This is a genomic window from Methylobacterium sp. FF17, assembly GCF_025813715.1.
In the GTDB taxonomy this organism is placed as follows: domain Bacteria; phylum Pseudomonadota; class Alphaproteobacteria; order Rhizobiales; family Beijerinckiaceae; genus Methylobacterium; species Methylobacterium flocculans.
Genome location: NZ_CP107532.1, coordinates 5,212,501 through 5,270,171 on the forward strand (window position 1 = coordinate 5,212,501; position 57,671 = coordinate 5,270,171).

Here is a 57,671-nt window from a genome sequence, read left to right on the forward strand (position 1 = left end):
GGGCAGCAGGAACAGGAGCTTGTTGCGCAGCGATCCCGCGGCGATGCGGCCGACGATGGGAAGCTCCCGCTCGGCGGCAAAGCCCACCACGTAGCGGGGCGTCACCGCCGCATCGTCGATCACGACCCCGGCGGCCTTGACTCCGGCCCGCCCGGCCTGCGCGGCGACGTCGTCCAGGGAAGCGGCCGCGACCTTGGCGAGGCCTGCAATATCGTCGAGAAGCGCGATCAGTCCGATGCTCACCGAGCTCTCCCTTGATGCAGCCTGGTCCGGTAGCGGATCGACCGCGCCAAGCTTGAGCTTATGAGAAGACGAACGAGGTCGCGATCCGATCCAGTTGCGCCGCGAAAAAGTATGGGATGGCACGCTCGCCTGGTGAACCTGTCGGCCGAAGGCTCGGATCTGCCGAGACGCTGAGATGCAAAGGCGCTGACAGGGCGATGCGACCTCCGCGCCGTTCCGGCCGCGTCGGATCAGCGTGAGGGCCGCAGGCGCGCCATGCAGTGGGCATCCGCGAACACGCCGTTCCGGAAGCTGGCGGCCCGATGCGTGCCCTCGATCTCGAAACCGTGCTTGGTGTACAGGGCGATGGCGTTCGCGTTGTCGGTGAACACGGTCATCTCGAGACGCGTGACGTTGAGCCAGTTGTCGGCCGTCTCGATCATCTCCGCCAGCAGGCGCGAGCCGATGCCGTGTCCCATGAAGGCTTCGTGGACGGCGATCCAGAATTCGGCGGCGTGCGCGCGCCGTCCGTAGAAGGGACGCAGGGCGGCCGCCCCGACGACGCGCCCGTTGGCCTCCGCGGTGAGATGCAGGTCGCGGGGTGACCGGGGCTCCAGCCACGCCTTGACGCTTTCGAAAGACTCGTAGGGAAGGGCCAGCGTGCCGAGCCGAAAGGCCGGCTGATTGTAGATCTCGTAGAGGTCGGTGGCATCCGCACTCCGCATCGCGCGGATGTTCACGTCGGTCTTGTCGTCCGGATGGACCATGACGTCGCCTTTCGTCTCTGGAAGCTTCGTGAGGAAGGGCAGAGCGGCCGCGCAGGACGTGGTGCCGCCTCGATAGGTCCCGCGAGAGCACCGTCGCCGCGACCGGCCTGTACATCGGATCTCCGCGCGGGAACGGTGCACCCGGGTGCCGGAATTGGATCGCGTAACGCGCGCAAGCCATCAGCGCTCCGAGCCCGTATCCTTCACACCCAATCGAAGTGGAGTGTTTCGCGAAACGCGAAGCGCTCGATATGACGTGCGACGACGTCGCGAAGACCTGGAAGGCTCGCCGAGTCCTCGGTCGTCACATCGACCGTCAGGGCATCCGCGTCGGCGGCGAGCCGCGTTTCACCCAATGGAAGGACGATCCGTGCGGATGTGGCGGTGAACTCCGTCTCGAACTTGTGTGACCAGTGCTTGCAGAGCTGCTGAAGGTAGCGGCTGGCATGGGGCGTGCGGATGATGGCGCGATTGTGGGTCATGGAGCGTTCCTCAACTCGCCCGGCTGTGGCGCTGCGCGGTGACGGTCCGCAGCCGGGACAGGTCCGTCGACAGGGTGGAGAAGCAGGACTCGCCGAACCATTCGAGGGACGCTTCGGCGCTCGGATGGAGCGTGCGCAGGAACGCGCCGTAATCGAAGGCACCCTCGAAGAGGCCCGTCATGCCATCGCGCCGCCCGGACGCCGCATAGACGTTGGCCGGCTCGAAGACGGAGAGGTCCGAGCGACCCCGGACATTCTTCAGATGATAGTAATCGATATGCTCCACGAGGCTCTCGTGGGCCGCGAATGGGTCGTCACCGCCTTCCCATACGTGGAGCGTGTCGAAGTTCACCTTCAGCGCCGGATGATCGACCTCCTCCAGCAAGCGCAGGAGCGAGGCTGTGGTGTCGGCCAGGGTTCCGGGATGCGTCTCCACGACGAGGCGCAGGCCATGATCGGACAGATACGCGGCCGCCATCCGCAGGCGGCTCGCCACGAGGGTGCGCTCCTCGCGGGAGATTGCGGAACTGCCCTTCATGCCCGCGAAGGTGCGGAGGCGCGGCGCCCGCCAGGTCCGCGCCAGGCGGCAGAGCTCGGCCATGCGCGACCTCAGGATAGCCGGGGCCACGTCCAGCGGCAGGTAGTCGCTCAGCATGGGGACGCGCAGCCCGTAGGCAGCCAGGCGCTCAGCGTTCTCGCCGGACCCGAGATTGCGCGCATGGACCCCCCAGAGCTCGATGCCGTCGAAGCCGCTGCCCTGCGCAAAGCGTGCGATGTCCCCGAGCGACAGCAGATGGTGGCGAAAGCTGATGGTGCAGAGCGAGATTCTCATGCCGGAAGCCTTTCCCGCTCGGGCATCGCCCGCGTCAGGTCCGGCGCGGTGCGGCGCCAGGCCTCCAGCGCGGCCGCGAGATGCCGCTTGATCGCGAATTCCTGGCGATCGAGTGCATCGAGCTTTTCCAGCACCGGGGCGACCTGCGCCGAATCCACGGTCCTGGCGAGCCTCAGCACCGCGTAGTGCAGGGCGGTCAGGCCGTTCACCAGCTCCTCGATCTCGTCGCAGATCCGCTGGAAGTCCGCGTCCGGCCAGCGCAGGGCACGCCAGAGGAACGCGAAGCCGTGCTCGTAGGCCCATTTGCGGATCGTGAGCACCGGCAACTCGCGCAACGCCGCGTCGAGACCGGCGAGCCGCAGCCCCCCGCGCCCCTCGGCATGGGCGAGGACGATGGCGCGGGCCGCATCGATCAGGGGATTGGCATCGGGGCGGAAGCAGGCGTCGAAGAAGGCCATGAGGTCCGTGGCTGCCGGCGGATGGGCGCGCGCGGGATCGAACCGATAGCCGCCGGCCACGCTCGGCTGGCGGATGGCGTTGAGGAGTGTGTCCCGCGCGATCAGCCCGTCCCACCGGAAGTCCGGGTCGCGCACCCGCCAGAGAGCGGGATCGGCGGTCAGTTCCAGCATGAGGTAATGCGGGAAGGGGTTCTGGTTGAACTTGTTCTCGCGCTCCGGCAGGTGGAACATGTCGAGCATCACCATGATCCGGGTGTCCGGCGCGCGGTGTTCCAGAAGGTCCAGGAGCTTGGCGATGTTCTCGTCCTTGGAGCGGGAATGATCGTACCAGGCCAGCAGCGGGACGCCGTAGAGCCGCTCGAACCAGTAGCGGAAGGACTCATGGTCCATGGCGTCCGCGTGATAGGCGAGGCGGAACCCGTCGGTGATCGCGAACTCGGCATCCCAGATCAGGAAATAGAAGGGGCGATGGTCGATGCCCCGCGCCTTCAGGCCGTCGCAGACGCAGCTGACGAAGCAGTGGATCTTCAGGTCGTAGGGCATCTCGCCGTGGACGCCTTCCGACGCTGCTTCCGGGCGGGACGGTTCGGTCGCCCGCGGCCCCTCGGATTCGGGTGCCAGGAGTGCGGCGAGATCGGCGACCGTGACGACGGCCTGCCGACCGATCGCGTCCTCCGATACGGAGAGCCCCAGGGTCATCTCCAGCGCCAGGATCAGCTGCAGGAGCTGCACGGAATCGAGGTAGAGATCCTCGTTCAGCCGCGCCTCCGCAGCGAAGCGGTCGAGATGCGGATGCTGCATCTCCTCGCGCAGGACGGTTCCGATGGCCTCCACGAGGCTGTCGCGAGTCATCACAGAGGCGCCGTTCATCAGAGCCTCGGTCATGCCACGGCCTCCGCCAGCAGACCGTCGCGATAGCGTTCGGCCACCTCGCGGCGGGAGATCTTGCCGTTGGCCATGCGGGGAATCGCGCCCACCTGCACCGCGGCGCCCGGCACCTGATGACCGGCCAGCCAGCGGCGACACCAGTCCTGCAGGGTACGGGGCGGCACGGTGTTTTCGGCGCTGAACACCAGCATGACACGCTCGCCCGCGAAGGGATCGGGCCGGGCGAAGGCGACGGCGTCGGTCACGCCGGGCATGGCCATCACCACGTCCTCCACCTCGGCGGGATAGACGTTGAGGCCCGAGACGTTGATCGTGTCGCCCATGCGGGAGACGAAGACGAGCATGCCGTCGGGGCGCAGGTAGCCGAGATCCGCGGTGCGGACGGATCCGCCCTCCCCTTCGACCACGATCTCGTCCGGGCGCTCGGCGCCTTCCCCCGCCCGGACGCGATGATGGGGCAAGGGGCGGCCGATGATGTCGGCTTTACGCAGGTCCGGGTTCACCGCGATGCAGCCGGTTTCCGAGCAGCCGTATTGCTGGAAAAGATGGACGACGCGGCTACGGATGGCGGCGAACCAGGGGGCCGGCAGGAGTGTGCCGGAGGTCATCGCCGCGTGCATGCGTTCGCCCTCCGGTAGGAGCCGGGCCAGCGTGTGCAGCAGGGCCGGCGATGTGTAGAGGAGCGGCTTGTCGATCTCGCGCAGGCGCCGCAGCAGGTATTTCGGGTTGGTGGTGTCCAGCACCACCGGTGCGCGGCCGCGACGCAGACCGACGAGGAGGCCGCAGATCAGGCCGTAGGAGTGGGTGGTCGGGCAAGCGATGACCGGCGTCATCCCGTTCGGCTCAGGAAAGGCCGCGACATAGCTCTCGATCTCCCGCTCCACCGTGCGCCAGGGGCGGGCGATGCATTTGGGCTCGCCCGTCGTGCCGGAACTCATCTGCAGGAGATGCCCCTCCCCCGGAACCACGGGCGCGGCTCCCTGCAGGACCTCGCCCTCGAGATCGTCCAGGAACAGGCGGTGGCAGCCCGCGCGCTCGGCGAGCCGCCGGGCGCCGGCATCGGGAAGCGCGGGGTGGATCGGCAGGAGCGTCACGCCGAGCTGGCGGGCGGCGAGGATGAAGGCGAGCCCCTCGGCGGTGTCGTGCAGGCGCATCGCGACGCGCTCGCCCCCTCCGGGGCGCAGGCGTGCCCGCGACGCGATGCGCGCGACGGCGGCGTCCATCGCATCCGCAGTGATCTCACGTCCGTCGATCTCGATCATGGCGGCTCCGAAACGGTGTCTGGGAAGAGGCAGAGGTTTTAGGAGAGCGAGAGGTTTTGGGAGCGGAAAGAGGGCGTTGGGCACGGAGCGGCTGCATCGCGCCTCGGCGCATCCGAGCTTGCGGGACAGAAGGCCTTCGACCCGCAGCAGCGGGGCGTCGACCTGAAGGCGGGCGAAACGGTCCCCGAGCCCGTGTTCCGCCGCGTGGGTCCGCAGCCGGCGGCCCAGCCGAGGCCAGAACGCCGCTTCGTCCAGTCCGTGTGCGTAGGCCAGGAGATGGGTGACCTCGCACAGGCTGAAGACGAACAGGCTGTCCGTCACGAGTTCGGCGAGGGTCGCGGGCGAGCGCATGGCATGGAAGCGGTCGTCCACCGGGCCGGCATGGGCGGGGTCGATCGCGCCGAAATCCGGAACGCATGACGGCTCCGCGACGAAGTCCGGCACGTATTCCGCACTCTCGTGGAAATCGCGCAGGATCACGCGCTCCGGCCATCCATCGCGATGCACCAGGATCATGTTCTGGCCATGCGCCTCCAGGGCGACGCCGTGCGCCACCAGGAGGTGCCAGACGGGCAGGACCGCAACCTCGATCAGGCGGTCGAGCCAATCCGCCAGGCCGTAACGCGCCAGCCAGGGAGCGACGAAGGCGGTGCCGTCCGCCTCACGGACGCCCAGGGCGTTGAAGGGCAGAGCGGCTTCCCCGGGCGACAGGTCGGGGCTCTCGCGCCAGATCGCGGCGAGCTGACCCTTAAGCGGGCCATCCCGGTCGGCTAGGATGGCCGCGTATTCGCGCAGGATGTCGATCCGGTAGCGGCCCCGCAGCAGCGGGTCGCCCGCCACCAGGCCCGCCAGCCAATCCGACAGGGCGGGCGCCGTCAGGACGAAGTGCGGATCGAGTGTCCGAAGGCTCGACGTGCTGACGAGGTTCAGGGCGAGCTTGACGCTCGCGGCGTGCGGATCGTCAAGGTTGTGCAGCGTGCGTAAGGATTGGCTGGCACGATAGCGCGCGCCGGCGGAGCCCAGCGGAACAGCTCGTCCCTCCGCCAGCCAGGGCCGGAGGGGGCCGGCGCGGAGGCGCTCCAGCTGCCAGGGATGCACGGGCAGGAGGGCGTGGGTCTCCAAGGATAGCCCCGCCCGATGCAGGCGATCCGCGAGGACGTCCGCTTCCGCGCCGAGTTCGGCCCGCCAGAACGCGACATCCGTGTCCGGCAGCGAAAGGGCGACCGCGTCCCGGCGCAGAGCCAACCATTCGAGGCGGAACGGCGCACCGCCTTCGGGCCCGTAGCGGCGGTGATCGTCCAGGGAGAAGCCGGTACGTGCCTTGAACGAGGGGTGATAGGGGTGCCCCTCCCAGAGTGCGGCGTCGAGGGGCGCGAAGGCGAGCCCACGGCGTTCCGGCAGGCGCAGGGTCCGCGCGTTCCAGTCGCAGAGTTCGATCGTCTGCCGGAGTTCCGCCAGGAGCCGCGCCCGGCATTCGGGGGTGGCTGGAAGGGCATCCACGAGGGCCGCGAGCTCGGCGCCCTGCCAGTCCCCGGCCGTTTGGGCCATCTCGACCGACGACGCATCGAGGCGCGGTCGCCCGAACGGGCCGAGGCTGCCGGTGGCGCGGAAGCGATGTGGGCCGATGCGCCAGTCCAACCGGCCGTGGGTCTCTCCCCACACCGGTTCGAGATCGGCGAGACCCTCGAACAGGATCGCCTCTGCCAGTTGCCGCAGGACGCGTTCCTCCGGCCGGCCGGGGATCTCAAGAGGCAAGGGCATGATCGGCCTTGCCTCGAGCCGCCGCACGGAGACCGAGCGGATTCGGCATGTCGATGTAGTTGCCGGTGCCGTCGCCCGAGGCCAGTTCGTCGCGGTCCGACAGGCGGACGCGCAGGTTGGCCTTGGTGCAGAGCGTCGCCCCCTCCAGGACCGAGCGGGCGAAGGCCCGTCCGGGGCCCCCCATGCGGCGCGCCATCCCGTCGAGGCGACAGGCGAGGTCGTCGAGCAGGATGTCCTCACGGATCAACCCGTCATGGCCCATGCGGGCGACGACGGAGAAGATCTGGTTGACCACGAGGTAATAGGCGAGCCGCCGGCGGATCTCGCTATCCGCGAAGTAGAGCCCGGGAATCGTGCCGGTTTCCGGCGCATAGGCCATAAGGCGTGGCCGCGCGGCCTCGGAGAGATAGTAGCCCTGGTTGTCGCGGTAGAAGCCGCGACGGGGCCAGCCCGTGGCCACATCGAGCAGGGCGTTCTGCTGGTGCGCTTCGAGGGCGATGCCGTGCGCGTCGTAGAGGGCGACGACCGGCTCCAGCATGCAATCGAGATACAGGCCGAACCAGGTTCGCGCGATGCGGGCTGGGACCTCCCCGGCACCGGCGCGGCGCAGGAGCGTTTCGAGGCGCGAGGGATGTCCGGGCCGAGGCTCGGCGGTCAGGGCCGCCAGGGTCGCGATGCCCCGCTCCGCGCCGTCCCGGAACGGGTTTTCGCGCAGCACCGTTTCAAAGCCGCTTTCCGCGCGGCCGGGACAGTGCAGGGTGAGGTAGGCCGGGTCCGAGAGAATGCGGAAGTTCGGGTGCGCCGCGCCGAACCCGCTGCGCGCGACGAGCCGGGCCATGGCGACGCCCGCCTCCAATTCCGCGAAGCGGTTGACCCGCAGCGCGTTTGTGAGCGTGACGGGGAGCGAGAACTTCGCCATCCAGGGGCTTTCGGACGCGTAGACCGTGCGTAGCGACGAGGTGGCGGTGAAGCGCGGACCGAAGGCGCCGAGGCGCCGGACGAGACCGGCCTCCGCCATCGCGGCGACGTGCGGCTCCAGCATCAGGGCGTCGGCTTGGAGCGGATGCATGGGCAAGGCGACTTCCCCGGAGCCCAGCGGCAACCGTGCCGCGTCGGGGCCGAGGAGGTCGAGGGCCATCTCCGACGCCGAGCGGGCGCCAGCGGAATCCTGGCGGATCGATTCCGCCGCGACAGCGAAGACGGCGAGCTGGAAGTCGCCACCCTCCTCGGGGGCATAGGCGCGGGCCTGCCAGGGGGTGAGGCCCTGCCGGCTCTTGGGCGTCGGATGCAGCCAATGGCCGAAGACCAGCGACCGCTCGGCGCCGATGAAGCTCGACGCCTCGTCCGCCCCGCGCGGGGCGAGGTCGAGCTGGCGGGCGGTCTCGCGGTAGCTGTCGAGGATGCGCCCGAGCAGTTCCAATTCGCGTTCCCGGGCAGTCTCGTGACCGCCCGCATCCACGCGCGCATAGGCCTCCCCGAGGAGTTCCTGGATGGCGCGCATCGGGGGAACGCGGCGCCAGCGCGGTTCATGCAGATGGCGCGTCCAGAGGCGGCCGAACCCCTGCGCGCCGCAGAGCGAGGGGGCCACGATCTCGGCCCGGATCGCGAGGCGTTGGCTGTGCAGGTTCCACTCCACGCACACGGCGGGAGGGCCGTCCGGCAGGGTGTGCCGGACCTGGATTCCGGGGTCGATCTCGCGCAGGTACCCGTTGGCGAAGCTGCGGAAAGCGGCGGCCTCGGCGAAAGGCTGGGACGATGGTGGCATGACAAGCGAACCTTCTTCGAGCTTTCGACGCGGCGCATGCCTGGCACGGGGTGGCTCGATGTGCCGTGTCTCTCGTTGTTCGTCGGTCGAGGGCGCACGGATGCTTGCGTGCCGCCCGAATTCAGAGTGGTAAGAGCGGCCTCAGACCCGGAATGGAATGGATCTTCGAGTATCGTGGTTCCATGATCTGTCTGAATTCGGTCGTCTTCTGACAGGATTCGTAAATCGAATCAATTCCGCTGTCGAAAATCATGAACCGACGAAATTTATATTGGAATAATTCTTTGTCCAATCATGGCGTGTTCTTATGGTCTCGCTCGGCCTCCGCCCGGCTGGGCGATCCTCCGATGGGCGCGGCATGCCGGATGGGGAAGGGCTGCGACGCGGGTTCCAGGTCCGTCCGACGTGAAAGACCGCGTGTCACCGCCGCCGCCTGCGCCGTGTTCCGGATCCGCCGTGGCGCCGCGTAGTGCCGGACCTTGCGTGCGGCAATGGCGAAGAAGCCGGAGAGCAGGAGCATCGCCCCGTCGAACCACGCGAAAAGCGGGTCACCGCCGGATCGGCGGACGGGGTGGTCCGCCAGGACGATGAGGTCGGCTGCGACGACGGCGAGATAGAGGACGGAGACCAGCGCCAGGCCCTCGTACCAGGCGCGTCGGTGGGGGCGGACCAGGGGCATCAGCCCCACCGCGATCCAGGCACCGAAGAAGGCCTGGATCTCCCACTCCGCGCGGCCTGCGAGGTCGAGGGGCAGCAGGCGGTTGGCCAGGAAGTAGACCGCGACCGCGCCCGGCAGACCGACGACGGTGCCGATATTCAGGGCCTGGACGAGGCGCAAGCCGAATGAGGCCCGCTCTCCTGCATTCGGCATCCGCGACACCGACCAGAGCACGAGTCCGCTCGCCACCATGGCACAGCCCATCAGGCCGGAGAGGAAGAACAGCACGCGCAGGACGGGGCCGGCGAAATGCGCCTCGTGCAGGCCGACGAGGGTCGCGAAGGTGCGGGTCGCTGGCCGCAGAGCGGTCGCGCTCATCCCCAGGATTGCCCCGGAGGTACCGTCGAAGGCGATCTGCGGGTGTTCGTGCGAGAGGCCGTGCGGTTCCTCGAACATCACGATCACCGTCGCGTGCGCGTCTTTCGGGTTCCGGATTGAGACCCGCTCCACGGCCTGGGGCATCGCGGCGATGCCCCGCAGCACGATGGGCCCGACAGGGGCGAGGGTGCCGGGCTGGCCGGAAGGCGGGCGAATCGGCACGACCTGTCCGCTCTCGGCGAACAGGGCCTGCGTGTCGCCCCGGTAGGCGGCCGTGACGCCCCAGGGCATGTAGGTCAGGCCGAGGATCGCGATCCCCGTATAGGTGATCATCAGGTGGAACGGCAGGGCGAGCACGCCGGTGACGTTGTGCGCGTCGAGCCAGCCGCGCTGGGCGGACCTGTCCCGCCGCAGCGTGAAGAAGTCCGCGAAGATGCGCCGGTGCGTGATGATGCCGGAGATCAGGGCGACGAGCATGATCATCGAGCAGATGCCCACGATCCAGCGGCCCCAGAGCGGGGCCATGTGCAGCTCGAAGTGGAATTGGTAGAGGAAGTCGCCCCCCTTGGTGTCGCGGACCTGCGCCGGCGCGCCGGTCTCCGGATCGAGGAGGACGTGGCCGGGTGGCAGGCCCGGGCGGTTGCGCCAGAATAATTCCACCACAGGCTTGTCGGGGCGTGGCGGCGTGATGAACCACGCCCGCGCCGCGCCGGCATGGATCTGCAGATAGGCCACGCCGCGTTCGACCGAAGCGGCGATGGCCTCCGGCGCACGGGCTTCGCCGACCTTGAGTTCGGGCTGCATCCAGCGGGAGATGTCGGCCCGGTAATAGCTCGCCGTGCCGGTGACGAAGACGGCGAACAGCACCCAGCCGACGATCAGGCCGGACCAGGTGTGCAGCCAGGCCATCGATTGCCGGAGGCCGTCACGCATGGTCCGGCCCCCCAAGATGCGGCCGCGCGCCCGGGCGGAACCCGGACGCGCAAGCCTCGAGGGGTAAAAGGGCGTCCGCCCGGGTGCGCCTCGCCATTCGGCTAGAAATCGACCGAGGCGGACAGGATGAAGGTCCGGGGGGCGCCCACCGCGAGGAAGCCGCGTGCGGCGGAGGCCCAGTAGGAATCGTCCAGCAGGTTCTCCACGATGGCGCGCAGCACCACGGGTTTGCCGGTAGGGCCTTCGAAGGTGTAGCGCAGGCCCGCGTCGAAGCGCGTCCAGTCCGGGACCGACTGGGTGTTGGCCTGGTTGTAGAACATGCTGCTCGTGTAGATGGCGCGCCCGGTGACGGTCAGGCCCGGTGCCAGCCACGGGGGCAGATCGTATTCCCCGTAGAGGTTGAAGGCGGTGTCGGGCACGCCCGGCGCTGCATTCCCGTTGAAGGTGCCGCCCACCGTGCTGACGAGCTTGGCATCCATGAAGGTGACGCCGCCGAGGAGCCGCACGCCCGCGAAGGGCTCGCCGAACACGTTGAGCTCGATGCCGCGATTGCGCTGCAGGCCGCTGACCGAGAACCGCCGGGTGCCGGGATCCGTGAAGGCGCTCGGCTGCTCGATCTGGAACAGGGCGGCCGTGACCGAGACGGTGCCGAAATCGTACTTGGCGCCGACCTCCTTCTGCCTGGTCACGTAGGGGGCGAACACCTCGTTGGCGTTGACCGCGGCAACCGGTGCGGACGGCGCCGCATCCAGGGACTCGATGTAGTTCCCGTAGAACGCGAGGTTCTCGAAGGGCCGGACCACCAGGGCGATGGCGGGGCTGAACCGGCTCTCGCTGTAGGTCGACGCCCGGTTGCCCTGCGTCGCACCGGGAAGCGTCACGTAGCTGTTGAGGTCGATGTCCTGGAACCGCCCGCCGAGCGTCAGCATGAAGCGGTCCTCGGCCAGGGACAGGGTGTCGGCGATCGCCACGCTGCTGGCATAGAGCTCGGAGAACAGGGGCTGGTTGGTGGAGCGCGGGAGGGTGGTCGTGGCCACCGAACTGAAGGGCAGGTTGATCGGATTGTAGATGTTGGTGGTGAACACCGGCAGGGTCAGCGCCCGGAAGCCGCGCGAGTAGTTCTTGTTCACCGCCTCGACCGCCGAGACGGTGAATTGATGCCCCAGGAACCCGGTCTGGAACTTGGAGCGGAGACCCACCTCGCCGCTGAAGCCTTCGAGTTCCAGGGGTTGGACGGCGAGTGTGTTCTGCGCGGTGCCCGTGGAGCTCGTGACCCGGTAGGTCGAGGTCAGGAAGTCCTCGTTGTAGCGGCTCAGACCACCGGCGGCGTAGAGCGTCGTCTCCGGCAGCACGTCGTACTCGACCCGGCCGGCGGCCATGTTGTAGCTGCTGTCGTTGAATTCGAACGGGCTCGCCGTGTTGCGGCGATTGTTCGGGGCACGGGGTACGGCGATGGTGGGGGCGACCGCGTTGAAGAGCGAGGTCGGGGCCGTGACGTTCTGCGTGGAATGGTTCAGGTCGACCGAGGCGCGGAAGCGGTCGCCGCGATAATCGAGGCCGAGGGCCGCCACGCCGACCTCGATGGCGTTCTTGTCCAGCGGCGTGTCGCCGTTACGGTAGGCGCCGTTGAAGCGCACGCCCCATTCCTTGAACGTACCGAAGCGGCGGCCGAAATCGAGATGCGTCCCGATCTGGGCCGCGCTGTAATAGGTCGTCGTCACCCGCGTGAGCGGCTCGTCGAAGGCCCGCTTGGGGACGAGGTTGATCGTGCCGCCGGCGCGTCCCGTGCCCCCGCTCAGGAGCGCGGTCGGGCCGAGCAGCACCTCGACGCGCTCCAGGCCCTCCGTGAAGCTGCGGCGCGGGTTGGCGAGGTAGAACAGGCCGTCGAAGGCGGTGTCGAGGTTGGTCACCGAGAAGCCGCGGATGAAGTACGAATCGCGCTCGCTGTAGGGCGGGGCGTCGTTGCGCACGGACGGGTTGTTCTGGATGACGTCGGCGACGGAGCGCGCCTGCTGATCGCTGATCAGCTTCTCGGTGTAGCCCGTCACGTTGAACGGCGTCTTCAGGATGGAGCGGTTGCCGAGTGCGCCGACCCTGGCCCCCGTCGCTACCTGTCCGCCGACATAGGGAACGGGCGGCTGGCCCACCGTGCCGGTCTGGGGCGGCTGGCCCGAGGTCGTGCTACCGCCCTGCCCCGCGACGTGCAGCTCGTCCAGCGCCACCGCATTGGCGGGCTGGCCGCTGAGCTGGACGTAGCGCGGATTCACCAACGTGATGGTGGAGGGGCCGACCGCGCGGAAGGTCAGGCCGGTGCCATCGAGGATCCGGCTCAGGGCGTCGAGGGGCTGGAACGCACCCTCCACGCCCTTGGTCGTCAGCCGCTCCGTCAGTTCGGTCGCGTAGACGAGCTTCACCTTCGCTTGGTCGGTGAAGGCGACCAGCGCCGTCTCCAGCGGTCCTTTCGGGATGGACAGGGATACGTCCTCGGCGTCCGACGAACCCGGTGCGAGGGCGACGATCCCGGCCACGCCGTCCTTGTCGTGCTGCGTACGCCGGCGATCCAGGTCCTCCGCGGAGGCCTGCACCATCACCAGCATCGACGCGCCGGCAAGGCCTAACCCCGCCAGCCGTTCACCTGCGAACCCACGCTCCCGCGTCACCATCATCACGCCCCGTGCCTCTGTCGGACGGGGCGGCGCGTTCCGCGCGCACCTGCCCCTCGGGGATTGAGATCAACGGGGGAGCTTCCTCCTGACCTCCGACCGCACGATTTCACGAATTTTTTTCAAAGGGGCGATCCGACCAGGACGAGCAGCGGGGTCAGGCGCGTGATGCGCACCCGCATCGTCGCGGCCAGCACGTCCAGGGCGTCGTCCGTGTTGAGCGGGTCGAAGGCCCCCGTAACACGCCGCTCGCCGGCTCCGGCATCGAGCAGGACGATCCGTCCATGGCGGTAGCGCGACAATTCCATGAGGACGGTCGACAGACGTTCGCCGGAGAAGACGAGGCGGCCCTCCCGCCACGCCACCGCCCGGTTCACGTCCGCCCGAACGACTGAGAGGGAGGCGCCGTCCTCGCGGCGCGCCGCCTCCCCCGCCGAGACTCGCACGGGCTCGCCGGAGGCCGTGACATCGACGCGTCCCTCGGCGACGCTCACGGGGTTCTCGAGGCCGTCGGCGCGCACGTTGAAGCGTGTGCCGACCGCCCGGATGCTCAACCCCGGTCCGCGCACGACGAACGGGCGCCCGGGATCCCGGGCGACATCGAAGAACGCTTCGCCCCGCAGGAGGTCGATGCCCCGTTCCGTCGCGGTGAAGCGAAGGGCGACGGCGGTGTCGGTGTTGAGGTCGATGCGGCTTCCATCCGCCAGGGTCGCGTGCGTGATGGTGCCGACACCGCTCCAGTGGTCGGACCGGAGCCGGTCGATGAGGCCGAGCTGGTAGGCCAGCGCCACGCCGAGGATGAGCGCAGCGCCGATCCCGGCCAGCCCCTTGGGTGCCCGGCGTCTCTGGCGGGGGTCGGGCACATGCCCCAGCCTGCGCCAGAGGTCCTCCATCTCCGCATGCGCCTCGGCATGGGCCGGCTCGGCCGCGCGCCAGACCTCGAAATCGGCCCGGTCCTTCTCGGTCGCGTCGGGTGAGGCGAGGCGCGCCACCCAGCCCGCGGCCGCCTCATGGATCGGATCCTCGCCGTCCCCATCCGGGGTCTCGGTCTCGTCGCGCGCGCCCACAGCGTTCTGTCCTCCGGAGCTCACGCGGGTCCGGACGGCCCGGCACTGCTCCCCCTACACTGGGATCAACGAGACGCCCGGCTCCTGACGTTGCGTCCTCATAGGAGATCGCGGCAGCGGTGGCGACAATGCAGCAGCGCCTTGATGAGATGCTTCTCGACCATGTTGCGGCTGATACCCAGGCGTATGGCGGCCTCACCGTTGGAGAGGCTCTCGAAGCGCACGAGGAGGAATACCTCGCGGCAGCGCGCCGGCAGGGTATCGATGGCCGCCGCCAGGCGCCGGAGTTCCTGACGCGCGATCGCCTGCCGTTCCGGCAAGGCATATCCGTCGACGATCTCCGCCAGCTCAGGGCCGCCCACGGGCTGGAACAGCCGATCCTCGAGGCGCTGCCGATTGCGCATCCGCAGGGCGACGTTGTTGGCGACCTGGAAGAGGAAGGCGGAGGGCTGCTCGATCCGCGTGCGCGACAGGGCCGCGAGCATGCGCAGATAGGTCTCCTGATGGGCATCGGCGGCATCCGCAGAATTGCCCAGCAGCCGCAGCAGGAAACGCTGCAACTTCACGCCCTCGCGGCGATGCAGCGCCTCGATCGATACTGGCTGCATGAGACCGGCTCCAATCACCTCTGGATCATCCCGCTACGACGTCGTCGCGTCGGACCCGAGAAGACGGAATACCGGAACATTAAGCAAGTGTTTCAATACCTTATATGACTTCTAAACAGATGGGACACCTTCGTTCCAAGTCTTTGTGTTCCTGCTGGAAACACAGGCCCGGTCCTTCCTTGGCCCGGACCTCTACCCTGTCCCGGGGGTTCGTGAAGACCACCCTGTGTTGCGCTGCAGGCACAGAATCGCGGTGGTTCCTGCCGGGTAGGGGCGTGCAGGGCGCGTTCCGAGGGATTCCCTCATCCCGCGCCGCGCCGTCGATCCGCGTGCGGGATGACGGGGATTGCGGGGCGCCAATCAACCGATGCCGGGGCATTCCGCTAGGCGCGGTGAGATCGTTCGGTGCGTCGATGGGTGTCCCGGCGCGAAAGCCGGACCTTGGAGGCTGATCAGTTGGCCCAGGGGGCCGAGGACAGCACCTCGGCCAGATAGGTGATCAGCGCCGTGACACGGGCCGGACGAAGGTCGCCCGGCGGCATGACGAGGTGAAGGGCGATCGGAGGCAACGACCAGGTCGGCAGAACCCGCTCCAGACGACCCGTTCTGAGGTCGTCCCAGATCATGAAGTCCGGCTGCACCGCGAGACCGAGCCCCGCCCGCAAAGCAGGGGCCAGCGCCTCCGCGTTGTTGGCTCGGATGGGTCCCTTTGGAACGACCGATGCTTCGACCCCCTCCCCGTCCGTGAACCGCCAGCGATCGGGCGTCGGCAGATAGGCGTAGCCGAGGCAGGCGTGCCGAACGAGGTCGTCGGGATGCTCCGGCCGGCCGTGCCGCTCCAGGTAGCTCGGCGTCGCCACGAGGGAACGGCGGACGGCGCAGAGCTTGCGGGCTCGCAGCGAGGAATCCGGCAACGCGGCGATACGCAGACCGACGTCGAACCCGCCGCCGATGAGATCGATCACGGCGTCGCTCAGGTGCAGATCGACGGACACGGCAGGGTGCCGGGTCAGGAAGTCCGGCAATTGCGGCGCGACGTGAAGTAGGCCGAACGACATCGGAGCGGCAAGCCGCACCAGTCCGCGCGGCTCGGAGGCGCCGGCGGAGGCTTCCGCTTCCGCCGCTTCCCCCTCTGAGAGGATGCGTGCGGCGCCGTCCTTGGCCGCCTGCCCTGCCTCGGTCAGCGAGAGCTTGCGCGAGGTCCGATGAAACAGGCGCGCGCCGATACGGGATTCCAGGCGGCTCACCGCCTTCGAAACCGTCGCCTTCGACAACCCGAGTTCGGATGCGGTCCGGCCGAAGGAACCGGTTTCCACGACCTTGGCGAAGATGGCCCAAGCCTCAAAATCGGGCAGCCGCATGGTAACTTCCGGAAACGATGGGTTTCCATCGTTTCTGTTTCGCGCCCGTTTTGCAAGGCGCATAAGGTTCGTATCGTGACCGACAACGGACCTCGTCGGATCGAACGGGAGAGGGATGGACCATGAGTTGGCATAGCGCGGACGACCCGATTCCGGGCGACCACTTCACCTGCGACGCGATCAAGACCCTGATCGTGCCCCGCTCGCGGGATCTCGGCTCCTTCGCGGTACGGCGGGCCCTGCCGTCCACCGAGTGCCGCATGGTCGGTCCCTTCGTCTTCTTCGATCAGATGGGCCCGTCCGAGTTCCTGCTCGGTCAGGGCATGGACGTGCGGCCCCATCCGCATATCGGCCTGTCGACCGTGACCTATCTGTTCGACGGCGAGATCATGCACCGGGACAGCCTGGGCACTGAGCTTCCGATCCGTCCGGGCGAACTGAACTGGATGACTGCCGGGCGTGGGATCACCCATTCCGAGCGCACCGGCGCCAGCGTGCGGCAGACGGGCTCGAACCTGTTCGGGATTCAGGCGTGGGTCGCCCTGAGCGCGAAGGACGAGGAATGCGCACCCACCTTCGAGCATTACGAGGCCGCGGCATTGCCGACCCTCACGGGTGAGGGCAAGACCGTCCGTCTCATCGCCGGCGAGGCTTTCGGCGCCCGGTCGCCGGTGCGGACGTCGAGCCCGATGGTCTATGCCGACGTGTCGCTGGATGCCGGGGCGGTACTGCCCCTCGACCCGACCTACGACGAGCGCGCGATCTACACCGTGTCCGGTGCCATCGAGATCGCGGGTGATGGGTTCGGCCCCGGCCAGCTCCTCGTCTTCCGGCCGGGGGACCGGATCAGCGTTCGGGCGACGCAGGCCGCCCGCTTCATGGTGCTGGGCGGCGAGCCCATGGACGGTCCGCGCCATCTCTGGTGGAACTTCGTCTCTTCGCGTCCCGAGCGGATCGAGCAGGCCAAGGAAGACTGGCGCCAGGCCCGCTTCGACACCGTGCCGGGCGAGTCCGAGTTCATTCCCCTGCCGGACTCTCCGCCGCCCGTCCGCTATCCCTGATTCGAGCCCGGAGGCGGCTGCCCGCCGGTCGCCTTCGTCGAGAGGAACCGATGAGATGCGAGATCTCGATGGTCCCGCATCCCGCGTCACACACGGGCATGCCGAGCCCTTCGGAGCCCCCGCCGTCGGTGCGGGGAGCCGGGCCTCGTCGGAAGGATAGGGAAACGTCATGGCTGTCGAAGCATCGGGCGCCGCGAGCGAGCTCGTCCAGGTCGTGGCCTTGCTCGCCGCGGGCGTGGTCGCGGTCCCTCTGTTCAAGCGTATCGGGCTCGGCTCGGTTCTCGGGTACCTCGTGGCGGGCCTCGCCATCGGCCCATTCGGACTCGGCCTGTTCTCGGATGCCCACGCCATCCTGCATGTGGCGGAACTCGGTGTCGTGATGTTCCTGTTCATCATCGGACTGGAAATGGAGCCGTCCCGCCTCTGGGGCATGCGCCGCGAGATTTTCGGCCTCGGCCTCGCCCAGGTCGGGGCCTGCATCGCGGCGCTGACGCTCGTCGGGACTACGATGGGCTTCTCCCTCGCCGTGGCGTTCGTGGCGGGGACCGGTTTCGTGCTGACGTCCACGGCGATCGTCATGCAACTCCTCGAGGAGCGCGGCTCACTCTCGACCCCGAAGGGCCAGCGCATCGTGGCGATCCTGTTGCTGGAGGATCTCGCCATCGTGCCGTTGCTGGCCATCGTTGCGCTGCTGGCGCCCGGTGGACGGGAAACCGGCCCGATGGACCGCATCGTCGCCATCGGGATCGCCCTGGCCTCCATCGCGGCCCTCGTCGCGGCTGGACGCTGGTTGCTCAATCCGTTGTTCCGGCTGCTGGCAGCCGCCAGGGCCCGGGAGGTGATGACGGCGGCGGCCCTGCTGGTCGTGCTCGGGTCCGCCCTCGCCATGCAGCTCGGCGGGTTGTCCATGGCGATGGGGGCGTTCCTGGCGGGCGTCCTCCTGTCGGAGTCGAGCTTCCGCCACCAACTCGAAGCCGATGTGGAGCCGTTCCGCGGCATCCTGCTCGGTCTGTTCTTCCTCGGTGTCGGGATGTCCCTCGACCTGACGGTCATCGGAGCGAACGGGGCGCTGCTCCTGACCGGGGTCGCGGCCTACATGTTCGTGAAGAGCCTCGTCATCTACGCAGTCGCTCGCCTCCTGCGGGCGTCGCACGCCGAAGCCCTGGAACGCGCGGCCCTGATGGCCCAGGGCGGCGAGTTCGCCTTCGTGCTCTATGCGGCTGCGGCGAGCGCAGGCATCATCGACGGCACGACGAACGCGATCCTGACGGCCACAATCATCCTGTCGATGGCCGTCACCCCCCTCATGGTGATCGCCTTCGACCGCATCGGTCCCAAGCCGTCGGTCTCGACCGATGGGGTCGAGGTGCCGGAGAACCTCGTCGGCAGCGCCCTGATCATCGGCTTCGGCCGCTTCGGGCAGATCGTCAGCCAGCCGCTGATCTCGCGGGGCTGCTCGGTCTCGATCATCGACACCAGCCCCGCCTATATCCGCATCGCCGAGACGTTCGGGTTCAAGGTCTATTACGGCGACGGCACACGCCTCGACATCCTCCATGCGGCCGGGGCCGCCACGGCGCGCGCGATCCTGATCTGCGTCGACGACCGGGAGGCCGCCAAGCGCATCGCCGAGATCGCGAAGGCCGAGTTCCCGCTCGTGCCTGTCCTGGCCCGCGCGCGGGATCGCGAACACGCGATCGAACTTCTCCATGCAGGCGTCGCCTACCAGCTTCGGGAGACCTTCGAGTCGGCCCTGGCCTTCGGCGAGCAGGCTCTCCTCACGATCGGCGACGAGCCGGACGCGGCGAGCGCGGCCATGGTCGAAGTCCGCCGTCGCGATTCGGAACGCCTCGACATGGAGATCGTCGGCGGCATCTATGCCGGCCGCGACCTGATCCGGGGCAATGCTGCCGACGCGCCGGAGGTCGGCTGAGGTCTCCGCCACCACCCGCCTTCCCCGCCTCGGGTCAAGAAGCGCTTCGGGTGTTCGACGTGGGCCCTGAAACAGGTCCCATTGCGAACGCGAGGATGTTCGGTCCTGCAACTGGCCCGCCTGATCTGTGACGGCCTGCCCGAGCGCGGACTCAGGCTCGATCCGGGCCCCGATACGGGCGGGCGTGCTCCCCACGACGCAGACCTGTCCGGCCGCGCATGGCTTCGCGCGCCGGCCCGAAGACGCTCTCACGGCAGGGCCCGCTTCCATTCCGCAGAGGCCGCACTGAATCCGGTCGAGTCCGGTAATCACGCGAAGCATCGCGAGCGACGAAGGGGGCCAGGGTTGGCATCCTCCATCAGGGAGGATCGCCTCACGACGATGTCCCCTGGCTCAGGCGGACACCTGAAGACCCCGTCGGCGCAGCGGCGATATCCTGGATGCCCTGCGCCCGATCGATGGCGATCACCACCGTGGCGCATCATTCCTCACAGGAGCATCCGGTTGCCTCTGGCGCTAATCTGACGCTGCGCCGGATCGGAATGTTGCCCGCAGGCAACACGGGATTTCTATCACGTTATTTCATGGATTAGCGTCTTGAACGCCAAGAAACTGTGAAGATACAAATCTGTGTGAGGACGCACGGAATACAAAAACAGACTCGATTTTAAGCAATTTTTGCTTACTTTTTGAGTCTGTAGGCGCGTTCGATAGCCTGCACGCGTTGCGGCAGCAAATCCTATACGTGATTTGGAGATTTTCATGTCGGACCACTCGCGTCTGCAGCCCTTGCGTGCTGCTGGACTGAGCTTCTTCTTGTGCGCCGGTGTTTCTCACGCAGCGCTTGGCCAGACGGCCGGCTACCAGGATCCGGGCCGGGTCGGAGATGTCGCGAGCTGGCGCACGCCCGAATATCTTGCTGACTACGGCAAGGCGTCGATGAACGCGGATCAGGCCTATGCCCGTGGCATCACCGGCAAAGGTATCCTGGTGGGGTCGGTCGATTCCGGGTTCCTCGGGACGCACCCGGAGTTCGCCGGTCGAGCGACCGCGATCACCAACACGGGCAGCTACGCGTCCAGCAGCTTCCGCTATGACAACGGCACGACGCGCTCGGACTTCTTCACCGCCGGCCAGACGTATTCCGTGCCGGGCACCTGGGTGCGGGGCATCAACGACGACCACGGCACTCACGTCGACGGCACCATCGTGGCCAACCGCGACGGTACGGGCATGCACGGCGTCGCCTTCGGGGCGCAGTTGGTCGCCACCAACACCAATGGCACCGACTCGTCGATCTACGGTCCCAATGCGGACTACAACTACTTCAAGGGCGCCTATGGCAACCTCGTGGCGCAGGGCGCGCGGCTGATCAACAGCTCCTGGGGCAGCCCGCCCCCGCGCGACAACTACAACACGCTGGCGGGGCTCACCGCGGCCTACGCTCCGTTCACGCGCCAGCTCAGCTGGCTCGACGCCATCGCGGAAGCCGGTCGCGCCGGGGTGATCCAGGTCGTCGCCGCCGGCAATGCCGGGGTCAACAATCCGACGATCCGCGCGGCCCTGCCCTACTTCCAGCCCGACCTCGAGAAGGACTGGATCGCCGCCTCGGGCCTCAATAGCGCCGATCAGACCCAGTTCAACCGCTGCGGCGTGGCGAAGTACTGGTGCATCGCCGCGCCCGGCCGCAGCATCAACTCGACCGTGGTGAGCCTCACCACCGGCGCGGCTGGCTACGGCTCGAAGAGCGGCACGTCGATGTCGGCCCCGCACGTCAGCGGCGCGTTGGCGCTGGTGATGGAGCGCTACGCCTACATGACCAACGAGCAGGCGCGCGACGTCCTGCTCACCACCGCGACCCATCTCGGCAGCGGCCCGGCGGATGTGCCGAACGAGACCTTCGGTTGGGGCAAGATCGACCTCGGGCGGGCGATGAACGGCCCCGGCCAGTTCCTTGGCCGCTTCAACGCCAATCTCGGCGCCGGCGTGTCCGATACGTGGTCGAACGACATCTCCGATGCCGCCTTGCGCCAGCGCTTCGTCGAGGACACCGCCGAGCATGCCGCCTGGGAGCAGACCAAGGTCGCGCGCGGCTGGACCAACGGTCTTCCCGCCACGGCGTCGGCGGACGATCAGGCCGAATATGGCTGGCGGGTCGCACGCGATCAGGCCTTCCTCACCCGGACCTATGCCGGCGGCCTGACGAAGTCCGGCGACGGCGCCCTGCAACTGACGGGGAACAGCACCTATAGCGGCACCACCGAGGTGAACGGCGGCCTGCTGGCGGTGAACGGCTCGATCACCTCCATCGCCAACGTCAATGCGGGCGGCACGCTCGGCGGCACCGGCCGCATCGGCGGCCTCAGCGTGGCGCAGGGCGGCACCGTGGCGCCCGGCAACTCGATCGGGACCCTCAACGTGGCGGGGAACGTCGCCTTCGCGGCAGGCTCCACCTACGCCGTCGAGGTCGCGGCCGGCCGCAGCGACCGCATCGCGGCGGCAGGTGCCGCCCAGATCGGCGGCGGCACCGTTTCGGTCTCCCTGGAGAACGCGCTCACCCCCTTGAGCCCGGCCGAGACCCGTAGTCTCCTCGGGCAGCGCTATACCATCCTCACCGCCGATGGCGGGGTGAGCGGGCGCTTCGACGTGACCACGCCGCGCTACACCTTCATCGGCACGGACCTGTCCTACGGCGCCAACAGCATCGACCTGTCGGTGGCCCGCAACGGCACCACCTTCGCCTCGGTGGGCGCCACGCGAAACCAGGCCTCGGTGGGTGCGGGCGTCGAGGGGCTCGGCGCCGGCAACCGGATCTACGAGTCCATCCTGGTCACCACCGACCCGGCCAGCGCACGCGGTGCGTTCCAATCCCTGTCCGGTGACATTCACGCCAGCCTGGTTTCGACGGAATTCGAGACCGCCTTCTTCGTGCGCGAGGCGATCCTCGACCGCCTGCGCTGGGGGCCGACGCCGGGCTCGACCGAGGTGACCGATTATGGCCTCCTGCCGGCGACCTACAACGCGGACCTGCCCGGCCGGGCCGCTCCGGTGCCGATGCGGGTCATGGACCCCCGTGTGTTCGGTGTCTGGGGCCAGGGCTTCGGCAGCTTCGGTCAGGCCCACACGGACGGCAATGCCGCCAGTCTCTCGCGCCAGACCAGCGGTTTCGTGCTCGGTGCCGATGCCCGGCTCGAGAACGGGATCCGGATCGGCGTTGCCGGCGGCTACTCCAACACCGGGCTCGATACGCCCGGCAGCCTGCAATCGGGAACCATCGAGAGTGGCTTCGGCGGCGTCTACGGCGGCTACGAATTCGGAGCGGTCTCGCTGCGCCTCGGTGCGGTCTACGCTGACAACGCCGCGCGTCTGCGTCGGAGCGTCTCGTTCGCCGGCCTGAGCGACAGTGCCTCCGCGCGCACAGGCGGCGAGACGATCCAGGGCTTCGGCGAACTCGGCTACCGCTTCGCCTTCGCGGGCACGCCGGGCCAGTCGCCGTCGGTCTTCGCGCTCTCCTACATCGAACCCTTCGTGGGCGGCGCCATCGTCAGCATCGGCCGGGATCGTCTGGCCGAGACCGGTGGGTTCGCCGCGCTGACGGGAGCCGCGCAGGATTACGATATCGGGACTTCGACGGTGGGTCTCAGAGGGCAGGCCAATCTCGACCTCGGCTTCGGCGCACCCGTCTCGGCCCGTGCCCTTGTCGGGTATCGGCGGGCCTACGGGGACGTCGTGCCCAAAGCCCTGCTGGCCTTCGGCACGGGTCCGGCCTTCCTGACGGCGGGCCTGCCGATCGACCGGGATGCCCTGGTGGCGGAAGCGGGTCTCGATGTGCTCGTCGGACGCGGTACGACCCTCGGCGTCGCCTATACGGGTCAGGTCGGGGATCGCGCCCAGGATCATGCCGTGAAGGGCAACTTCACCTACCGGTTCTGAGCCGATCAAGGGTGGCGCTGCCCCGGGATCCGGGATCACGCCCCCGATGCTGTCGACAGCCGACACACAGCAGCGAAAGGCGGCCCACGGGCCGCCTTTTCCGTTCTCAGCCCGTCGGATGCCAGCCGAGCCGTGCGCGCGTCACTGCGCTCGACGCCGTCCTGCCGAGGCCTGCGAACGCACCGAGCCACCGGAAACGACGCGTGTCAGATGCTCTCCTCGAAGGGCATTCCGCGGGATGCGCGCGCCATGCCGCTTCGCCGAGCCTCTCAATAGCCGAGGGCGAGGCCGTCCTTGCGGGGGTCGGAGCCGGCGGCGCGCATCCCCGTGGCCGGGTCGATCCAGATCACCTGGCCGCCCCCGATCGGACCTACGGCCGGTACCGTGAGGTGGCCGCGCGCCGCAAGGGCCTCGGCGAGGCCCGGTGCGAAGCCGCCCTCCAGTTCGATGCCGCCTCCATAGGCGAAGCTGCGCGGTGCATCGAGAGCTTCCTGCACGTCAAGGCCGCGGTCGATGAGACCGGTGAGGAGTTCGACATGGCCCATGGCCTGGTAGTGCCCACCCATCACGCCGAAGGGCGCCACGGCGGCGCCGTCGCGCATCAGCATGCCGGGGATGATGGTGTGCATCGGGCGTTTCGCGGGGCCGATGGTGTTCGGGTGGCCGGGCTCGACCCGGAAGGAGTAGCCGCGATTGTGCAGGAGCACGCCGCTTTCCGGCGCGGTGATGCCGCTGCCGAAGCCCTGGAAGATCGAGTTGATCAGCGAGATCGCGTTGCCGTCGCGGTCGACAACGCAGAGATAGACCGTGTCGGTGTGCCGGACCTCCGGCCAGAGTACGGGCGCCTGTGCGCGCGCCATGTCGATGGCGCCGTGCGCCCGCGCCTGCCAGGCCTGCGAAAGCAGGTGCTCCACCGGCACCGCGTTCACCACGGGGTCGGCGAACAGGGCGTCGCGGTGATGGTAGGCCTGCTTGCAGGCCTCCGCGAAGAGGTGGACCCGGTCGAGTTCCGAGAGCGCGCCGACGTCGTACTGCGACAGGACGTTCAGCATCATCAGGGCGGCGAGGCCCTGGCCGCTGGGGGGACATTCGTAAACGTCGTAGCCCCGGTAGCGCGTCGAGATCGGGGTCACGTATTCGGGCGCCGCGCTGGCGAAATCCTCCAGCGTGTGCAGGCCGCCGCGTTCGCGCAAGGTGCGCACCATGTCCTCGGCCACCGGCCCCTCATAGAAGCCGGCCGGTCCGTGCTCGGCGATGCGCCGCAGGGTGGCGGCGAGCCTCGGGTGGCGCATCATCGTACCGACCGCCGGGGCCTCGCCGTCGACGAGGTAGGCGGCGGCCGAGCCCGGATCGGCTCGCAACTTGTCGCGGTTGCGCGCCCAGTCGTAGGCGACGCGCGGCTGCACCGGGTAGCCGTCCTCGGCGTAAGCGATCGCCGGCTGCAGCAACTCGCCTAAGGTGCGGGTTCCGTGATCCGCCAGCAACTTCGCCCAGGCCGCGATGGCGCCCGGAACCGTCACGGCATGGGGCGAGGTCGGCCCGATGGCCACGTCGTTGTCGAGGTACCAAGCATCGTGCGCGGCAGTCGGGCTGCGGCCGGAGCCGTTGAGGGCGAGGGGCACGCACGCTCCCTTCGGCGCGTAGAGCGCGAAGCAGTCGCCGCCGATGCCGGTCATGGCCGGCTCGACCACACCCTGCACCGCCACCGCCGCGATGGCGGCATCGACCGCGTTGCCCCCGGCCTTCAGGACCTCGATGGCCGCCAGGGAGGCAAGGGGGTGGGAAGTCGCGACCGCCGCGTTCGCGGCATAGACGGGGGAGCGCCCCGGCTTCGAGAAGTCTCTCACGGCAACAGGTCCTTACGCGGGGGTATCGCCGCCCGCGACCCAGTGGCCGGGGGCGACCTCGACGAGGGCGCCGCCCGCATCCGGGCTCATGGGCAGCATCCCGGCGGCGGCACGCAGGCGGGCGCGCTCCTCCGCCGGATTCGGCACGGGCACGGCGCTGAGGAGGCGCCGCGTATAGAGGTGGCGCGGGTCGTCGTAGAGGGCGTCCGCCTCGGCGAGTTCGACGATGCGGCCGCGCCAGAGCACGGCGACCCGCTGGCAGAGGTAGCGCACCATGCGCAGGTCGTGGGAGATGAACAGGTAGGAGATGCCGAGTTCATCCTGCAGATCCTGCAGCAGGTTCACCACCTGGGCCTGGATCGAGACGTCGAGTGCGGCGATGGGCTCGTCGGCCACGATGAAGCTCGGCTTCAACGCGATGGCGCGGGCGATGCAGATGCGCTGGCGCTGCCCGCCCGAGAACTGGTGCGGGTAACGCCGCGCGAAGCGCGGATCGAGGCCGACGCGGGCGAACAGGCCCTCGACCTCGTCGCGCCGCTCCGCCCGGCCGACCTTGGGGCGATGGAGCTTGAAGGGCTCGGCCACGTAGTCGCCCACGCTCATGCGCGGATTGAGGGCGCCGTAGGGGTCCTGGAACACGGTCTGGACGCGGGCGCGCATCCGGCGCATCTCGCGGGGCGGGAGCCGGGCGAGGTCCGCGCCCTCGAACGCGACGGTGCCGGAGGTCGGCGGGTTCAGCATGGTCACGGCCCGGCCGATGGTGGACTTGCCGGAACCGGACTCGCCGACCAGTCCGAGGGTCTCGCCGGGGCGGATGTCGAAGCTGACATCCTCGACGGCCCTGAAGACCGAACCCTGCCCGCCCCACCAGTGGCGCAGAGGGTAGTGCTTGCTCAGGTTGCGCACGGACAGGAGCGGATAGCCGGCGGAGGTCACGGGCTTCATCGCGCGGGCTCCTCGGCGGCGAGGATCGCCGGCAGGTCGTACCACGCGGCCACGAGGTGACCCGGCGTGGCGCCCGGCGCCTGGGCGAGCGGGGGCGGCTCCCGCCGGCAGCGCGGGGTGGCGTAGGCGTTGCGCGGGGCGAAGGGATCGCCCGGCGGCGGATCGCGCATGTCCGGCGGCGCACCATCGATCTGGTGCAGGCGCTTTCGCCCAGCCCGACCTCGGCTGAGATCGGGTAGGGAGCGCAGGAGCCCCAGGGTGTAGGCGCTGCGGGGATCGCGAAAGATGCTGTCCACCGGGCCGCGCTCGAGGATGCGGCCGGCATACATCACCTGCACCGTGTCGGCGATGCCGGCCACCACGCCGAGGTCGTGGGTGATCCAGAGGATCGCCATGCCGATCTCGCGTTTGAGCTCCTGCACCAGGGCGATGATCTCGGCCTGGACGGTGACGTCCAGCGCGGTCGTCGCCTCGTCGGCAATGAGCAGCTTGGGGCGGCAGGACAGGCCCACGGCGATCATCACCCGCTGGCGTTGGCCGCCGGAAAACTCATGCGGGTACTGGTCGAGGCGCGCGGCCGCGTTGGGGATGCGCACGAGGTCGAGGAGATCTTTCGCGCGCGCCCGCGCGGCGCGGCCGTCGAGGCCGAGATGGATGCGCAGGGGCTCGACGATCTGGGCGGCCACCGTCATGCCCGGATTGAGCGAACTCATCGGGTCCTGGAACACGAAGCCGATCTTCCCGCCCCGGACCTTCCGCAGTTCGCGCTCCGGAATGGCCAGGAGATCGCGCCCCTCGAACAGCACTTGGCCCCCGGTGATGCGGCCGGGCGGGCGCGGGATCAGCCCCAGCATCGCCAGCACGTGCACGCTCTTGCCCGAGCCCGATTCCCCGACGATGCCGAGGGTCTCGCCCTCGTGCAGGGTGTAGGAGACGCCGTTGACGGCGTGGAGGGCGCCGCCTTCCCCGTCGAAGGCGACGCCGAGGTCACGTACCTCGAGGAGAGGGGCGGGTCCGGGGCTCGCTCGGAGTTCCGCCATGATCAGCTCCTCTGGCGCGGGTCGAGGGCGTCGCGCAGGCCGTCGCCCAGGAGGTTGAAGGCCAGCACCGCGAGGAAGATCGAGGCCCCGGGCCAGATCGCCATCCAGGGTGCCTGTTCGAGGAAGTTCTTGGCGACGTTGAGCATCGAGCCCCAGGACGGGTCCGGCGGCTGCTGGCCGAGACCGAGGAAGGACAGGCTCGCCTCGGCGATGATCGCGGCCGCGATGGTCAGCGTCGCCTGCACCAGGATCGCGGGGACGATGTTGGGCACGATGTGGCGCAGCGCGATCCGCCAGGGCGGGTTGCCCACGGCGCGGGCCGCCTCGATGAATTCCTCGGCCGCCACCGCCTGCACCTGGGCGCGGGTGAGGCGCACGAAGGTCGAGGTCGCCGAAAGGCCGATGGCCACCATGGCGTTGGTGAGGCTGGGCCCGAGGAAGGCCGCGAGCGCGATGGCGAGGATGAGGAACGGGATCGCGAGCAGCGCGTCGGTGAGGCGCATGATCAGCATGTCGAGGAGGCCGCCGGCATAGCCCGCCACGAGGCCGAACGGCAGGCCGAGCGCCACCGCCAGGGCCACGGAGGTGAGGCCGGCGCCGAGGGACGCGCGTGCGCCGAAGATGATCCGCGAGAGGACGTCGTGCCCGACCTCGTCGGTGCCGAAGGGGTGCGCGAGGCTCGGGGGGCTCCGGATGGCGCCCCAGTCCGTGGCGATGGGATCGTAGGGGGCGATCCAATCGGCGAACACGGCCATGATCATGAGGGCGACCACGATGACGAGGCCGACCATGGCGGTGGGACGCGCGGCAAGGCGACCCCAGAACTCTCGGATCGGGCTGGGCTCGATCCGGATCTGGGCGGCGGCGGGAAGCCCGACAGCTGCTTCGGCGAGGCCAAGGTCGCTCATGCGCGGCGCAGCTTCGGGTTGACGAAGGCGGCCAGGAGATCGGCCCCGAGATTGAGGAGGACGTAGGTGGTGGCGGTGCAGATCACGACGCCCTGCACGGTGGCGTAGTCGCGGTTGAGCACCGCATCGACCATGAGCTTGCCGAAGCCCGGCACGGAGAAGACCTGCTCCGTCAGCACCGCGCCCGACAGGAGCTGTCCGAATTCGAGGGCGCCGAGGGTGATGATGGGAATGGCGGCGTTCGGCAGAGCGTGGCGCAGGATGAGGCGCAGCGGCGAGACGCCCTTGGCCCGGGCGGTACGGACGTAGTCCGAGCCCAGGACTCCCAGCATCGCCGCACGGGTATGGCGCATCATCACCGCGGCGATGGCGTTGCCGAGCACGAAGGCCGGCATCGCCATGGCGCGCAGGTTGTCGGACAGGCTCTCGAACGGCGAGACGTAGCCGGACGCCGGCAGCCAGCCGAGATGGACCGAGAACAGCAGGATCATCAGGATGCCGAGCCAGAAGTTCGGCACGGAGAGGCCCCACAGGGCGATCCCGTTGGCGAGGGTGTCGGCGATCTGGCCGCGCTTGACCGCCGAGAGGATGCCCATGGGGACCCCGATGACGAGGGCCACCAGCATGGCGAGGCAGGCGAGCTCCAGGGTGACGGGCAACTTCTCGACGACGAGGTCGAGGACCGGCTTCTGCAGGCGGATCGACTCGCCGAGATCGCCTTGGAGAACCCCGCCGGCCCAGAGCGCGTAGCGCACGGGCAGCGGCTGATCGAGGTGGTACTTCTGCCGGATGAAGGCGATCACCTCCGGGTCGCGCTCCTCGCCCGACAGGGCCGTGGCGGTGTCGCCGGGCAGGAGCTGCTGGAGCACGAAGATGATCATCGAGGCGATCACCAGGGTGGGGATCGCGAGTGCGAGGCGCTGGACGAGAAAGCGCAGCATCGGCCGGGCTTCCCTCAGTTCAGTTTCAGGCCGCCGAAGCGCACGAGGCCGTCGGGATAGGGCGTGAAGCCGGACAGCTTCGTGCCGTAGGCCCAGAACAGCTTCCGGTGAAACAGATAGATCAGCGGCCGGTCGGCCATCACCTTGTCAGCCAGGCGCTTCCAGGCCGTGGCGCGCTGCACGGGGTCCACTGCCGCCCGCTCGGAGGCCAGCGCGGCATCCGCCTCCGGATCGCAGTAGCGGGCGTAGTTCAGCGGTGTCTTGCAGGCGAGGAAGCTGAAGGTGTTGCCGTCCGGGTCCGGGCGGCCGCTCCACGAATACAGGTAGGCGTCGAAGTTGCCCTTGTCGGCGGCATCGAGCGCGGTGGTGAAGTCGGTGGCCTGGAGCTTTACGTCGAAGCCGGCTTCCCGCGTCATCGCCTGGATCACCTGGCCGACCTGGGGCGCCTCGTTGTTGGCGTAGACGGTCAGGGTGACGCTGGGCTTCGGGATCCCGGCCTCGGCCAGGAGCGCCTTGGCCTTGGCGACATCCCGCTTCGGGAGCGGATACTCCTTCACGTAGGCCGGGTGCTTCGGGGAGACCCACTGGTTGCCGGGCAGGAACTCGCCGCTGAACACCACCTGATTGAGGGCGTTGCGGTCGATGGCCAGATCGAAGGCCGCCCGCACGCGCGGATCGGCGAGGGCCGAACCGGCCCTGTTCGGATTGAGGACGATGGACTGGAAGCCGAGCTCGTAGGTGGAGCCGACCTTCAGCTTGGGGTCGCGGCTCACCTGCGGCAGGTCGGTGGGAGTGAGGCGCTCCAGCAGGTCGAGCTGGCCGGCGCGCAGGTTGGTCAGCCGCACGGTGCCATCGGGAATCGGGCGGAACTCGATGCGCGCGAGGTGGATCTGGTCCTTGTTCCAGTAATTGTCGAAGCGCTCGACCACGATGCGATCCTGAGGCACGCGCTCGACGAACTTGAACGGGCCGGCGCAGACGGGAGAGGTGGAGAACTTGTCGCCCAGCCGCTCGGCGGCCTTCGGCGAGACCATCATGCCGGCCCGGTCCGTGAACTGGGCCATGAGGGGCGCGAACGGGGTCTTGAGGATGATTCGGAACGTCAGGTCGTCAACGACCTCGACCCGGTCGATGGGCGCGATCTCGCCGCGTCGCTGGGAGCCGGGGAGCTTCAGGTGCCGCTCGATGCTGTACTTGGCCGCCGCCGCGTCGAGCGTCTCGCCGTCATGGAACAGCACGCCCGGCCGCAGGGTCATGGTGAGGGTTTTCTCGTCCTCCGAAAGGCTCCAACTTGTCGCGAGTTGCGGCACGGGCTTCAGGTCGGGGCCGATATCCACGAGCTTGTCGCACAGAGCGGCGAAGACCATTCGGCTGGTGAAGGTGCGGGCGAGGCTCGGATCGAGGGCGTCGGGGTCCTCCATCAATCCGAAGCGGAGGGTCTGGGCTTGGACGGGGGCGAGCGAAACGGCGCCCGCGACGAGGCAGGCAGCGAACAGACGCAGCATCAAGCTTCCTTGAGTGGACGTGGATCGGGCGGCCCCGCCGCTGGGCCGTCGGCCCGGCGGCGGAGCGATCGTCGCGTCTCGAATTGCATACATTATCCGTGCCAGCTGGGTCGGATGGCCGGCCATCTCCGCTCCGCCTCGGACCCGTCAGCCCCACCCCGGATCGCTTCGGCACGTCCCGCCGATCTGACATCCCGTTTCGAGAACTGCCCGATGGTCGCCGGCTGAGAAGAAACGTTCGGCGGGCGGACGGCACCGCCGAACGCGTCGCTCGAGCGCGGGGCTTATCCGAACTCAGATCGATCCCGGTGGCAGGCGACCCGGCGTTCATTGTCGAGGCTGCGTAGCTCCGGTCGCTCCGCCCGGCAGCGCGCGACAGCATGGGCGCAGCGCGGATGGAAGGCGCAGCCCGGCGGGGGAGCCAGGGGCGAGGGAGGCTCGCCGGCGAGGCCCTGGAACCGGCGCTTGCCGGGCACGAGCCGGGGCGTCTGCGCGAGCAGGCTGATCGTGTAGGGATGGGCCGGGGCGGCGAACAGGGCCTCCGCCGGCGCCTCCTCGACGATGCGGCCGAGATACATCACCAGCACCCGCGTCGCCACGTGCTCGATCACCCCGAGATCGTGACTGACGAACAGGTAGGTCAGCCGGAGGTCGCGACGCAGGTCGAGGAAGAGATTGAGCACCTGGGCCTGGATGGAGACGTCGAGGGCCGCAACGGACTCGTCGAGGACGAGCATCTTCGGCCGCACCGCCAGCGCCCGGGCGATGCCGATCCGGGCCCGCTGGCCTCCCGAGAACTGATGGGGGAAGCGGGCCATCGCGTCCGCCCCGAGGCTCACCCGCGCGAGGAGGTCGGCGACGTAGTCCCGCTTGGCCCTGGCACTCACGAGGCCATGGGCGACCGGCGCCTCGCCGACGATGTCGAGAACGCGCATGCGTGGATTGAGGGAGGCGGTGGCGTCCTGAAACACCATCTGTACGCTCAGCTGGGCGGCGCGGCGCTCGCCCGGCGTCATTCGGGCCAAGTCCACCCCCGCGCGCAGCACCCGTCCGTCGCTCGGCTCGTGGAGCCCGGCCACGAGGCGGGCGAGCGTGGACTTGCCGCAGCCGGATTCTCCGACGAGTCCGACGACCTCGCCGGCCTCCACCCGCATGTCGATATTCGAGACCGCCTGGACGCTGGCAGGCCGGCGACGCTCGCCGAGCAGGCCGGCGATGCGGGCGGAGAGGGAGGGTGTGGTGCCGAAGCGCTTCGACACGGATTCCAAGGTGACGAGGGAACTCACGCGACGACGGTCTCGCTGAGAGGATATCGGCAGAGGGCCTCCCGGCCCGACCGGCGGACCAGGGGCGGCGGCTCCGTGCAGTCGGGCCGGACGTTGAAGCAGCGGGGCGCGAAGGCGCAGCCCGGCGGGCGCTGGTCCAGCGGCGGGGCAAGGCCGGGGATCTGCGCCAGTCGGGCGCCGCGTTCGTTGCGGCTCGGGGCCGCGCCGATGAGTCCGGCGCTGTAGGGATGGAGCGGCGCCTCCACCACCGCGGCCACCGGCCCGGCCTCCACCACCCGGCCCGCGTACATCACGAGGAGCCGGTCGGCGAGACCGGCGACCACCGCGAGGTCGTGGGTGATCCAGATCAGCGCGGTGCCCATCTCGGCGCAGAGATCCTGTGCCTCCGCCAGGATCTGGGCCTGGATCGTCACGTCGAGCGCGGTGGTGGGTTCGTCCGCGATGAGGAGCGCGGGGCGATGCAGCAGCGCGATGGCGATGGCAATCCGCTGGCGCATGCCGCCGGAGAGTTGGTGCGGGTACGCGCCGAGGCGCTCGTCGGGCGCGGGGATGCCGACCCGCACCAGCGCCTCGCGGGCGCGGGCGCGGGCCGCCTTGGCCGAGACCCGCTCGTGGGCGGTGATCGCCTCGACGATCTGGGTTTCGACCCGGAGCACCGGGTTCAGGGTGGTCATCGGATCCTGGAAGATCATCGCCATGCGTGCCCCGCGCAGGCGCCGAAGCTCGGATTCGGGCAGGCCCATGAGGTCGCGGCCTTCGAAGACGATCCGCCCTCCGGCGACCCGGCCCGGCGGATCGATCAGGCCCATGAGGGCAAGCCCGGTCACGGACTTTCCCGAGCCGGATTCGCCGACGAGTCCGACCACCTCGCCGCGGGACACGGACAGATCCAGTCCCTGAACCGCGAGGTGCTCCCGGCCTCCGGCTCGGAAGGCGACCTGAAGGTTCTCGACGGCGAGGACGGGCGCGACGGTCGAGGGCGTCCGGTCCGCCGCGCTCACGCGGAGAGCCTGGGATTGAGCACGTCGCGCAGGCGGTCCCCCACGAGGTTGATCGCCACGATGACCGCCACGAGGGCGAGCCCCGGGAAGGTCGAAATCCAGTACTTGCCCGAGAGCATGTAATCGTAGCCGTTCTTAATGAGGAGCCCCAGGGAGGGTTCGGTCACCGGCACGCCGACGCCGAGGAAGGAGAGCGTGGCCTCGAGCGCGATGGCGTGCGCCACCTGCATGGTCGCCACCACGATGACCGGAGCCAGGCAATTCGGCAGGAGATGCCGGAAGATCAGGCTGGTGCGCGGGAGGGCCAGAGCCCGGGCCGCTTCCATGTATTCCCGGCGCCGTTCCACCAGGGCCTGGGCGCGGATCGCCCGGGCGTAATAGGCCCACTGCACCGCCACCAGGGCGATCACGACCTTGTCGATTCCCCGCCCGAAGGCGGCGAGCAGCACCAGGGCGATTAGGATCGCCGGAAACGAGAGCTGCAGGTCGACGAGGCGCATGAGCACGGCGTCCAGCCGCCCGCCCGCATTGGCCGCGAGCACGCCGATGCAGGAGCCGAGGGACGCGGCGATGAGTGTCGCCGACAGGCTGACGATGAGCGAGACGCGCAGTCCGTAGACGATGGCCGAGAGCATGTCGCGCCCCTGGGCGTCGGTTCCGAGCCAGTACGTCAGCCCGGCGAAGCTCTGGCTGCCGGGCGGCTGCGTGCCGTCCATCACGTCGAGGCTCGCGAGGTCGTAGGGGTTCTGCGGCGTGATCCAGGGCGCCAGGACCGCCATCAGCCCGACCGCCACCAGCACGAAGAGGCCGATGCCGGCCGCGGGGGAGCGGAAGAACGCGCGGGCGTGGGCACGCCAGACGGGGTCGGCCCGGTGCGGAACCGGCTCTCCTCCGAGAGCGGCGGCTGGCGTGACGGAGGCCGTCATGTGTTCGCCTCCGCGAGGCGCACCCGGGGGTCGAGGGCGGCGTAGATCAGGTCGATGACGAAGTTGATCAGCACGAAGAGGCAGACCGTCAGCATGAGGTAGGCGACGATCACCGGCCGGTCGAGGCGGTTGATCGAATCGATCAGTAGCTTGCCGATGCCGGGCCACGCGAACACCGTCTCGGTGACCACCGCGAAGGCGATCATCGAGCCGAATTCCAGACCGATCACCGTGACCACGGGCAGCAGGATGTTCTTGAGGACGTGCACGCCGACGATGCGAGCCGGTCGCAGGCCCTTGGCGCGGGCGAAGCGCACGTAATCCTGCAGCATCGCCTCGCGGGTTCCGGCCCGGGAGAGGCGGATCACGACCGCGAGCTTGAACAGGGCGAGGTTCATCGCCGGCAGGATCAGGTGGCGCAGTCCGTCGAGGGTGAGGAAGCCGAGGTCGAGCCCCAGCACCCGGACGGTCTCGCCGCGTCCACCGGCCGGCAGCCAGCCCAGCGTCACGGAGAAGATCAGGACCAGCATCAGGCCTTGCCAGAAGTTCGGCAGGGAGAAGGCGAGGATGGAGCCGCCCATGATCGCCTTGTCCGTGGGCTTCTCCGCGCGCAGGCCCGCCCAGAGCCCGAGGGGCAGGCCGATGGCCACCGCGATGAAGAGGGCGGTGAAGGCGAGTTCCAGGGTCGCGGGCAGCCGCTGCAGGATCACCGTGAAGGCCGGCTCGTTGTAGACGAACGAGCGGCCGAGATCTCCGTGCAGCGCGCGCCAGACGAAGGTGGCGAACTGCATCCACAGGGGCCGGTCGAGGCCGAGGCGCTGGCTGATCGCAGCCCGTTCGTCCGGCGTCGCGTCCGGCGCGGCCAGCACGTCGATCGGGTCGGCGATGGCGTAGACGCCGAGGAACACCAGGGTCGCCATGGCGGCGACGGTCAGCAACGCCTGCCCGAAGCGCTGGATGAGGTAGGTCAGCACGCGCGGGGCCGCTCCCGGTGGCCGCCCGTCACTTGGCCGCCCGTCACTTGGCCAACTCCACGTTCATCACCAGGGTGTACTGATCGATGCGCGGTGCGTAGCGCAGGCCCTTGGCGGTCGCCCAGGGCGTCACCTCGAAGTGCAGCGGGATCAGCGGGTAGTCCTTCATGGCCAATGCCGAGGCCTGCCGGAGCAAGCCCTCGCGCTTCGCCTCGTCGAAGGTCGCCATCGCCTCGACCGTCAGCCGGTCGACCTCCCGGTTGCAGTAGCGCCCGCGATTGGTGAAACCGAGCCCCTTGGCCGGGTCGAAGCACAGCAGCAGGGAATTGAGCGAGTTCGACATATCGCCCGAATCCGCCCCCCAGCCGGAGAGGTAGGCCGAGAACTCGAACTTGTTGCGCCGGGTGAAGAAGGTCGATGCCGTGGAGGCGTCGATGCCGGTCTTCACGCCGATGCGGGTCCACATCTGCGCGATGACCTGCGCCACCTTCTCGTCGTTGATGTAGCGGTCGTTGGGCGTGCCGAGGGTGATCTCGAACCCGTTCGGATAACCGGCCTGCGCAAGCAGGTCCTTGGCCGCCTTCGGATCGTAGGGAACGATCGGGAAGTCCTTGGTCGTGCCCGAGAGCGGATAGGGCAGCACTTCGCCCGCCGCCTGTGCCACACCGCCCATCACCCGCTCGACGATGGCCTTGCGGTCGATGGCCTTGGAGAGGGCCTCCCGCACGCGCACGTCGCGCAAGGGGTTCCTGTCGCTGCCCTTGATCGTCGGGGTCTTCCAGTCCGGCCCGTCGAACTGGTCGAGATGGACGTAGATGATGCGGTTCGACAGCCCCTTGGTGACGGTGAACCCGGCGGCCTCGATCCGTGGCAGATCCTGGATCGCCGGGCTCTCGATGAGGTCGACGTCGCCGGCGAGCAGGGCCGCGACCCGGGGGCCGGTCGAGGGGATCGGCTTCATCGTCACCTTGTCGAACGCGGCCTTGGCGCCCCAGTACGACGGGTTCGGCGCGAGCACGATCTGCGTGCCGCGCACGTATTCCCGCAGAAGGTAGGGGCCGGTGCCGACCGAGACCTTCGGGTCCGCGAAGTCGGTGGATCGCGGCGGCGTCCCCATGCCGGTGCAGTTGCCCTTGGCGAAGGTCACCGCGCCGGAGGCCCCCGAGGCCTTGGCACTCAGGATTCCGAGCGCCGTGAGATTCGTCGGCAGGAGCGGCAGCGGGCCGTCGGTGGTCACCACCACTGTGAGCGGATCGGGCGCTTCGACGCGCGTGAAGGGTTTCACGAAGGTGGCGAAGGACGAGGGCGAGTTCTCGACCAACGGGACACGGCAGAACGTGTAGATCACGTCCTGCGCCGTGAAGGGCGTGCCGTCGGAGAACGTCACGCCCGGCCGCAGCTTGAACTCCCAGGTGGTGCTGTCGCGCGGCGTCCACGAGAGCGCAAGCGATGGCTTGAGCGTCATCTGCGCGTCCGTATCGACGAGCGACTCGAAGATGTGACGGCGCAGGGCGTTGTTGGGCCCGAGGTTATGGAAGTGCGGGTCCATCGAGGTCGGCTCCGCGCTCAGGCCGACCCGCAGGTCCCGTGCCTGGGCCGCACCGGCCGCAAGGGCGACGACACCCGAGATGGCAAGGCCGGCCACGCCACGAACCCAGCGCAGGGCGGGTGTCCGCCGGGCAGTCTCGGGCGTCTGCGTCATCGATGATGTCCGTGGATGGGTTGAACGACGTTGGGTTTGGGCCGAGCTGGGCCCATCGGCAGCAAGGTCTGCCGATCCGGACCGGAAGCGTCAATCATGCCAAACCGCAACGCCACGGGCCGGATGTCTTCCCGGATGGACCGTGGCCGATGCATGGCCGGGCGATTGCTTCCGTCCCGGGCGCTCAAGCGCATGCTATGTTTTCGGGCAGGGCTCCCGAGATCCGCCGGGCGTCAGGGCGGCGGGCCCTCCGGGCGGGGCGCAGCCACCCGCCCGGAACCCTCCGATCGCCCCGCACCACCCGGCAGACGAAGAAGGCCATGACGCAACAGACCTGGACGAATTCCTATGGCACGCCACGAGCGGAGTCGCCCGATCCGGTGGCGATCCTCGCCAGCCTCGTCGCCTTCGACACGGTGAGTGCCCGCTCGAACCTGCCCTTGATCGACTGGGTGGACGCCTTCGCCCGCCGGCATGGCGCTGCGGTGGAGCGGGTGACGGACCCCACCGGCAGGAAGGCGGCCCTCTGGATCAGCATGGGGCCTGCGGCCAAACCCGGCTACGTGCTCTCGGGCCACAGCGACGTGGTTCCGGCGGAGGGCCAGCCCTGGTCGTCCGACCCCTTCGTCCTGCGCGAGGAGGCCGGGCGCCTCTACGGCCGCGGGACCTCCGACATGAAGGGCTTCCTCGCCGTCTGTCTCGCCGCGCTGCCCGCGATGGCGGCGGCCGAACTCTCGACGCCGATCCATCTGGCGATTTCCTACGACGAGGAGATCGGCTGTCTCGGCGTCCGGCCGCTCATCGCCCGGATGCTGGAGCGGGGCCTGCGCCCGCGCGGCTGCTTCGTCGGCGAGCCGACCGGGATGGAGGTTGTCGTCGGCCACAAGGGCAAGTCCGCTGCGCGCATCACCTTCCGGGGCCTCGCCTGCCACTCGGCGTTGGCACCGCAGGGCGTCAATGCGGTGGAATACGCCGCCCGCTTCATCGAGCATGTCCGGCTCTCGGCCGAGGCGATCGTCCGTGACGGGCGGCGAGACGCGCTCTACGACGTGCCCCATACCACCGGTCTGTCGAGCGTCGTGCGTGGTGGCTCGGCGCTCAATATCGTGCCGGACACCTGCTCCGTGGAGTTCGAGTACCGCGCGATCGGTGGGGACGATGCGGGGGCCCTCGCGGCGGCGGCGATCGCCTATGCCACGGACGTATTGGCGCCGATGATGCAGGCGGTCGACCCTGCCTGCGGCGTGATCGTGGAGCCGCTGATCGACTATCCGGGCCTCGATACCGATCCGGATACCGAGATCGTCACCCTGGCCAAGGCGCTCGCCGGCCGCAACGGCCACGCGAAGGTCTCCTACGGTACGGAGGCCGGCCTGTTCGAGGCGCTGGGCAAGACGCCGAGCGTGGTCATCGGCCCGGGCTCCATCGCACGCGCGCACAAGGCAGACGAGTATGTCACCCGCGACGAACTCGAAACCTGCGCAGCCTTCATTCGCAGGCTCATCGCCCACAGCAGAGCGTGAACGGGAGCGGGTCCGTCTTTCGAAGGCGATATCCGAGAGGCTGAAACGCGGGCACCGGAGTGGAGCTCCGGGCCCTTCCGGTCGAGGGGCCGTCACGGGCGCCAGGCGCCGCGACGGCCGTCGGATCAGACCTTGCGGTCGCTGCGGCGCAGGCTTTCCGGCATCGCGAAGAGCAGGAGTCCGGCCGCGATGAGGCAGATCACGCCGATGCCGTAGAGGGCCGGCGTCGTGGAGCCGGTCAGGTCCTTGATCCAGCCGACCGCCACCGGGCTGACGATGCCGCCGAACTGGCCCAGCGTATTGATCAGCGCGATGCCGCCGGCCGCGCCTGCGCCGGTGACGAGCTTGGCCGGCAGGGTCCAGAAGGTCGGGATCGAGGCGACGATGCCCGAGCCCAGGAGTGCCAGCGCGATCATCAGGGGCACGATCTGGCGGTCGAACAGGCCGGCGGCGAAGAAGCCGAGCGCGGCCGCGACCGCGAGACCCGCCACGAATTTGGGGCGCTCGCCCGAGGCGTCGGAGAGGCGCCCGATCACCACCATGCTGATGGCGCCGCAGATATAGGGGATTGCGGTGAGGAAGCCGACGGAGGCCGCCTGGCCGCCGCTCGCGGTCTTGATCAGGTCCGGTCCCCAGAAGTTGAGGCCGTAGGAGCCGACCTGGAGCAGGAAGTAGATCAGCCCGATGAGCAGGAAGCCCGGCTGCTTGATCGCGCCCCAGAGGGAATGATCGCCGATATCGCGATTGTGGTGGGCGATCTGCCGGGACAGCACGTCCTTCTCGGCCTGGGTGAGCCATTTGGCATCCGCGACCCGGTCGTCGAGGCGCAGGAACACCAGGGCCCCGAGCACGAGGCAGGGCAGGCCGCCGGCCAGGAACAGCCACTGCCAGCCGGCGAGACCCGCGACACCGTTGAGGCCACCCAGGATCAGGCCCGCCACGGGTGCCCCGAAGATGCCCGAGAAGGCCGAGGCCACGAACATGAACGAGGTCACCCGGCCCCGGAACGAGGCCGGAAACCAGAGCGTCAGATAGTACAGGATGCCCGGCGCGAAGCCGGCTTCCATGGCGCCGATGATGAAGCGCAGGACGTAGAAGTGCCACTCGGTGCTGATGAAGACCATCAGGGCCGTGGCGATGCCCCAGGAGACCATGATGCGGGCGATCCAACGGCGGGCGCCGACGCGATAGAGGAGCAGGTTCGAGGGCACCTCGAAGATGACGTAGCCGACGACGAACATGCTGGCGCCGAGCCCGTAGGCGACGTTGCTGAAGCCGAGGTCGCTCTGTAGCTGGAACTTGGCGAAGCTGATGTTGATCCGATCGAAGAACGCGAACATGTAGCAGACCATGATCAGCGGCATCAGCCGCCACGCGGTCTTGCGGACCACGCCGGCCTCGGTCACGGCGTCCTCGCCCGCAAGCGGGCTCGTGGTGGCGGTCATCGTTTCCTCCTGGGATGGGACGGCCCGTGGCGGCCTGCCCCGCACAGCGCGGGATGGTCGCGGTCCACGGGAAGGGCGGAGCCCCTTCTTGCGGGGGCTTCCGTCCGGGTCTGGGATCGGGGGAGCGCCCCGGGATGAGAGCGTCCGTTCGGCGGCCGGATCAGGCCGCCTGCGGCACCGGATGCAGGTCGCAGGGACGTCCGGCCTTGGCGACCTGTCCGGGCACGTCGTGGCCGACGAGGCGCGGCAGGTCGCGGGACAGGCCGATCAGGGCGTCGAGGTCGAGCCCCGTCGCGATACCCATTTCGTGCGCCATGCTGACGAGGTCCTCGGTGCAGATGTTGCCCGTGGCGCCGGGTGCGAACGGGCAGCCGCCCAGCCCGCCGAGGGCCGCGTCGAACCGGCGCGCGCCCACACGGTAAGCGGCGAGCACGTTTGCGAGACCCAGCCCGCGGGTGTTGTGGAAGTGCAGGGTCAGCTGCTCGGCCGGTACGATAGAGAGGGCGCGGCCGACGAGGTCCTCGACCTGACGCGGGTTGGCCATTCCGGTGGTGTCGGCCAGCGTCACGCCCCGGATATCCAGGGCACGGTAGCGCTCGACCTGGCGCATCACCTTGTCGGCGCTCTGGTCGCCCTCGAACGGACAGCCGAAGGCGGTGGCCACCGTGGCGTTGGTGGAGATCGCCGCTCCCCGCACCGTCTCCATGATCCGGGCGAACCCCTCGATCGAGGCGTCCGGCGTCATGCCCATGTTGGCGCGGTTGTGGGTCTCGCTCACGGAGGCGACGAGGTTGACCTCGTCGACCTTCGCCGCCAGCGCGCGCTCGGCGCCCCTGGGGTTGGGCACCAGCGCGACGTAGACCGTGCCCGGCCGCCGCGCGATCCCGGCGAAGACCTCGGCGGCATCGCGAAGGGCGGGCACGGCCTTTGGCGACACGAAGGACGAGACCTCGATGCGCGAGAACCCCGCCGCCGAGAGCGCGTCGATCAGGGCGATCTTGTCGGCCGTCTCGACGTAGCGAGGCTCGATCTGAAATCCGTCGCGGGTCGCGACTTCCTGGATCACCATGGTCTCGCTCATCCGATGGCTCCCTCGCGGCGCAGGCGTTCGATGGTCTCGGCATCCCGGCCCAGATCCGCGAGGACCGCGTCGGTATGGGCGCCCAGCGCCGGCCCCTGCCAGCGCACGGCGCCAGGGGTGCCGGTGAGCTTCGGGACGATACCGGGCATCTTCACCCGCGTGCCGCCGGGAAGCTCGGCGTCCAGGATCATGTCGCGGGCGGCATAGTGCGGATCGGCCACGATGTCGGCCACCGAGAAGATCCGGCCCGCCGGCACGTCCGCCGCGGCGAGCGCCTCCAGCGCCTCCTCGACGCTGCGCGCTCCGGTCCAGTCGCCGATCACGCCGTCGAGCATCGCGGCCACCGCCGAGCGGCCGTCATTCCCGCGCAGAGCGGGATCCTCGGCAAGGTCCGGCCGGCCGATGACGGTCATCAGGCGGCGGAAGATCGGATCCGAGTTCCCCGCGATGACGACGAAGCCGCCGTCCTTCGACGGGTACGTGTTCGAAGGGGTGATGCCCGGAAGGGCGCCGCCGCTGCGCGTGCGGACCTCGCCGAGCAGGTCGTATTCCGGCACGAGGCTCTCCATGACGTTGAACACGCTCTCCACGAGCGAAACGTCCACCACCTGCCCCGCCCCGCCGCCGGTCCGCACGTGCAGGAGGGCCATCAGGGCCCCGATCACCCCGTGGAGCGAGGCCAGGGTATCACCGATACTCACGCCGACGCGGGCGGGCGGGCTGTCCGGACTGCCGGTGGTGAAGCGGATGCCGCCCATGGACTCGCCGATGGCGCCGAAGCCGGGTCGGTCGCGGTAGGGACCCGTCTGGCCGTAGCCGGAGATGCGCACCATGATGAGCTTGGGGTTGAGGGCTGAGAGCACATCCCAGCCGAGGCCCAGCTTCTCGAGGCCGCCGGGCCGGAAGTTCTCGACCACCACGTCGGTACTTGCCGCGAGATCCTTGACGAGTGCGAGGCCGTCCGGGGACTTCAGGTTGACCGCGATCGACTTCTTGTTGCGCGATTGCAGGTACCACCAGAGCGAGGTGCCCTCGTGCATCTTACGCCATGTGCGCAAGGGGTCGCCGTCTTTCGGCGATTCGACCTTGATCACCTCGGCGCCGAACTCGGCCAGGATCTTGGTCGCGAACGGCGCGGCGATGAGTTGCCCGAGTTCGAGCACCCGGATTCCAGCGAGGGGGCCGGCGGCCGGAGCGGCGGCAGGGCTTTGCATCGGCGTTTCCTCTCTTGTTATGGGAGAGGAGATATTCTGCCGGATGCTCGAAGTCGAAACGCAATGCGCCATGGAGCGTTCTCCAGACGAGAACGCGAACCGGAACCATTCCGCTACGACGCCGCGTGAAGATGGTCCAGAAGGAGGGACGCGGCCGGGGACAGGGGCCCGGGCCGAACGACGAGGTTCAGCGTTCGCCGGGCCCAGGGATCCGTCAGCGGCACGGCCACGAGGTTCGTTTGCGGACCGAGCAGCGCGTGGACGTCCTGGGGGACGACGCCGAGACCCATGCCGACCTGCGCCATCCGGCAGATGGCATCGAAACTCGGCACGTGCATGCGCAGGCGCAGGGGGCGCCCGATCCGCCGGGCCTCGTCGCGGAGGGCCGCGTAGATCGAACTCTCCCGGTGCAGACCGACATGGTCGTGATCGAGGGTTTCCGCGAGGGCGATCGCCTCCCGTCCGGCCAGCGGATGACCGGCGGGCACGACCAGGACGAGCCGGTCGCCGCGATAGGGACGGGCCAGCAGCGAGCGGCTGTCCGTGCTGCCGGCGCAGATGCCGAGGTCGGCCACGCCCTCCTCGACACCGGCCACCACCCCGCCGCTCGGCCGCTCCTCCAGATCGATCCGGATGTTGACCTGGACGGCCAGGAAGGCCTGGAGATCCTCGGGCAGGAACTGCACGATCGCCGAGAGGTTGGCGAGCACGCGCACGAAACCGCGTACGCCCCGGGCGTGCTCCGCGAGTTCAAGGGTGATCTGCTCGGCGCTCGCCAGCATCCGGCGGGTGTGATGCAGCAGGGTCTCGCCGGCGGGCGTCGGGCGCATCCCCTTGGGGTCCCGGGTAAGCAATTCGCAGCCCAGGGCCCGCTCGAGTTCAGCCAGACGCTTGCTGACGGCGGAGGGCGCGATGGCTTCCCGTCGTGCGGCGCCGTTCAATGTCCCCTCCTCGCAGATTGCTGCGAACAGGCGCAGCGATTTGAGGTCGAGACGGTTGAGGATAGCGCTGGTGGCACACTCCGACATGTCAGATCCGCCCGCTTACCTGTTCCGCCGCCGAGGGATGCTGTTCAGTTAGGCGCGATACGGTGATGGTCTTGCGACAGATATCGGTGATCCACCGGATACTCATATTCGATCCCTGAAGAAGTCTGGCGATACGCGATCACGGCGCGCTGCGATACGATCTTACGACTTCCCCGGCCTCGGGACGGTCGGATATTCCAAGGCGCGGAAGACCGAACAGTTTGGTTGCCTGAGGATGGCCGGGTGAGCGGACGACACTGAGGCGGCCAGTCTCGGTTGCTCGCCGGTGCCCGTGCCGATGCTTCCTCCGTGTCAGAATAAGATTCTTCGCATAACCGAGAAGCCTACCGGCGGGAGGGAAGATTTTCAGGCAGCACGCCAGCATGGCTTCCAAAGAACGACCGCTTGCGAAGACGCTGAAGAGGTGCTGCGATGGCGATCCTGTGATCGATATCGACCCGTTCTGTCCAGGATGACCTCCCGTTGATGCCGGCCGGCGTCCCATTGAAGGACATCAATATATCTCTGAGAGGATGGGACCTGGCATCTGACGCGGGCACATCGCTGCGAGCCATAACTGTGAGAGTGGCTCTTTCGCCGAAATGCGACGCAGGTGCCGCAGGATGTGAGCTTGCGGATCGCAATTCGGGTAGCAAGTCTAGGATGAAGTGTACTGCGCTGTTCGCGTATCGCGTCAGTCCGGTGGGACAGCGCTGATAGGCGGGGCTGCTACTTAGATCGACTATGTTCAGGATGCTGCGCGGCGCGTTTTATCGTTTGTAAGCTTGCCGGCTCTGCCGCAAATTTGCCACGAAAAGACCTCGAAAATTTAAAGGGAACGGTTTTTGCTGCGCTGCCGTTCATTGCTTCGGTGCTTGCGTAATCAATTCGCAACGCACACGAACGTGAAGAGCAAGGTTCGCCGCAGGGCAATATAAATCATCGAATTCTAGCGAATTCTCAGTCGTCGCTCAGGCCGTGCTGAGATTGTTAGAAGAATATCGCCATTGCGTGAGATTGTCCGCCAGAGATCTGGCAGCGGTCTCAAGGCTGTGTTGCGCCTGTATGAATACTTGTCGATTTAAGTTATGAAGTGCAGGTACCGGTATATTTGTCGCAGGTTGCCAATTCGTTAACGCGCATCTAGCGTAAAACCCGCCAAGGACGTGCTGACGCCAAGCAACGTTCTGACACAGATACTCTCGAGACGATCTCCGTTAGCGCGCATCGCAGCGATGCCCGTCTGATCGATCTTGCCAAAATTTCGCCCTGGCATCTCCCCCCGGTCGGCTGATCTGTCAGCGCTGGCCAAGGATGCTTCGTGTCTCAAGGAGAATCCCATGCAGCGATCTCTGTCGGTCTCCGCTCCGCCATCCGGCCAGAAGGCAGGCCACACCCGGGTTGTCCGTCTCTCGGCCTACTCGGTCGCCACTGTCCTGGCCCTGCTCATGACGACGGCGACGCTGCCCCCTCTTCTTGCGGATCAGTCGGATCGCGCGGTCATCAATGCGCCGATCAGCCTCCTCACGGCGCCGATCACGGGAGAGCTGACCGAGGTGTCCGCCAGCATCGGGCAGCGCCTCGGGTCCGGCGATACGGTGGCGCGCATTCACAACGGCCGCATCGACCGTACGACCCTGATTACCTTGGACGGCAAGGTCGACGAACTGCGCGGCTCCCTGCTGGCAGCACGCCAGAAGAAAGAATCCGATCTTGCCTATGTCGCGGCCCTCGATGCCGAGATCCGTCGCCAAGTGGAACAGACCGTCGCCAAGCTCGAGGGTGAGGTGGCGGAAGCCCGGGCTCGGGTCGCCTCCGCGGATGCCGAGGGACAATCCACCAAGGCCGTGGTCGATCGCCAGCAGGCCATGGTGGATCGCAACACCGCCAGCCTCGACCTCCTGCGCCCCACCCAGCACAAGCTTGAGGCCGCGCGCTTCGACAAGGATGCCGAGACGGCCAAGCTGAACCAGAAGCTCGCCGAACTCGGCGCGGTGAAGAAGAACGTCTTCGTCGGCAATCAATCCAACAGCCTGGCGGTCCTCACCCAGAAGCGACGGGACCTCGCCTTCGACGCCCAGCGGCTCGGGATCGAAGAAGTGCAGCTTGCCGCCAGTCTCAAGGCACAGGAGACGCTGCTCGTCGCCGAACGCAAGCGTCTGGACAGCCTCGCGGATGCCGAAATGCGGGCGATGAACGGCGGCGTGGTTCTCAGCCTCGGCGTCGCGGAAGGGCGACACGTCAACCCCGGCGACTCGGTCGCCACGCTGGTGGATTGCGACCAGGCCTTCGCAGTCGGTATCTTCTCCTACCGACAGGCGCAGGAACTGGCCGTCGGAACGCCGGTGCGGATTTCCGCCACGGGCAGCACCATTCCCCAGCGCGGCTGGGTCAGCGAAATCCTGCCCAAGACCAGCGACAAGACCGACCAGCAATATGCGGTGCCCTTCCCGCAGACCGAACGGCGCGAGATGTATGTGCTCGTCAGCCTGGACCCCAACGCGCTGCCGGACGCTGCCGAGACCGCCTCGCCCGGGCAGGCTGCGCGCCGCACCACGCCCTGCTCGGTCGGCCAATGGGTCACGATCACGCGGGAGAACGGCTGGGTTCCCTCGGCCTCCGTCGCCTGGAAGGCGATGGCCTCCGGCTTCAACGGACCGGAGGCGAAAGCCGCCTGGAGCGTTCTGGCCTCGACCGCCACCACCACGGCTGCGAAAGCCTCCGATCTCGTCAGCCGGGGCGTGCGCTCGCCGGAGATGAAGCAGGCTTGGTCCTCGGTCACGAGCGGCGTCACACAGGCCGCCGATGCCGTGTCATCCGGGGTCCGGGATCTGGTCTCCCGGGTCTCCGGCCAGAAGGAAGCCGATCGAGCGAACCGGGCCGAGCGGCGTCAGCACGCTGCCGGGAACACGCATTGATCCGGAGTGCCGCACGGTTGGCGTGCGTGTCCTGGGCCGCCGCGGCTCTGTCGGCGACCCCGGTGATCGCGGAGGCGGGCGCGTCTGCGTCAGCCCCTCGAGCCGCGCAGGGGACGTCGCCCCTCGCGCAGACCCTGTGTCGGTCCCTCTCCGCGTCGATGGATGGGACGGGAACCGGGCCCGTCTTCGTGGCGAGCTACCGTCCGGGGCCGGGTGAAACGGCGTTGCCGCCGCCCCTGCGCACCTCGGCCTTTACCTACGACAACGCCCTGGCGGCGATCGCCCTCACCGCCTGCGGGGAGGTGGAGAGCGCCCGGCGCATCGGCGACGCGTTGCTCGCTGCGCTGGTGCGGGATCGGACCTTCTCGGACGGTCGGGTCCGGAACGCCTATCGCGCCGGCCCGGTGGGCGACGGTCCGCTCGCCCTGCCGGGCTGGTGGGACGCCGAAGCGAAGCACTGGGCCGAGGACGCCTACCAGGATGGCACGGCCACGGGGAACGTCGCCTGGGCGGCCCTCGCCCTCCTGACCCTCGACGCCTCGGCGCCGGAGGCCGGCTACCGGGCCGGCGCCCGCCGGATGCTCGGCTGGATCGCCGATCAGACCGCCGATGCCCGCGAACCCGAGGGCTATTCCGGCGGGGTCGACGGCTTCGACCCGAGCCAGGTGCGGCTGGCGTGGAAATCCACCGAGCACAACCTCGATGTGCACGCGCTCGCGGCCTGGCTCCATCGCCTCGACGGCCGCCCCGACGCGGCGCGGATCGCCGCGACGGCACGCGGCTTCCTCGATGCCGTTTATGCGCAGGAACCGGGCGTGTTTCGCCTCGGCACGACGCCCGAGGGCAAGCTCCAACCAACGACCCATGTGGCCCTGGATACGCAACTCTGGCCCCTGATCGGGGTGAGCGATGCGCCCGGATCCTGGCAGCGGGCGCTCGACTTCGCCGAACGTCACCTCGCGACCCGCGGCGGCTTCGACTTCAATGAGGATCGGGACGGTCTCTGGGTCGAGGGGACGGCGCAGGCCGCGCTCACCCTCCGGGCCCTCGGCCGGAGCGCGCGGGCCGAGGACCTTGTCGCGGTCCTGGCGGGGCAGGTCTCGCCCTCCGGCTTCCTGTTCGCCACCGATGTCGATCGTCTCACCACCGGCATTGCGATCGGGCCGGCGAGCCAGGAACCGGACTTCTACTACTTCCGCCGGCCGCATCTCGGCGCCACCGCCTGGGGCGTCCTCGCGGCCAAGGGCTGGAATCCCTTCACCGGACGGAGCGTGGAGTAACCCCGACGATGTTCGAAGCACCTCAGGACGCCCTCGCCGTCCTCACCACCGATCTCGGCATCCTCATCGGGCTGCTGGTCATGGCCGGCCTGCTGGATCGAACGAGCGCGGCCGCCCGCATCCTGTTCGGCGCGACCACGGCGGTGTTCATCCTCTGCTACGCCGCGTGGCGCTGGCACGACACCCTGCCCCGCCTGGAGCCGGGACTCGACAAGCTCTGGCCCTACCTGTTCTTCGCCTTCGAGGGCGTGGCGATCCTCTATACCCTGATGTCCATCGTCATCCTGTTCCGCTTCAAGGATCGCTCTGCCGAGGCCGATCGCGAGGAAGCGCGCCTGACGACGAGCGGGGCCTGGCCGGCCGTCGACATCTTCATCTGCACCTACAACGAGCCTCTCGACGTGGTGGAGAAGTCGATCATCCCGGCCCTTGCGGTCGATTACCCGAACGCCACGGTCTGGGTCTGCGACGACACCCGGCGCGATTGGCTGCGTGCCTACTGCGAGGAAGTCGGTGCGAACTACGTCACGCGGCCCGACAACACGGGTGCCAAGGCCGGCAACCTCAACAACGCGCTCCGCCATACGGCCGGCCTCACCAACGCGCCGATCATCCTGGTGCTCGATGCGGACTTCGCGGTGGCGCCCAACATCCTGCGTCGTACCGTCGGCCTCTTCCACGACGACCGGGCCGCCGTGGTTCAGACCCCGCAATTCTTCTTCAACGCCGATCCGATCCAGCACAACCTGATGGCGTCCGAAGCCTGGGTCGACGACCAGCGCATCTTCTTCGACGTGTTCCAGCCGGCCAAGGATGCCTGGGGCTGCGCCTTCTGCGTCGGCACCTCCTTCCTGGTCCGACGGGATCGGGTCGTCGAGATGGGGGGCTTCCCGCACGATGCCATCTGCGAGGACATCAACCTCACCTACTCGCTCATGCGCCACGGCTACCGTACGCACTGGCTGAACGAGCGCCTGAGTGCCGGGCTCTCGGCGGAGGGCCTGCCGGAATACATCACCCAGCGCACCCGCTGGTGCCTCGGGACCATGCAGGTCGCGCTGCTGAAAGCGGGACCCTTCTGGGGAGGCGACTACACCCTGATGCAGCGGCTGCACTACCTGCACGGTGTTCTGAACTGGCTGTGCAAGCCGTTCATCGTGCTCATGCTGGTGGCGCCATCGATCTACTGGTTCTTCGACATGCCGGCATTTTTCGCCGACTACCTCTCGTTCCTGCGCTACGGCCTGCCTGCGCTCTTCGCCCTCTGGACCTACAGCAGCTGGGTCTCGGGCCGACGCACGCTCCCTCTGTTCATGGAGGTAACGCACATCATGACGGCGCTGGCGATCAGCCTCACCCTGGTCTCGGCGGCGATCCGGCCCTTCGGGCGTCCGTTCAAGGTCACCGACAAGGGCGGGGACCGCTCGGTGTCGATGGTGCGCTGGCGCATGGCCGCGGGCTTCGGCGGGATCGCACTGCTCTCGGCGGGTGCGATCGTGTGGTCCTTCGTCTCACCGTTCGGAGCCACCGAAATCTCGCCCATCGATTACTTCAACCTGATCTGGGCCGGTGTCGCGATGCTGTTCAGCTTCGTGGCCTTCCTCGTCTGCTTCGAGCGTCCGCGTGGAGCAGAGGAATTCCGGATCGAGGAGCCGGCGCGCGTGAGATCCGGCGGGATCGCTTACGACGCTGCCCTGGCGAGCCTCGGCATGGAAACCGCGCACCTGCGCCTGACGGCTCCGGAGCACGCCTTCGTGCCGGGCGACGCCGTCGACGTCCTCATCCACCAGATCGGCTGGGTTCCGGCCCGGCTGACCGCCCAATCGGATACGACGTTCGCCGTATCGCTCGCGCCGGATCGCCGGCAGCGTCAGATCCTCATCCTACGCCTGTTCACGCAGGCGGTCGATCCCATCGCCCGCACCGCCAGCCTGCCGATGGCCTTGCGTGGCCTGCTCGCCCGCTGCTTCCAGGTCGCATGAGGCGTAATCGGCACCGTGATGCCGCCTCGGGCGTGCCGCATACGCCAAGACCCTTCGCGCCGACCCAGTCGCGCCCGAGGAACATCTGTCCGGAAACCGACCGGGTATCCGGATTGAGGGCGCGGTCCGCGCGTGGCCTTGGGCCTCGGCGGACAGGCACGCTGCGTCCGCTCAGGACCGGGTGAGCGAAGGACAACCTCGCTCAGGGCATCTCGCCCTGGGCCCGAACCTCTGCGCCGCCGAACACGACGGCCCTCCGCAGAAGCGGGCGCGACAGGCCATAGATCAGGCGCGGCTCCGCCGGTGCGCTGATCGCATCGAGTGCGGCGCGATGCTCGGGAGAGAGCATGACATCGAGCGCAGCGATGTTGTCGGTCACCTGCGCCGGCCGGCTCACGCCCATCAGGGTCGAGGCCACACCCGATCGTCCGACCACCCAGGCGAGCGCGACGCGCGCCGGCGATTGCCCGATCGCCTCCGCCACCTGGCGGACCCCGTCGACGATGGTCCAGTTGCGCGGCGTGAACAGGCTGTCGCCGAACGGGTTGGCCCCGTCGAGTCGCTTGTCGTCGGCCGGCCGCATCTCGCTCGACTGCGCCGCATCGTTCGGCAGGCCGCCCGCACGCGGGCCCGCCGCTTCCACGGTCGCGCGGTCGTACTTGCCGCTCAGCAGCCCGTAGGCCAGCGGCGACCACGGCACCACCCCCAGGCCGAACTCTGCGGCGAGGGGGATGTGCTCGTCCTCCACCTCCCGGTTCACGAGCGCGTAGAAGTATTGCAACGCGATCGGCCCCGGCTGGCCACGCGTCGCGGCCAGCGTCGCGAGCTTGGCGACGTACCAGGCGGGCGTGTTCGATATGCCCCAGTAGCGAACCTTCCCGGCGCGCACGAGACCGGCCATGGTCTCCAGCAACTCCTCGGCCGGCGTGATCCCATCCCAGACGTGCACCCAGTAGAGATCGATGTAGTCGGTCCGCAGGCGCCGCAGCGAGCCTTCCAGCGCGGCATGGACGTGCTTGGCACCGTTGCCGCCGGCGTGCGGCCCGTGGCCCGTCGCGAACCCCGACTTGGTCGCGAGGACGATCCGGTCGCGCAGGTCCCGCTCGCTGATGAAGCGGCCGAGCATCGCCTCGCCCTCGCCGCCCGCGTACACGTCGGCCGTGTCCACGAAGTTGCCGCCTCGCTCCAGATAGGCGTCGAACACCGCCCGGCTGCCGGCTTCGTCTAGCCCCCAGCGCGCGGTGCCGAAGGTCATGGTGCCGAGCGCGAGCGGACTGACCGCGAGGCCGGAGCGGCCGAGCGTGCGGTACTGCGTGAGGTCCATTGTTGCATATCCCTGCTGATTCCAGACAGGATAGCGCCACCATCCAGGGTGAATTAGCCCGAATCGGCGACAAGGGCCTGTGAGCGGAATTCAGGAATGCGACGGGGTACGCTCGACGATCTCGCGGCCTTCGCGGCGGTCGCGCGCAGCCGCAGCTTCACGCGTGCGGCGGCCGAACTCGGCCTGTCGCCTTCGGCGCTCAGCCACGCCGTGCGTGGGCTGGAGGAGCGGCTCGGGGTCCGGCTGCTCGCGCGTACCACGCGCAGCGTCGCTCCGACGCAAGCCGGCGAACGGCTCATGCGTTCGCTGGCCCCGGCGCTGGCGGAGGTCGCGTGCGGGCTTGCAGCGCTCGCCGACTGGCGCGGCGCGCCGTCCGGTGCGCTTCGTCTGACGACCTTCTCCTCGGCCGCGCGCCGCGTGCTCGACCCGGTCCTGCCGCGCTTCCTCCTTGATCATCCGGCCGTCTCGGTCGAGGTCGTCATCGACGATAGCCTGACCGACATCATCGCGGCCCGGTTCGATGCCGGCATCCGCTTCGGCGAGACGGTGGAGCGCGACATGGTGGCGGTGCGCCTGGGGCCGGACCTGCGCACGGTGGTGGTCGGCACGCCCGGCTACTTCGCGCGCCATCCGCAGCCCAGGACACCGGCCGACCTCGAGGCGCACAACTGCGTCAACTATCGGCTGGTCGGCGGGGGCGGATTGCTGCCGTGGGAGTTCACGCAGAGCGGCCAGGAGATACGCGTGCGCGTCGGCGGCCAACTCACCGTCAACGATGCGCTCCTGGCGGGGGCGGCCGTGCGGGCCGGTGCCGGGCTCGGCTATATGCTCGAGGAAGACGTGGCCGCCGAGATCGCGGCGGGCCACCTCGTTCAGGTTCTGACGGACTGGTGCGCGCCCTTCCCAGGCTACCACCTCTACCATCCGCGCCAGCAGGCGACACCGGCGCTTCGCGCCCTGATCGATGCCGTGCGTTGGATCGGACCATGACCTGTTCCGGTCCGACGCGGCCGAAGTCGTAGAAGCTGTCATGAACTGGCCGCGCGTTGCGCGGCGTGTTTGAGCATGAGGCAGACGAAGGCGACGATGTGGAGGTCTGCCAGCGTGATGGGAGAGCGCTCGTAATTCTTGACGAAGCGGCGGACGCGCGTCGCCCGGGCGAAGGAGCGTTCCACCACCCAGCGCCATGGCAAGAGGACGAAGTCGCGGTTGGCTTGCGGCAGATCGTCGACCCGTTGCCCGAAGCACCCGGCCGCAAGCCAGCGCTGGGCCCGCTGGTAGGCCGCGTCCCACGGCGGCAGGTCGTTGGGCATCCAGCGCCACGGCGCACCCGTCTTCACAACGTAGCGCCGCCCGTTGAACACCGCGCGCAGACTGTGCTCGCGCTGCCCCGCATCCTCGCGCAGCAGCGTCAGGTAGGGAGCGACCCGCTCCTATTCTTCATCCGAGACGTCGACGGGTCGGCTTTGCTTGAAGAGGTCATGCCCCTCCAGCTGGAACCCAGCCGTCACAGGGCCATAACAGCCTCTAGACATTTCTGAAGCAGTCGTTTGTCGATAGACTTCGGTTGGGTCAGTGAGCCTCTCCGTCCTTGATCCCACAGTGTGGCGACACGGTTGCTCACCGTGCTGCAAGGGCTTCATCGTCCGCCGCAGCAATGATTCATGCGGCAAACCTCCGATGACAATTACGGAACTATCCTCAAATAGCGACTTGCTACGGATCTCTGCGGCTCATCGAGCTACTCCTTGGGAGTTACTCGGAGTACCTTTATATTTATCCGAACGAACGGATTACTATCAAATATTCAATTTGGTATTAAACGCCTAAAATCAATACAGTTTTCGTTGACGACCCAATGCAAGAGCCTTAATCGAAATCGGCAGCTGATTTCTGCAAGTTCTTGCGCGTTTAGTCCCAAGACAATCGTCGTTGGCTAGCAACGAAATACCGCGATCTCTCGTGGATATGTGCGCGCGTTACTGGGGGCCTATAATGGTTGCGCTCGTCAGACATGACCTTGAGTTCATTCTCAGGCAGATTGAAATCGCGGAAGCTCATGCCGGGGGCGGCATTCTTGCCGAGCTGGTCGCTGGATACAACGGGAATGACGGCCTCACGCAGGCACATCTGCTTCCCTATGGCCTTCGAACTGTCGATGGCAGCTACAACAATCTGCTTCCGGGACGTGAGAAATGGGGAGCGTCGGATCAAAGCTTTCCTGGCCTCTTCACGCCCACATACATCAATGACGCAGATGGCGATCGCTATGATTTCAATCCACTGCCCAATATGGAAACGTGGTTCTCCAACAACGACTATGCGAATGCCGGCGCCCGGTCTGGATCGCAACCCGGCCCTGGCAGCGGCACGGTCATTGACGCCGATCCGCGGATCATCTCAAACCTGATCGTCGATCAAACCCTGGACAATCCGGCTGCCATCGCGGCGGCGCTGACCCATGCGGGCTTGGCGGGCCAGCCGCTGATGACGGCACTGAGCGAGATCGTCAGTGCGCACAGCGCCGCCAAGGCGGCGCCCGCCGATCTCGGCGCCAGCGCCGGCCTCGCCGCCAAGCTGGTGCAATACGGCGTCGAGATGGACGGAAACACCATCTATCTGCCGAACGTCTCGCCCGACGAAGGATTGTCTTCGCCCTTCAACGGCTGGATGACGATCTTCGGACAGTTCTTTGATCACGGCCTCGATCTTGTCGCCAAGGGTGGCAACGGCACCGTCTACGTGCCGTTGTCCCCCGGCGATCCGCTCTACGTGCCCGGCGGGCAGAACTACATTCCGCTGACCCGCGTCAGCGTCGAAGCCGGTGCGGACGGGGTTCTGGGCACTACCGACGATGGCGCGGGTCCCCGCAACCTGACCACACCGTGGGTCGACCAGAACCAGACCTATGCTTCGACTGCATCGAAGCAGGTCTTCATGCGCGAGTACATCCCCGCTCCCGATGGCAAGCCGATCGCGTCCGGACATCTCCTGGAAGGCGGCAACGGCGGTCTTGCCACCTGGGCCGACATCAAAGCGCAGGCGAGGGACGTACTTGGTATTGCGTTGACCGACCTCAACGTCGGCAACATCCCGCTCGTCGCCGCTGACCAGTACGGCAACTTCATCCCGGGCCCGAACGGCTATCCGCAACTCGTCGTAGGCATGGGTCCCGATGGCGTCCTCGGGACGGCCGACGACGTGCTGCGCGAGGGCGACCCGGCGGCCCCAGTCAGCGCCCAGGGCGTGGTTCTAACAGGACACGCATTCCTCGACGACATCGCCCATGCCGCCGTGCCGGTGGTGACCGGTGGTGAGCTCCAAGCGGACGGCGATACGGCCCTCGGTTATGGGAATGCGGACGGAACACCGGGCCCCCAGGGCCAGCGCGGGGCGACCGCTTACGACAACGAATTGCTCGACCGACACTTCGTCGCCGGCGATGGACGCGCCAACGAGAACATCGCGCTGACCGCGGTTCACCAGGTGTTCCATGCCGAGCACAACCGTGTGGTGGAGATGACGAAGCAGATCGCCCTCGACTCGGGGGATCTCACCTTCCTCAACAAGTGGCTGCTGGTCGACGTCGAGGCCATTCCGACCACGGATGCGGGCAGGGCCGCCCTGGTATGGGACGGCGAGCGGCTGTTCCAGGCCGGCCGGTTCACCAATGAAATGGAGTACCAGCACCTGGTGTTCGAAGAGTTCGGCCGCATGATGCAGCCCGATATCGACGCGTTCGTGTTCGAGCCATCGGCTGACATCAACCCAAGCATCGCAGCCGAGTTCGCGCACGTCGTCTACCGCTTCGGCCACTCGATGCTGCGGCAGGACATCGCCGTCATTGCGATAGATGCGGAGGGCAAGCCGGTCCAGAACGACATCACGCTGTTCGACGGTTTCCTTAATCCGGTCATGTACGACTCCCTCGGCGCCGCAGAGGTCGCGTCGGGAGCCATCATCCGAGGCATGAGCCGGCAGACCGGTAGCGAGATCGACGAGTTCGTAACCGACGTATTGCGCAATCAACTCCTTGGCATCCCGCTTGATCTCGCCACCATCAACTTGGCACGCGGTCGCGATGTCGGCACCCCGACACTGAATGTAGCGCGGGGACGGTTCTTCGAGGAAACCGGCGACACGCTGCTGAAGCCCTATGAGAGCTGGGCCGACTTCGCTCTGAACCTTAAAAATCCCGCCTCGATCATCAACTTCGTCGCGGCCTACGGGAACCACGCGTCTGTGCTGAATACCACCGATACGCCGCGGACAACCGTCGAACTGCGCGAAGCCGCAACGAGGCTGGTCCTCGGTGATTCCACCCTGACGGGGACCGCGAAGGCCGACTTCGATGCCGACCGGCTCGACTTCCTTAACCACACCGGCGCCTATGCAGGCGACGGTACGCTCGGCGGCCTGAACACCGTCGACTTCTGGATGGGTGGTCTTGCCGAGAAGAAGATGGCGTTCGGCGGCATGCTGGGCTCGACCTTCAGCTTCGTTTTCCAGATGACGATGGAAAATCTGCAAGATGCTGATCGGTTCTACTATCTATCTCGTACCCAGGGTTTGAACCTGCTCAATGAGCTCGAGAACAACACGTTCGCCGAGCTCGTGATGCGGAATACCGACCTCGGCGCCGCGAACGCCACTGCGCTGCCCGGCAATCTCTTCTCGGCATTTCAGATGCCGACCTTGGAACTGGATATCGGCAAGCAACTGAGTGCCGATCCCGTATTAGATAATCCGTTCCTGGGAGGCTTTTCCAAGCTGGTGGAGCGCGTGGACGCCGATAGCGACGGGGTGGCCGAGGCGATCCGCGTGAACAGCAACGAGCATTTCACGATCGGCGGCACGGAGGACAACGACATCATCGTGTCGGGCGGCGGCGACGACGCGATCTGGGGCAAGGGAGGGGACGACCGGATCGAGGCCGGATACGGTGTCGACAAGGTATTCGGCGGCGCAGGGGATGACATTCTCACCAATGCCGGCACCGATATCGGTGAGGCGGACTTCCTGCACGGCAACGAGGGCAACGACGTCATCCACGGCGGCTCGGGTCTGTCCTTGTTGTTCGGCAACCAGGGCAACGACTTCATCGTCACCGGGCCCGACGGCAAGGAAGCGTTTGCGGGCACGGGCGAGGACTTCGTTCTCGGTGGAACGGGCGGCGATGTGCTGCTGGGGAACGAGGGGAACGACTGGCTCGAGGGCGGCCTGCGCTTCGACAGCCTGTCAGGCGAAAACTCGGAGTTGTTCTTCAACTCTACGATCATTGGCCACGACGTTCTGAACGGCGGCAGCGGCGACACCGACTACGATGGCGAGTCGGGCGACGACATCATGTTCCAGAACAGCGAGGGCATCCAGCGGAGCAACGGCATGGCCGGCTTCGACTGGGCGATACACAAGGGCGACAGCCAGTCCGCCAATTCAAACCTGGGCATTCCGATCTTCGAGACGCAGGAAGCCTTCATACTCCGCGACCGCTTCGATCTCGTGGAGGGCCTGTCGGGTTGGAAGCACGATGACGTTCTCACCGGACGCATCACGGCCGTGAACACGCGCCCCGAGCTGGAAGGCACAGCGGCCATCCCCGGCCCGAACGCGCTGCTCGACTCCTACTCCAACAACCTGTTGGCCAAGAACGTGGGTCTCATCAGCGGCCTCGCCCCTCTCGTGGCGCATCTCGGTACCGGCACTCCAGTGACGCGCGTGGCCAATGGTCAAGCGGTACCGGTCCTGGATGAGAACGGCGCTCAGGAGCGGGTCATCCTGTCCACGGCAGATGCCTCCGACATCCTGCTGGGCGGCGGCGGCAGCGACGTCATCACGGGCCTCGCCGGCAACGACATCATCGACGGCGATCGCTGGCTGAACGTACGAATCCGTTTCGTCGACGAGGGCGTCGCCTACACGGTCGATGAGATGGGCAGCCGAGTCTATCTCGAAGCGGACTATGTCAACGGTGCTCCGACGCCGAACGCCATTCCTCAGTTCGGTGGCAGGCCTCTCACCGACCTGATGTTCGATCGGACGATCAATCCCGGTCAACTCGCCATCGTCCGCGAAATGGTGGACGGCGACCCGTCGAACAGTGCTGCGGATATCTCTGTCTATCGCGACGTTCTGGCGAACTACGCCTTCACGTCGAACGCCGACGGCAGCATGACCGTGACGCATACGCCGACGACCGGCGTCGATCCGACGCCGGAGGGTGACGGGACAGGGGAACCAGGGGAAGGCATCGAAGGTGAGCCTGACCGGATCTCGGACGGCGCAGACCGATTGTTTCATATCGAGACGCTGCGTTTCTCCAACGGCAATGGAGGCACGGTCGAGTATACACTCGATCAGTTGCCATTCCGAGCAACGGGAGCCCCAGTCATCATCGATCCGACGCCAACCGACGGTCGGGTATCACCGACGGAAGGAGCGCCCCTGACGATCGATACGCGTGGCATCGAGGACGTGAATGGGCTGGGCGCGTTCCGCTATCAGTGGCAAGCGTCGAACGACGGCGGCACCACATGGCGCAACCTGACGGTCAACGCGACCGGGAGTTCGTTCACGCCGAGCGATGGCGTCCCCGGTGCAGGAGGTCAGGTTGGCGAGGTCCTTCGAGCTCGGGTCGAGTTCACGGATGGTGCCGGGCATCAAGAAGAGCTCTTCACGATGCCGACCGGCATCGTCGGCGACAATTGGGATGCGATCCCGTTCCTCGCCAACACCTTCAACGGAACCGCAGGCGACGACATCGCTGACGGTACGAGCGGTGTCTTCGGTCTGGGTGCCAGCGACACGCTGAATGGGAATGGCGGTTACGACATCCTCAACGGTGCCGGAGGCAGCGATACGTTGAACGGGGGCGCCGGCGACGATCGCCTGGATGGAGGAGCGGGGACCGATGTGGCGGTCTTCTCCGGCGGGGTGGGAAACTTCGCCCTGGGTTCCGGCGGCACAACCAATCTCGTCGTCACGGACCTGACTGGGGCCGAGGGCTCGGACACCCTCAGCACGATCGAGACGTTGCGCTTTGCCGGCACCAACTCTCTGGTAGTGGCGGGCACGACTGGGAACAACGTCAACCTGAACGGTGCTACGGGTGCCGCCGGTTCGCAGGCGGTGTTCGGTTTCGCCGGAACCGATCGGCTCAATGGCGGCGGGGGCAGCGACCTTTTGGTCGGTGGCCAGGGCGCCGATACGATCCAAGGCGATGCCGGCAGCGACACCATCTACTGGAGTGCCGGCGACGGCCGCGATCTGGTCAACGGCGATACGACCGCCGAGAATATCGTCGGCGGCATCGATACCCTGAAAATCATCGGAGACACCAGCGCGGAAACATACAGGGTCTACTCGCGGACGAGCGCATTCGAGGCCGGGATCGCGGATCTAGACGCCAACACCGAGATCGTCATCACGCGTAACGGCACGAGTAACGAATCAATCATTGCAGAACTTAACAACATCGAAGAGATCTTCATCGGTGGTCGAGGCGGCAACGACACCTTCATGCCGATCGGAGATTTTTCCGGAACGAGCCTTCTGACCAGCACCATTACGCTGGAAGGCTCCGCCGACGACGACACGGTCGATATCAGCTCGCTGGCGTCGGACCACCGTGTCGTCTTCAGAACGCATGGCGGCGACGATCGGCTGATAGGCCCCCTTCGTTCTCAGGATCTGATCGAACTTCAGGAGGGCACGGCACCGATCGATTACGCGGTGACGGCCGATGCGACGAACGGCATCACGAGAATGAC

37 protein-coding genes and 1 pseudogene (2 of these 38 only partly in view) are annotated in these 57,671 nt (G+C 67.9%); 9 read left to right on the plus strand and 29 right to left on the minus strand.

Annotated elements, in window-relative coordinates:
* From OF380_RS24985 to OF380_RS25040, 12 genes are all read right to left on the minus strand, one after another.
* Positions 1-243, minus strand: the start of a protein-coding gene (locus tag OF380_RS24985; RefSeq protein ID WP_264048326.1) for a DUF808 domain-containing protein. It extends 750 nt beyond the left edge of the window; the window shows 243 of its 993 coding nt (coding positions 1-243); its start codon is at positions 241-243; its stop codon lies off the left edge, out of view.
* A 230-nt stretch (positions 244-473) separates the two neighbouring features.
* Positions 474-989, minus strand: coding sequence for a GNAT family N-acetyltransferase (locus tag OF380_RS24990; RefSeq protein WP_264048327.1), 516 nt, complete (start codon positions 987-989; stop codon positions 474-476).
* A gap of 203 nt (positions 990-1,192) precedes the next feature.
* On the minus strand, positions 1,193-1,471 hold the full coding sequence (locus OF380_RS24995) for a DUF2218 domain-containing protein (protein WP_264048328.1): 279 nt from the start codon (positions 1,469-1,471) through the stop codon (positions 1,193-1,195).
* A gap of 10 nt (positions 1,472-1,481) precedes the next feature.
* Entirely contained in the window at positions 1,482-2,303 is an 822-nt protein-coding gene (locus tag OF380_RS25000) for a sugar phosphate isomerase/epimerase family protein (protein ID WP_264048329.1), read from the minus strand.
* On the minus strand, positions 2,300-3,646 hold the full coding sequence (locus OF380_RS25005) for a DUF6005 family protein (protein WP_404810508.1): 1,347 nt from the start codon (positions 3,644-3,646) through the stop codon (positions 2,300-2,302). Before OF380_RS25005 ends, OF380_RS25000 begins: the two co-directional genes overlap by 4 nt.
* Complete coding sequence (locus OF380_RS25010; protein WP_264048330.1) at positions 3,643-6,672, minus strand: IucA/IucC family protein; 3,030 nt, start codon at positions 6,670-6,672, stop codon at positions 3,643-3,645. Before OF380_RS25010 ends, OF380_RS25005 begins: the two co-directional genes overlap by 4 nt.
* Positions 6,656-8,437 carry an IucA/IucC family protein gene (locus OF380_RS25015; protein ID WP_264048331.1) on the minus strand — a complete coding sequence of 594 codons (1,782 nt, stop codon included), beginning with the start codon at positions 8,435-8,437 and terminating at the stop codon, positions 6,656-6,658. The genes OF380_RS25010 and OF380_RS25015 overlap by 17 nt, the downstream gene beginning before the upstream one ends.
* Before the next feature lie 292 nt (positions 8,438-8,729).
* Positions 8,730-10,406: a PepSY-associated TM helix domain-containing protein gene (locus OF380_RS25020; protein WP_264048332.1), complete on the minus strand. Its 1,677-nt coding sequence runs from the start codon at positions 10,404-10,406 to the stop codon at positions 8,730-8,732.
* Between the two features lie 101 nt (positions 10,407-10,507).
* Complete coding sequence (locus OF380_RS25025) at positions 10,508-12,994, minus strand: TonB-dependent siderophore receptor (RefSeq protein ID WP_404810509.1); 2,487 nt, start codon at positions 12,992-12,994, stop codon at positions 10,508-10,510.
* A gap of 197 nt (positions 12,995-13,191) precedes the next feature.
* The gene (locus OF380_RS25030; RefSeq protein ID WP_264048333.1) at positions 13,192-14,160 is read right to left on the minus strand and encodes a FecR family protein; all 969 of its coding nucleotides are present in this window, start codon (positions 14,158-14,160) and stop codon (positions 13,192-13,194) included.
* 74 nt (positions 14,161-14,234) lie between these two features.
* On the minus strand, positions 14,235-14,744 hold the full coding sequence (locus tag OF380_RS25035) for an RNA polymerase sigma factor (protein ID WP_264048334.1): 510 nt from the start codon (positions 14,742-14,744) through the stop codon (positions 14,235-14,237).
* A 452-nt stretch (positions 14,745-15,196) separates the two neighbouring features.
* The gene (locus OF380_RS25040; RefSeq protein WP_264048335.1) at positions 15,197-16,105 is read right to left on the minus strand and encodes a LysR family transcriptional regulator; all 909 of its coding nucleotides are present in this window, start codon (positions 16,103-16,105) and stop codon (positions 15,197-15,199) included.
* Between the two features lie 122 nt (positions 16,106-16,227).
* Here OF380_RS25040 and OF380_RS25045 point away from each other — a divergent pair, with 122 nt between their 5' ends.
* The 3 genes from OF380_RS25045 to OF380_RS28720 all read left to right on the plus strand — a co-directional run bounded on the left by OF380_RS25045 (position 16,228) and on the right by OF380_RS28720 (position 23,032).
* Positions 16,228-17,166 carry a pirin family protein gene (locus OF380_RS25045; RefSeq protein WP_264048336.1) on the plus strand — a complete coding sequence of 313 codons (939 nt, stop codon included), beginning with the start codon at positions 16,228-16,230 and terminating at the stop codon, positions 17,164-17,166.
* A 169-nt stretch (positions 17,167-17,335) separates the two neighbouring features.
* A complete protein-coding gene (locus OF380_RS25050) occupies positions 17,336-19,099 on the plus strand; it encodes a monovalent cation:proton antiporter-2 (CPA2) family protein (protein WP_264048337.1) in 1,764 nt (587 codons plus the stop codon).
* A 762-nt stretch (positions 19,100-19,861) separates the two neighbouring features.
* Complete coding sequence (locus OF380_RS28720; RefSeq protein WP_318784322.1) at positions 19,862-23,032, plus strand: autotransporter domain-containing protein; 3,171 nt, start codon at positions 19,862-19,864, stop codon at positions 23,030-23,032.
* A gap of 269 nt (positions 23,033-23,301) precedes the next feature.
* Here OF380_RS28720 and ggt read toward each other — a convergent pair whose 3' ends face one another.
* From ggt to OF380_RS25120, 11 genes are all read right to left on the minus strand, one after another.
* Positions 23,302-24,879: a gamma-glutamyltransferase gene (gene ggt / locus OF380_RS25070; RefSeq protein ID WP_264048338.1), complete on the minus strand. Its 1,578-nt coding sequence runs from the start codon at positions 24,877-24,879 to the stop codon at positions 23,302-23,304.
* Positions 24,880-24,891: 12 nt separating this feature from the next.
* The gene (locus OF380_RS25075; RefSeq protein ID WP_264048339.1) at positions 24,892-25,824 is read right to left on the minus strand and encodes an ABC transporter ATP-binding protein; all 933 of its coding nucleotides are present in this window, start codon (positions 25,822-25,824) and stop codon (positions 24,892-24,894) included.
* The gene (locus tag OF380_RS25080) at positions 25,821-26,864 is read right to left on the minus strand and encodes an ABC transporter ATP-binding protein (RefSeq protein WP_264048340.1); all 1,044 of its coding nucleotides are present in this window, start codon (positions 26,862-26,864) and stop codon (positions 25,821-25,823) included. Before OF380_RS25080 ends, OF380_RS25075 begins: the two co-directional genes overlap by 4 nt.
* A gap of 2 nt (positions 26,865-26,866) precedes the next feature.
* Entirely contained in the window at positions 26,867-27,772 is a 906-nt protein-coding gene (locus OF380_RS25085; RefSeq protein ID WP_404810510.1) for an ABC transporter permease, read from the minus strand.
* Positions 27,769-28,713: an ABC transporter permease gene (locus OF380_RS25090; protein ID WP_264048342.1), complete on the minus strand. Its 945-nt coding sequence runs from the start codon at positions 28,711-28,713 to the stop codon at positions 27,769-27,771. The genes OF380_RS25085 and OF380_RS25090 overlap by 4 nt, the downstream gene beginning before the upstream one ends.
* Positions 28,714-28,727: 14 nt before the next feature.
* Positions 28,728-30,218 carry an ABC transporter substrate-binding protein gene (locus tag OF380_RS25095; protein WP_264048343.1) on the minus strand — a complete coding sequence of 497 codons (1,491 nt, stop codon included), beginning with the start codon at positions 30,216-30,218 and terminating at the stop codon, positions 28,728-28,730.
* Between the two features lie 284 nt (positions 30,219-30,502).
* Positions 30,503-31,504: an ABC transporter ATP-binding protein gene (locus OF380_RS25100; protein WP_264048344.1), complete on the minus strand. Its 1,002-nt coding sequence runs from the start codon at positions 31,502-31,504 to the stop codon at positions 30,503-30,505.
* Positions 31,501-32,505, minus strand: coding sequence for an ABC transporter ATP-binding protein (locus tag OF380_RS25105; RefSeq protein WP_264048345.1), 1,005 nt, complete (start codon positions 32,503-32,505; stop codon positions 31,501-31,503). The genes OF380_RS25100 and OF380_RS25105 overlap by 4 nt, the downstream gene beginning before the upstream one ends.
* Positions 32,502-33,431, minus strand: coding sequence for an ABC transporter permease (locus OF380_RS25110; protein ID WP_264048346.1), 930 nt, complete (start codon positions 33,429-33,431; stop codon positions 32,502-32,504). The genes OF380_RS25105 and OF380_RS25110 overlap by 4 nt, the downstream gene beginning before the upstream one ends.
* Positions 33,428-34,405 carry an ABC transporter permease gene (locus OF380_RS25115; protein ID WP_264048347.1) on the minus strand — a complete coding sequence of 326 codons (978 nt, stop codon included), beginning with the start codon at positions 34,403-34,405 and terminating at the stop codon, positions 33,428-33,430. Before OF380_RS25115 ends, OF380_RS25110 begins: the two co-directional genes overlap by 4 nt.
* A 43-nt stretch (positions 34,406-34,448) precedes the next feature.
* Positions 34,449-36,107 carry an ABC transporter substrate-binding protein gene (locus tag OF380_RS25120; RefSeq protein ID WP_264048348.1) on the minus strand — a complete coding sequence of 553 codons (1,659 nt, stop codon included), beginning with the start codon at positions 36,105-36,107 and terminating at the stop codon, positions 34,449-34,451.
* Between the two features lie 320 nt (positions 36,108-36,427).
* Here OF380_RS25120 and argE point away from each other — a divergent pair, with 320 nt between their 5' ends.
* Positions 36,428-37,630: an acetylornithine deacetylase gene (argE, locus tag OF380_RS25125; RefSeq protein WP_264048349.1), complete on the plus strand. Its 1,203-nt coding sequence runs from the start codon at positions 36,428-36,430 to the stop codon at positions 37,628-37,630.
* 125 nt (positions 37,631-37,755) lie between these two features.
* On the opposite strand, the gene OF380_RS25130 is transcribed toward argE, so the two are convergent.
* From OF380_RS25130 to OF380_RS25145, 4 genes are all read right to left on the minus strand, one after another.
* Entirely contained in the window at positions 37,756-39,075 is a 1,320-nt protein-coding gene (locus OF380_RS25130; RefSeq protein WP_264048350.1) for an MFS transporter, read from the minus strand.
* A 160-nt stretch (positions 39,076-39,235) separates the two neighbouring features.
* Entirely contained in the window at positions 39,236-40,156 is a 921-nt protein-coding gene (locus OF380_RS25135; RefSeq protein WP_264048351.1) for a hydroxymethylglutaryl-CoA lyase, read from the minus strand.
* A complete protein-coding gene (locus OF380_RS25140; protein WP_264048352.1) occupies positions 40,153-41,370 on the minus strand; it encodes a CaiB/BaiF CoA transferase family protein in 1,218 nt (405 codons plus the stop codon). The genes OF380_RS25135 and OF380_RS25140 overlap by 4 nt, the downstream gene beginning before the upstream one ends.
* A gap of 113 nt (positions 41,371-41,483) precedes the next feature.
* Complete coding sequence (locus OF380_RS25145; protein WP_264048353.1) at positions 41,484-42,398, minus strand: LysR family transcriptional regulator; 915 nt, start codon at positions 42,396-42,398, stop codon at positions 41,484-41,486.
* Positions 42,399-43,738: 1,340 nt separating this feature from the next.
* Between OF380_RS25145 and OF380_RS25150 the strand changes: the two genes are divergently transcribed.
* The 3 genes from OF380_RS25150 to OF380_RS25160 all read left to right on the plus strand — a co-directional run bounded on the left by OF380_RS25150 (position 43,739) and on the right by OF380_RS25160 (position 48,578).
* Positions 43,739-45,316, plus strand: a complete 1,578-nt coding sequence (locus OF380_RS25150) for an HlyD family efflux transporter periplasmic adaptor subunit (protein ID WP_264048354.1) — start codon at positions 43,739-43,741, stop codon at positions 45,314-45,316.
* A 65-nt stretch (positions 45,317-45,381) separates the two neighbouring features.
* Positions 45,382-46,596, plus strand: coding sequence for a hypothetical protein (locus OF380_RS25155; protein WP_404810630.1), 1,215 nt, complete (start codon positions 45,382-45,384; stop codon positions 46,594-46,596).
* A gap of 8 nt (positions 46,597-46,604) precedes the next feature.
* Positions 46,605-48,578: a glycosyltransferase family 2 protein gene (locus OF380_RS25160; protein WP_264048356.1), complete on the plus strand. Its 1,974-nt coding sequence runs from the start codon at positions 46,605-46,607 to the stop codon at positions 48,576-48,578.
* Positions 48,579-48,780: 202 nt separating this feature from the next.
* Here OF380_RS25160 and OF380_RS25165 read toward each other — a convergent pair whose 3' ends face one another.
* Complete coding sequence (locus tag OF380_RS25165; RefSeq protein ID WP_264048357.1) at positions 48,781-49,902, minus strand: aldo/keto reductase; 1,122 nt, start codon at positions 49,900-49,902, stop codon at positions 48,781-48,783.
* Positions 49,903-49,998: 96 nt separating this feature from the next.
* Between OF380_RS25165 and OF380_RS25170 the strand changes: the two genes are divergently transcribed.
* The gene (locus OF380_RS25170; protein ID WP_264048358.1) at positions 49,999-50,892 is read left to right on the plus strand and encodes a LysR family transcriptional regulator; all 894 of its coding nucleotides are present in this window, start codon (positions 49,999-50,001) and stop codon (positions 50,890-50,892) included.
* 230 nt (positions 50,893-51,122) lie between these two features.
* On the opposite strand, the pseudogene OF380_RS28880 reads toward OF380_RS25170, so the two are convergent.
* Positions 51,123-51,395 (minus strand): annotated as a pseudogene (locus OF380_RS28880) (transposase); the annotation flags it as partial.
* A 502-nt stretch (positions 51,396-51,897) separates the two neighbouring features.
* On the opposite strand from OF380_RS28880, the gene OF380_RS25180 reads away from it, so the two are divergent.
* Positions 51,898-57,671, plus strand: partial view of a peroxidase family protein gene (locus OF380_RS25180; protein WP_264048359.1) — the 5' portion only. 1,195 nt of this gene lie beyond the right edge of the window; the window shows 5,774 of its 6,969 coding nt (coding positions 1-5,774); its start codon is at positions 51,898-51,900; its stop codon lies off the right edge, out of view.

Bases quoted from the DNA above. Each gene is read 5' to 3' on its own strand.
- OF380_RS24990 (WP_264048327.1), bottom strand. From the start codon at position 989: ATGGTCCATCCGGACGACAAGACCGACGTGAACATCCGCGCGATGCGG.
- OF380_RS24995 (WP_264048328.1), bottom strand. From the start codon at position 1,471: ATGACCCACAATCGCGCCATCATCCGCACGCCCCATGCCAGCCGCTAC.
- OF380_RS25000 (WP_264048329.1), bottom strand. From the start codon at position 2,303: ATGAGAATCTCGCTCTGCACCATCAGCTTTCGCCACCATCTGCTGTCG.
- OF380_RS25005 (WP_404810508.1), bottom strand. From the start codon at position 3,646: ATGACCGAGGCTCTGATGAACGGCGCCTCTGTGATGACTCGCGACAGC.
- OF380_RS25010 (WP_264048330.1), bottom strand. From the start codon at position 6,672: ATGCCCTTGCCTCTTGAGATCCCCGGCCGGCCGGAGGAACGCGTCCTG.
- OF380_RS25015 (WP_264048331.1), bottom strand. From the start codon at position 8,437: ATGCCACCATCGTCCCAGCCTTTCGCCGAGGCCGCCGCTTTCCGCAGC.
- OF380_RS25020 (WP_264048332.1), bottom strand. From the start codon at position 10,406: ATGCGTGACGGCCTCCGGCAATCGATGGCCTGGCTGCACACCTGGTCC.
- OF380_RS25025 (WP_404810509.1), bottom strand. From the start codon at position 12,994: ATGGTGCAGGCCTCCGCGGAGGACCTGGATCGCCGGCGTACGCAGCAC.
- OF380_RS25035 (WP_264048334.1), bottom strand. From the start codon at position 14,744: ATGCAGCCAGTATCGATCGAGGCGCTGCATCGCCGCGAGGGCGTGAAG.
- OF380_RS25040 (WP_264048335.1), bottom strand. From the start codon at position 16,105: ATGCGGCTGCCCGATTTTGAGGCTTGGGCCATCTTCGCCAAGGTCGTG.
- OF380_RS25045 (WP_264048336.1), top strand. From the start codon at position 16,228: ATGAGTTGGCATAGCGCGGACGACCCGATTCCGGGCGACCACTTCACC.
- OF380_RS25050 (WP_264048337.1), top strand. From the start codon at position 17,336: ATGGCTGTCGAAGCATCGGGCGCCGCGAGCGAGCTCGTCCAGGTCGTG.
- OF380_RS28720 (WP_318784322.1), top strand. From the start codon at position 19,862: ATGTCGGACCACTCGCGTCTGCAGCCCTTGCGTGCTGCTGGACTGAGC.
- OF380_RS25075 (WP_264048339.1), bottom strand. From the start codon at position 25,824: ATGAAGCCCGTGACCTCCGCCGGCTATCCGCTCCTGTCCGTGCGCAAC.
- OF380_RS25080 (WP_264048340.1), bottom strand. From the start codon at position 26,864: ATGGCGGAACTCCGAGCGAGCCCCGGACCCGCCCCTCTCCTCGAGGTA.
- OF380_RS25085 (WP_404810510.1), bottom strand. From the start codon at position 27,772: ATGAGCGACCTTGGCCTCGCCGAAGCAGCTGTCGGGCTTCCCGCCGCC.
- OF380_RS25090 (WP_264048342.1), bottom strand. From the start codon at position 28,713: ATGCTGCGCTTTCTCGTCCAGCGCCTCGCACTCGCGATCCCCACCCTG.
- OF380_RS25095 (WP_264048343.1), bottom strand. From the start codon at position 30,218: ATGCTGCGTCTGTTCGCTGCCTGCCTCGTCGCGGGCGCCGTTTCGCTC.
- OF380_RS25110 (WP_264048346.1), bottom strand. From the start codon at position 33,431: ATGACGGCCTCCGTCACGCCAGCCGCCGCTCTCGGAGGAGAGCCGGTT.
- OF380_RS25120 (WP_264048348.1), bottom strand. From the start codon at position 36,107: ATGACGCAGACGCCCGAGACTGCCCGGCGGACACCCGCCCTGCGCTGG.
- argE (WP_264048349.1), top strand. From the start codon at position 36,428: ATGACGCAACAGACCTGGACGAATTCCTATGGCACGCCACGAGCGGAG.
- OF380_RS25130 (WP_264048350.1), bottom strand. From the start codon at position 39,075: ATGACCGCCACCACGAGCCCGCTTGCGGGCGAGGACGCCGTGACCGAG.
- OF380_RS25135 (WP_264048351.1), bottom strand. From the start codon at position 40,156: ATGAGCGAGACCATGGTGATCCAGGAAGTCGCGACCCGCGACGGATTT.
- OF380_RS25140 (WP_264048352.1), bottom strand. From the start codon at position 41,370: ATGCAAAGCCCTGCCGCCGCTCCGGCCGCCGGCCCCCTCGCTGGAATC.
- OF380_RS25145 (WP_264048353.1), bottom strand. From the start codon at position 42,398: ATGTCGGAGTGTGCCACCAGCGCTATCCTCAACCGTCTCGACCTCAAA.
- OF380_RS25150 (WP_264048354.1), top strand. From the start codon at position 43,739: ATGCAGCGATCTCTGTCGGTCTCCGCTCCGCCATCCGGCCAGAAGGCA.
- OF380_RS25160 (WP_264048356.1), top strand. From the start codon at position 46,605: ATGTTCGAAGCACCTCAGGACGCCCTCGCCGTCCTCACCACCGATCTC.
- OF380_RS25165 (WP_264048357.1), bottom strand. From the start codon at position 49,902: ATGGACCTCACGCAGTACCGCACGCTCGGCCGCTCCGGCCTCGCGGTC.
- OF380_RS25170 (WP_264048358.1), top strand. From the start codon at position 49,999: ATGCGACGGGGTACGCTCGACGATCTCGCGGCCTTCGCGGCGGTCGCG.